Here is a 56,506-nt window from a genome sequence, read left to right on the forward strand (position 1 = left end):
GCCTCGTCGGTGCAGAACACGTCGTCACCGGTGAGCTGGCAGCGGTCCCCGACACCGGCGGTCAGCTCCCGCCAGCCGTCCAGGTCGTCCTCGGCCATCGGGTCCTCGATGGAGACGATCGGGTAGGCGTCGATGAGCTTGGTCAGGTAGGCGGCGTGCTCGGACGGCGTGCGGCGCACGCCCTCGCCCGCGTACACGTACGTACCGTCCCGGAAGAACTCCGACGACGCGGGATCCATCACCAGCCCGATGTCCGTGCCGGGCCGGTATCCGGTGCGGTCGATGGCCGCCATGACGAAGTCGAGCGCCTCCTCCGCGGTGCGCAGCGCGGGAGCGAAACCGCCCTCGTCGCCGACGCCCGTGGCGTGTCCGGCGGACAGCAGGTCGCGGCGGAGCGTGTGGAAGACCTCGGAACCCATGCGGACGGCCTCCGCGAAGCTCTCCGCACCCACCGGAGCGATCATGAACTCCTGGAAGTCCAACGGATTGTCGGCGTGGGCGCCACCGTTGACGATGTTCATCATCGGCAGCGGGAGCAGGCGGGCGTCGACGCCGCCGAGGTAGCGGTAGAGAGGCCGGCGGTGGGCCGCAGCGGCGGCCTTGGCGGTGGCGAGGGAGACGCCGAGCAGCGCGTTGGCGCCGAGGCGGGACTTGTCCGCCGTGCCGTCGAGTGCGACGAGTGCGGCATCGAGGCCCGCCTGGTCGTCGGCGTCGCGCCCGGTGACCGCTGCCGCGATATCGCCGTTGACGTGAGCGACCGCGCGGTCGACGCCCTTGCCGTGCCAGCGCCGGGGGTCCCCGTCACGCAGCTCCACGGCTTCCCGTGCACCGGTCGATGCGCCGGACGGGACAGCGGCGCGGCCCAAGGACCCGTCGGCGAGGAGGACATCCGCCTCGACCGTGGGGTTCCCCCGGCTGTCGATGACCCGGCGGGCGGTGACGGACTGGATGACGGTGGACTCGACTGCCGTGGAAACCATGGGAGGTCCTTCGCGTTGACACACGTCGCGGCCTTGCTGCGACAGCGCTGGCGCGTGCCGCGACAGCTCCGACTCTACAGCAATGCTGTTCAGTTTTGCTGTTCAGCTGAGCTGTTCAGTTCGGCTGTTCAGTTCCGCTGTTGAATTGAGCAGGGCAGACAGGGCACTCGGTCCCGCTGGTGATCACCGGTTAAAGTGCCCTATGCCCACCCCCGACCCCGCCGCCGTCGCCACCGAACTGCGTAACGCGATGGGCAAACTCACTCGGCGCGTGAAGCACGAGGACCACATCCCGCACGGTCAGGTCTCCGTGCTCGGCACCCTTGACCGTGAAGGGGCCATGACCACCAGCGATCTCGCCGCGGATCAGCGGGTACGGCCCCAGTCCATGGCCCGGGCGGTCGGGTTGCTCATGGAACAGGGGCTGATCGTCCGCCGGGCGCATCCCACGGACGGCCGCAAGACCCTGGTCGAGCTCTCCCCCGCCGGACACGCCGCACTCGATGCCGAGCGCGGGCGCAGGGCCGGGTGGCTGGCCCAGGCCATCGAGGGCGAGCTCACCGGCGAGGAGCGGGAGGTGCTGGCGCACAGCGCCGCCCTGATGGAGCGGCTCGCCGGGCGCTGACGGGCGGCGCTTGCCCATATACCGCAGGCATCCAGACCGGCTCGCGGAGCCCACAGGACTCCGCGAGCCGGTATCCGGTGTCCGCCCGGCCGCGCCTACTTCAGCCCGGTGTCGAGCGCGTTGAGCAGCGTCCCCTGCGGAGTGTCCCCCGACATCTCCCAGACCATGACGCCCAGCAGCCCCTTGTCCTTGACGTACGCGGCCTTCTTGCCGATGGACCAGGTGTCGTCGAAGGACCACCACTGGTTGCCGGTATATCCGTATGTCGACACGGACTGCTCGTCGTGGTGGACCGTCATCGTCGGGTATGCGCCGATGAGGTTCGAGTAGCCCCGGGTGCCGGCCTCCTCGGCGAACTGGCCGGGGGCGGCGCCGGTGGCGGGCTGCCATTCGCCTGCCGCCCCGCCATCGGTGACGTTCTGCCAGCCGCGGCCGTAGAACGGGATGCCGAGCGTCAGCTTGCGGGGCTCGACGCCCGCGTCCGTGTACGCCTTGATGGCGGCGTCCGCACTGAAGTGGAAGTCGTACGGGTCCTGGTCGTCGGTGTAGAGGTTGGCCTGGTGGCCGGTGCGGTTCGGCTCCCAGGAGTTGTCGCTGCCGGAGCCGTGGAAGTCGTAGCCCTGGACGTTGGCCACGTCGAGGGAGTCGAAGACCTTGCCCAGGTCCCAGCCCTCGCCGATCTTCTGCGGGTCGGCGGGGGTGAACGCGGTGAGGAGGCGGTGGCCGCCGCCGAGCGCGTCCAGCTGCTTGCGGAACTCGGCGAGCAGCAGGGTGAGGTTGCCCTTGTCGTTCGGCGAGTAGTGGTTGCCGGGGTGTCCGGTGCCGGTGCCGGGCCACTCCCAGTCGATGTCGAAGCCGTCGAAGATGCCTGCCGCGGTGCCGGGGCCGCCCGCTCCGCCGTACTCGGGCAGGTTGCCCTTGATGTACATGTCGATGCAGGACGAGACGAACTTCTTGCGGGCGGCGTCGGTGGCGGCGACGTCGGAGAAGTACTTCGAGTACGTCCAGCCGCCGAGCGAGACCACGATCTTGAGGTTGGGGTGGAGCTGCTTCAGCTTCTTCAACTGGTTGAAGTTGCCGCGCAGTTTGCCCCAGCCGTCGTCCGCGACCCCGTCCACGGACTGGGCGGCGCTGAACGGGCGGGCGTAGTCGGCGTCCGCGTCACCGGCGCCGGTGCCCTGCTCGGGGTCCTGGGGGTCGGCGGTGGTGCCCTTGGTGACGCCGTTCAGGCAGGTGAGGTTGTTGGGGTCGATGTTGGCGAAGGCGTAGTTGACGATGTCGAGCTTCCCGGCGGCGCCGGAGTCGTGGAGGTTCTTGACGAAGTACTGGCGCCCGTAGATCCCCCACTGGACGAAGTAGCCGACCTTGGCGTAGTTGCCCGCGCCGACGATGTCGTCGGTCTTCACGGTGAGGGTGTTGCTCGCGGGCGAGGCGTTGTCGGCCGCGTCACGGGCCTTGACCGTGAAGGTGTACGAGGTCGAGGGAGACAGACCGCCGATGGTGGCGGTGGCCGTGCTGCCGGAGACCGTCGTGGCCAGGGTGGAGCCGCGGTAGATGTCATATGCGGCGACCCGTTGGTTGTCCGTCGCGGCGGTCCAGGCCAGCGTGACGGACGAGGAGTCGGTCGCGGTGGCGTGCAGGGCACCGGGGGCCGTCGGAGGCGAGGTGTCGGTGGCCGGGTCGACGGTGGTGACGGCCAGCGGGGCACTCTCGGCGGAGGTGTTCCCGCGGGTGTCCTTGGCCCGGACGGTGAAGGAGTAGGGGGTGGCGGGGGTCAGACCGGTGACGGTGGCGGAGGTCGTCGCGGTGGCGGAGCCGACCACCTTGCCGCCGGCCAGGATGTCGTACGAGGCCACGGGGAAGTCGCCCGCGGCGGCGGCCGTCCAGGACAGCGAGGCGGTGCGGGCGGTCACATCGGTCCGCTTGAGCCCGCCGGGCGCGCCGGGCGGCGCGTCGGCGGACCCGTCGCACTTGTCGCCGTTGATCCGGCAGCCGGTCGGTGCGGTGATCGGGCCGGTGGCGACGAACCAGAAGCTGTAGGGCTCGGTGGTGGCGTGCGCGGCGACCGTGCCGTTGTAGTGGGCGTTGACCGCGGTGATGTGGCTGCCCCGGGTGGTGACGGTGCCGTTGTACGAGGAACTGATCGCGACCCCGGCAGGCAGGTCGAATTCGAGGCTCCAGCCGGTGACGGCCGTGTCGGTGTCGTTGCGCAGGACATAGGTCCCCTTCCACCACGGCCCGTTGTCGGCCGAGGTGAAGGTCGCCGTGAGCTTGCCCGCCGCGTGCGCGGGGCCGGTCTGGAGGGACAGGAGGGCGAGGAGGAGGGCGAGGACGGCGAGCAGTGCGGTCGCCGTCCTCCGTCTGAGGGGCATGTGCTCGAACATGGTTCTCCCTTGCGGCTGGGACCGGCGAGGCGGCCCTCGGGAGGAGCGGATGCACGTCGTTCCATGGAGCACAGGGGAAAGTAATTGGTCTGGACCAAGCCGTCAATAGGTACAGACCAATTAACCTCTTGCCACCCTCCCCGATCCCGCCGGGAAACCGCTCAGCCGCCGAGCACGACCGTGCGCGCCGCCGAGAAGTCACCCCACTTGCCGTCGGGGAGTTTGGCGCGGATCTTCATCGAGTGGCGGGTGCCGCGCGGCTCGCCGACGGTAAGCCGGTAGCTCGCCCGGCCCGCGGGCGGTTCGCCGCCCCAGACGATCGTGGTGGTGAGCCGGCCGTCCAGATAGAGCTGGTAGGCGGGAATCTTCCCGCCGGTCTCCGGCTGCTTCCAGTCCAGGTCCACGGCGTACTCCTTGCCCTGCGCCTTGCTCGTGATCCGCAGGTCCGTGGGGGCGGTACTCGCGGGTGCGCCGGGCGCGGTCGCGGTGGTGAGGTCGAAGGTGTCGCTGTCGGACGACGAGGTGTCGGCCGCGTCGCGGGCGCGGACCGTGAAGGTGTAGACGGTGCCGGGACGCAGCCCGGTCAGGCGCGCCGTGGTCTGCGTGCCGGGCACGCTGTGGATGCGGGAGCCCTCCTGGTAGATGTCGTACGAGGTGACGCCGACGTCGTCCGTGGAGCCGCCCCAGGACAGGGTCGCGGCCTTGCCGCCGTCGGCCTTGCCGCGCAGTTTCACCGGCCGGGTCGGGGCCTCGTGGTCGGCGGGGGTCGGCGCGGGCGTGGTGACGGCCGCGGCGGCGCTCGGCACGGAGAGGTTCCCGGCGGCGTCCCGGGCCCGGACGGTGAACGTGTACGCGGTCGAGGCGGTCAGCCCGTCGACGTCGATCATCACCTTGGCCGCGGGAACGGACTTCACCTTCTCGCCCTGGCGGTAGACCTCATAGCCGGTGACGGCCGTGTCGTCGGTGGCGGGCTCCCACATGACGTGCGCGGAAGTGGCACTACTCGCCTGAACGGTCACCCCATGGGGTGCGGTCGGTTTCCCGGTGTCCGCCTCGGCCTCCGAACCGCAGGCGGTGAGCGCGGCAAGGAGCAGGGCGGCGGAGCAGGCCAACGCGGCGGTTGCGTGGGGGCGTTGCACGGTGGTGCCTTCCATCCGGAAGCAATGGTCCAGACCTGTATCGCATGGGGTGGGGGTCCCCGACAAGGGGACGGAGCGGAACGTTCCGCAATGTGCCGGTGTGCACCGCGCTCTGCGCTCAGTACTCAGTGGCAGCGCTCAGGGCCACCTGACGTACCGTCGTCCGATGCTGTGCATACGAGGCGTGGTGCTGCCGGAACGCGAGGAGCGTTCGTTCTGGATCGACGGAGAGCTGCTCAGGGCCGGGGCACCGCCGGGCGGTTTCGCGGGCCGGGATGCCGAGGTGGTCGTGGACGGGGGCTGGCTGCTTCCGGGCCTGGTCGACGTGCACACACATCCGGGGTCCACGGATCCCGGCACGTCCTTCGACGAGGACCTGTTGCGCGCGCAGTTGGGCGAGCACCGCGACGCCGGGGTGCTGGCGGTGCGCACGCCGGGGACGGCCGCGCGGATGCCCGCTGGGTGGACAGCGATCCGGAACTGCCGCGGGTCACCTCGGCGGGGCGGTGGCTGGCCACGCCCGGCCGGTTCTTCCCCGGATTCGGCCGGGACGTCGCCGAGGACGGCCTGGTGCGGGCGGCACTGGAGGAGGTGGCCGCCTCGTCGGGGTGGTGCAAGGTCATCGGCGACTGGCGCGCGGACGAACCGGCGCTGCCGCTCACGCTGCTGACCGAGGTGGTGGCGGCCGTGCACGCGGCCGGCGGCAAGGTGGCGGTCCATTGCCAGACGGCCGAGGGCACCCGCAACGCGGTGCTGGCGGGCGCCGACAGCCTGGAGCACGGCATGCATCTGGATCCGGCGCTGCTGGACCGGATGGCCGCGCAGGGCACGGCGTTCATACCGACCCTCGGCGTGTTCGGCGCGAAGGCCGACGCGATGCGGGCGCGGGAGCCGAGTGTGGGCCGCGATCTGTGGCTGACCGGCTGGGACACCATGTTCGGCAACGTCCGGGCCGCCCACGAAGCGGGCGTGACGGTGCTGGCCGGCACCGACTCGTTCCCCTGCGGAACCGTCGCGGGCGAGGCCTCCTGGCTGATGCGGGCCGGGCTGTCCGCCGAGGCGGCCCTGGGCGCGGCGTCCTGGACGGCGCGGGCCTGGCTGGGGCTGCCGGGGCTGGTGGACGGGGCTGCGGCCGACCTCGTCGCGTACGCCACCGATCCGATCGCCGATCCGGCGGCACTCGGTCACCCCGGCCGGATCATTCTGCGGGGACGCGTGGTGCGCTGAGCGATGATTCCGGGGCGCTCGGGCAGTCTGCACACCTATGGACACGAAGACGAACTCCGCGCCCCTCCTCGACCTCGAACCCGCGGCCCGGCAGATCGCCGGGACCCTCGACGCCATCGACGACAGCCGCCTGACCGCGCCCACCCCGTGCCCCGATGTCACGGTGGGCGCCCTGCTCGCCCACGTCGAAGGGCTGGCGGTGGCGTTTCGCGATGCCGCGCGCAAGGAGCTGGGAGCGACGACCGACACGGCACCCTCGGTGGAGTCCGGGGTGCTGGCGGACGGCTGGCGCTCCACGCTGCCCGCGGCACTCGACGAGATGGTGGCGGCCTGGCGCGCCCCCGACGCCTGGCAGGGCATGACCCGGGCGGGCAGCGTGGACCTGCCGGGCGAGGTGGCCGGCATGGTCGCGCTCAACGAGTTGGTGCTGCACGGCTGGGACCTGGCGCGGTCGACCGGGCAGCCGTACGGGGCCGAGGAGGCGCATCTGCGCAACACGCTGGCGCTGCTGGCCGACCTGGGCGACGCCCCGCCGGCCGGCTCCCCGTTCGGCCCGCCGGTCCCGGTCGCGGACGATGCACCTCTGCTGGACCGGGCGGTCGCCCGCAGCGGCCGGCGCCCGGACTGGCAGCCGGCGGGCTGAGCCCTCCCGTTGCGGCCGTCAGCTGGTGAAGAACTCCGTGATCTGCTGGGCCACCTGATCGGCGTGGACCTGGTGCACGCGGTGGCCGCCGCCGAGGGTGATCAGATGACAGTCCGGGATCAGCGTGGCCATGTCCTGCAACCGCCCCTGCGGCATGGTGCTGGCCGGGCCGCCGGCGAGCATGAGCGTCGGGGCGACGATCTCACCGAGGCCCTCCTCCCACGCCGGGTCGGGGTCGGCCAGCTGGTTCCGTACGGCCGCGAGCACGGCCTCGTCGTAGTCGACCGGCCCGTCGGGCGACACGTCGGGGCCCGCCGCTCCCGGGAACGGCGGCGGGGTCTCCACCAGCACCAGCCGCTCCACCCGGTCCGCGTGCGTCTGCGCGAACAGATGGGCGACGACGCCGCCCATGCCGTGGCCGACCAGGCCGACCCGGTCGAGCTCGCACGCGTCGAGGAAGCCGAAGAGGTCGTCGAGCATCAGCTCGAAGTCGTACTCGTCGGGCCAGTCGCTCTCGCCGTGACCGCGCAGGTCGAGGGCGTACACCCGCCATTCCTGACCGAGCAGACTCCCGGCCGCCTCCCAGCTCGCGGCGGAATCGCCGAGGCCGTGCAGCAGCACGACGGGCGAGCCGAACGGGTCGCCCCAGGTCCGGTACGCCAGACGTACGTCGCCGACATCCACAACAGACTGATCATCCATACCCATGACGCTACAGCCGAATGAGGGAAGATCACTCCCGCGGCCTGGCAGGCTTGAGAGGTGAAGCCCACCCCGCGTGCCCTGGTCAGCCCCCTCGCCGCTCTCGTCCTGGCCGTCGCCGTGCTGTCCGGCTGTACGGGGGCGGGGTCCGGCGCCTCCGCCGGCAAGGGGGCCGCCGGTGCCGGGCTCGACGATCCGGCGAAGAAGGACATCGCCATGCAGCTGGTCTCCAGCGCGGAGAACTCGACCCTGGACTGGAGGGCCCAGTACTCGTACATCCAGGACATCGGCGACGGACGCGGCTACACGGCGGGCATCATCGGCTTCTGCTCCGGCACCGGCGACATGCTGAGCGTGGTGGAGCGGTACGCGAAGGCCAGGCCGGGGAATTCGCTGGAGCGGTTCCTGCCCGCCCTGCGGGCGGTCCAGGGGACCGACGCGCACACGGGACTCGGCCGTCCGTTCACCGAGGCGTGGGCCGAGGCCGCCGGTGACGCGGCGTTCCGCTCGGCCCAGGACACCGAGCGGGACCGGTCGTACTTCGACCCCGCGGTCGAACAGGCGAAGAAGGACGGGCTGGGCGCGCTGGGCCAGTTCATCTACTACGACGCCTATGTGATGCACGGGGCCGGTGACACGGAGGGCACCGTCGGTTTCCGTACGATGCGCCGCGAGGCGCTCGCCGAGGACCCGTCCCCCGCCCAGGGCGGCGACGAGGAGACATACCTCGACGACTTCCTCGACGCCCGGGTCGCGGCGATCCGCAAGGAGCCCTCGCACACCGACACCAGTCGGGTCGAGACGGCCCAGCGGGTGTTCGTACGCCAGGGCAGGTTCGATCTGGAGACACCTCTGCGGTGGAAGGTGTACGACGACAGCTATCTGATCAAGGATCCGGCCGGCTCGTAAACCCATGATCGACAGGCGCGCGAGGCGTTGACCGCAGGTTCCGTGTGCGCCGGTGCGCACCACACGTGACCTGCGCTTTCACTTCCGGGGGACCCTCGGCCCCCGGCCGTGTCCGGGGCACCTGCCGGCCCGTTGAGGCGGGCGGACGGCACACGCTTCGTGGGCCGGATCATCGAGGAGCTTGCGACATGATGAAGAAGATTCTGCTGGCCGCGGCCATGCTGACCGCCGGTCTGGGACTGGCCGTATCGCCCGCCGCCCAGGCCGCCCCGAGCGCGGTCGCCGCACACAGCGTCAAGGCAGCGCCGGCCCAGGTCTGCACGGTCAACGACAACGGGGTGAACTTCCGCGGCGGTCCGGGGACGGACTACCCCGTGCTGGGCCAGGTGAACCGGGGCCAGAATCTCGACGCCCGTGGCCAGGAGGGCAGTTGGGTGATGGGTGACCTGTGGGGCGGCCCCACCGGTGTCTGGATCCACGTGGCCTACCTGGACTGCTGAGCCGGATTTCCGCCGCCCCGCACCGACCGCTCCGGCGGCCGGTGCGGGGCCTTCGCGTTTCCGGGGCTCGCCCAACTCGCCGACGTCGAAGGGGTGTACGACCGCCGTTCGACTCTGATAGGAAAGCTTCCTAACAGAACCATCGGAACGACGAACTCCCTTGGAGGACTGGTGCACGCTCCCCACAAGCGCACCGCACGTCGCAACAACCGATCCGTGCGCGTCGCACTCGTCGCGCTCGGCCTGACCCTCACGGCGATCCCCGCAACGGCCTTCGCCGGCACCGACTCCGCCCCCACGGCGGTTCACCAACAGGAGGCGGCCGCGACCGGGCTCGACGATCCGGCAAAGAAGGACATCGCCATGCAACTGGTCTCCAGCGCGGAGAACTCCTCACTGGACTGGAAGGCGCAGTACGGCTACATCGAGGACATCGACGACGGCCGCGGCTACACGGCGGGCATCATCGGCTTCTGCTCCGGCACCGGCGACATGCTCGACCTCGTGGAGCTCTACACCGAGCGGGATCCGGGCAATCCGCTCGCGGAGTACCTGCCGGCCCTGCGCGAGGTGGACGGCACCGATTCGCACGAGGGCCTCGACCCCGGCTTCAGCGAGGCCTGGGAGTCGGCGGCCCAGGATCCGGCGTTCCAGCAGGCCCAGAACGACGAGCGCGACCGGGTGTACTTCGACCCGGCGGTGAGCCGGGGCAAGAGCGACGGACTGGGCACGCTCGGCCAGTTCGCGTACTACGACGCCATCGTGATGCACGGCGACGGCGGCGACAGCACGAGCTTCGGTTCCATTCGCAAGCGCGCCCTCGCCAAGGCGAAGCCGCCGGCCCAGGGCGGCGACGAGGTCACCTACCTCAACGCCTTCCTGGACGCGCGGGTCTGGGCCATGCAGCAGGAGGAGGCCCACTCGGACACCAGCCGGGTGGACACGGCTCAGCGGGTCTTCCTGAACGAAGGCAATCTGAACCTGGACCCGCCGCTCGACTGGAAGGTGTACGGCGACAGCTTCCACATCGGCTGACGCACCCGGGCAGGAAACGCGCTGTGGCGCGTACGGTCGCCCTCGCGGGACGAGACCGTACGCGCCACAGCGTCATGACGTAGCGTCAGTGCACGGCCACCGGCGCCGCGTTGACCGAATCGTGTTCCTGATACTCCGGTTCGTCCCCCGCGTCCGACTTCCGGCCCAGGTGGTTGAAGGCCAGGTTGAGGACGATCGCCACGACGCATCCGGTCGAGATCCCCGAGTCGAGGACGACGAGCAGATCCTTCGGGAAGGCGTGGTAGAACTCCGGCGCCGCGATCGGGATCAGCCCGATGCCGACGGCCGCGGCCACGATCAGCGCGTTCTCGCCCTTCTCCAGCGCGGCGGTGGCCAGTGTCTGGATACCGCTCGCGGCAACCGAGCCGAAGAGCACGATGCCCGCGCCGCCCAGCACCGGCAGCGGCACCAGCGCGATGACGGACGCGGCCACCGGACACAGGCCGAGCAGGATGAGGATGCCGCCGCCCGCGGCGACGACAAAGCGGCTGCGGACCTTCGTCATCGCGACCAGCCCGATGTTCTGCGCGAAGGCGCTGCACATGAAGCCGTTGAACAGCGGGCTGATGGCGCTGCCCAGGGTGTCGGCGCGCAGACCGCCCTCGATGGTCCGCTCGTCGGCGGGCCGGCCGACGATCTTGCCGAGGGCCAGCATGTCCGCGGTGGACTCGGTCATGCAGACCAGCATCACGATGCACATCGAGACGATCGCGGCGATCTCGAACTGCGGCGCCCCGAAGTGGAACGGGGTGGGGAAGCCGACGACGTCGGCATCCTTGATGGCGCCGAAGTCGGTGATGCCGACCGGGATCGCGATGAGCGTGCCGATGACGAGTCCGAGCAGGATCGCGATCTGCTGGAGGAAGCCGCGCAACAGCTTCCGCAGGGCGAGGACGATCACCAGGGTGACCGCCGCCATCGTGATGTTGGTGGTCGAACCGTAGTCGTCAGCGGTGGCGTTGCCGCCCTGGGACCAGTTGAAGGCGACCGGCAGCAGCGAGATCCCGATCAGGGTGATGACCGTGCCGGTGACAACGGGCGGGAAGAAGCGGACCAGTTTGCCGAAATAGGGGGCGAGGACGAACCCGAGGAGGCTCGCGACGATGATCGCGCCGAAGATCACGGCGATGCCGTCATCGCCGCGGTCCTTGCCGATCGCCACCATCGGCGTCACCCCGGCGAACGAGACGCCGTTGACGAACGGCAGCCGGGCGCCTATTCGCCAGAAGCCGAGCGTCTGGAGCAGGGTGGCTATCCCCGCGGTGAACAGGCTCGCCCCCATCAGGAAGGCGGTCTCCTTGGCGGTGAGGCCCACAGCGGGTCCCACGATCATGGGCGGGGCCACCACGCCCGCGTACATCGCGGCCACGTGCTGGAGGCCGCTGGTGAACATCTTCAGTGGGGGGAGCGTCTCGTCGACCGGATGTTTCCGGTCGGACGGGGCCGTTGCCGGCTCACCGTCGGGGTCGGGGGCTGCACTTGCGTCGTTGCGAAACCTGGGCGTAGCTGCCACGGCGGTTCCTCCGGTCGGGTACACGTCTGCGGCGACGTGGGTATCAGGGAGGTGGTGCCGGGACCCGGTCGCCGGGACATGTGCCTGAAGTGTCCGCCGGACGGGGCCCCGTGTGGTGCGTTGGTGCAGGTGGGACGGTCGTGCAGCTGGTGCGGGCAGCTCGGTTCCCCGGTGCGGGAGGCGCGTACGTCTGGGTACGCGCCTCCCGCACCGGTTGCCGTGGACCCCGCTCGGGTCCACGGCGGCCGGTCGAGGGCCGTCCCCCTCGGCCGGCCGGTATCGGGGGTGCCGGGCCGGCGGCCTCTCAGGCCCCTGCGGCGATCTGCGCGAGGCGGCGGGCCTCGTCGCGGGTGGCGCGGGCGATGGCGTCCTCGTCCACGGTGATGAGGTGGTTGGACTCGACGACCGGCTTGCCGTTGACCAGCGAGAGGGTGACGGGGGCGGCGGCGCCGAAGACCAGGGCGGTCACCGGGTCGGCGATGGAGGCGTGGGCGAGCGTGTCCAGCTTCCAGAGCACGAGGTCGGCGAGTTTGCCGGGCTCCAGGGAGCCGATCTGGTCCGCGCGGCCGAGGACCTGGGCGCCGCCGTACGTACCCAGGCGCAGGGCCTGACGGGCATTCAGGGCGCTTTCGCGGTGCGGGCCGAGGCGGTTGATGAGGAGGGCGTTGCGCAGTTCGGTGTGCAGTTCGCCGGACTCGTTGGACGCGGTGCCGTCGACGCCGAGGCCGACCGGGACGCCGGCGGCCAGCATGTCCGGGACCCGGGCGATGCCCGCGGCAAGGCGGGCGTTGGAGGACGGGCAGTGCGCGACGCCGGTGCCGGTGCGGGCGAAGGCGGCGATGTCGGAGTCGTTCATGTGGACGCAGTGCGCCATCCACACGTCGTCACCGAGCCAGCCGGTCGACTCGAAGTAGTCGGTCGGGCCCATGCCGAACAGTTCGTGGCAGAACTTCTCCTCCTCCACGGTCTCCGAGCCGTGGGTGTGCAGCCGCACTCCGCGTCGTCGCGCCAACTCAGCGCCCTGTCGCATCAGTTCGGTCGACACGGAGAACGGCGAGCAGGGCGCGACAGCGATCTGGGTCATCGCGTCGAAGGCGGCGTCGTGGTGCGCGTCGATGGTCGCCTCGGTGGCGGCGAGTGCGCCTTCGAGGCTCTCCACGGCGAAGTCCGGCGGCAGTCCGCCGTCCTTCTCGCTGCGGTCCATGGAGCCGCGGGCGAGGGTGAACCGTACGCCCATGTCGCGGGCGGCGCCGATGATCGCGCCGGACAGGTCGCCGGAGCCCTTCGGGTAGACGTAATGGTGGTCCATGGCGGTGGTGACGCCGCCGCGGGCCATCATGGCGAGCGAACCCTGTGCGGCGGTGCGGGCCATCGGCTCGTCGATGCGCGCCCAGGTCGGATACAGCGCGACCAGCCACTCGAAGAGGTTGTGGTCGGTGGCCAGGCCGCGGGTGATCCACTGGTAGAAGTGGTGGTGCGTGTTGATCAGACCGGGCGTGACGAGGTGCCCGGTGCCGTCGATCCGGCGTACGACGTTGTCCAGGCCCTCCGGAGCCCGGCCGGCGCCGACGGACTCGATGCGGTTGCCCGCGACGACGACATGACCCGAGGCGTACTCGGTGTCGTCGGCGTCGACGGTCGCGATCGAGCAGTTCTCGATGACGATGCGTTCCACTCGGTCGGACGCTGCCGGTGCTGCCATGGTGCTTCCTTCTCTCATCAGCGATGCGGGCACGGCAGGACCCCAGGAGGATTTGAGTGCCACAGCGGTGCGGCTGTGGGTGCCGAGATGGTGTGGACATGTTGGCCCGGCCGGTCCCCGTCCGCCGTGGAGGGGGCGGGAACCGGCGCGGCGCCGCGTCAGAGGTTGGTCATGTCGACCGGGATCTGCGGCTCGACGCCGTCCCGCAGCACGGTGGCCTCGATGAGCCCGTACGGACGGTCGGCCGCGAAGTAGACCTCGTTGTCGTTCTTGAGGCCGAACGGCTCCAGGTCCACCAGGAAGTGATGGTTGTTCGGCAGCGAGAAGCGGATCTCGTCGATCTCGCTGCGGCTGTTGATGACCCGCGAACCCATCTGGTAGAGGGTCTGCTGGAGCGAGAGGGAGTACGTCTCGGCGAAGGCCTGCAGGATGTGCTTCTTGGCCTGCTCGTACGACTTCTCCCAGTTGGGCATCCGGTCGGCGTCGCTGGTCCAGTTGTAGCGCCAGGCGGCGGCGACGTCGGTGCACAGGATGCGGTCGTACGCCTCCTTGAGCGTCGTGTACCTGTCCTTGACGTAGCCCCAGAACTCCGAGTTGGTGGAGTTCATCACCGTGAGGTCCTTGAGACCGGAGATGATCTCCCACTTCTCGCCGTCGAAGGTGATCTGCGTGGTGCGCAGTTCCTGGCCCTTGCGGGCGAAGGAGTGGTTGACCTCGTCCGATCCGATGAACCGGGAGCTGTTGTCCGAGGTGGCGATCCGCTCCCAGGTGTACTCCTGGATCCGGATGCGGGCGACCTTGATCGGCTCCTGCGACGTCACGAAGTGCCGGGCGAGGTGGATGCCGAACTGCTCGGCGGACTCGATGCCGTGTTCCTTGGCGAAAGCGAACACCGTGTTCTTGGTGGTGTCCGTGGGCAGGACGTTCGCGTTGGAGCCGGAGTAGTGAACGTCGTCCATGTCGCCGGAGAGGGCCACGGAGACGTTCAGGTCCTTGATGTGGTGGGTGTCGCCGTCCCGCGTGATCCTGACGACGCGGTTCTCTGCTTTGCCGTACTGGTTCTGGCCGAGAATCGTGGGCATGTGTCTGCTAGCTCCCTCGGTATACGGAGTAGCCGAACGGGTTGAGCAGCAGCGGTACGTGATAGTGCTCGCCCGGGGTGACGGCGAACGTGATCGCCACCTCGGGGAAGAACGCACCGCTGTCCCTTACGCGGGGGGCGTCCTGCTGCGCCTCGGCTTGCTTCTTGGCGGTGAAGTACGGCTCGGTCTCGAAGTCGAGCCGTACGTGGGTGGTCCCTTCCGGCAGGGCCGGCAGGTCCTTGCAGCGCCCGTCCGCATCGGTCGCGGATCCGCCGAGCGCCACCCACTGCGCGTCGCTGCCCGTGCGGGCGGCGAGCGAGACGGGGACGGCCTCGGCGGGGCGGCCGATGCTGGTGTCCAGGATGTGGGTGGACACCGATGCGGTGGCGAAGGTGCTCAAGACCTTCACTCTCCTTCTGTTACGAGCTCTTACGAGTCGTCCGTGACGAGACGGGTGAGGCGGATGCGGTTGATCTTGCCCAGTTCGGTGCGCACGATGGCGCGTTCCTGCTCGGGCGTGTTCCCGGTCCGGGCCCTCACCGCGTCGCGCATCTGCTCACCGGTGGCTCCGGTGGCGCAGATCAGGAAGACATGTCCGAACCGTTCCTGGTAGGCCAGGTTGAGTTCGAGCATCTCGGCCTTGAGCTCCTCGGTGGCGCCGGCCATCCCCCGCTGTTCACGGGAGGAGGTCGGGTCCCCGGGCTTCGGGCGGCCGATCGGCGGGTGACCGGCCATGGCGTCGGCCAGGTCCTGCGCGCCGAGTGCCGCCGTGGCGGTGTCGCTCGCGGAGAACAGGGCGTCGGCGGTGGCGTACGGGCGACGGGAGAGGATCGCTCTCCCCCAGGCCGCACTGGCACAGACCTCGTGCAGCGCGGTGGCCGCCTCGTCGTCCGCCAGGGTGTTGAACCGGGCGAGGCCCGGTGTGGTGCTCGAAGTCACGGGAGCCTCCGTGGCTGTTTTTCGCTGTGCGTCGGTCGGGCTGCGGATAGCTAACGCCCTCCACAACACCACGTCAACACTTTGTTGAAATTCCGTTCATGTAAAAAGCCGTCGCCCGGTGATCCGGACGACGGCCCGCACGTTCATGTGCCGTTTACATCTGCCTGGCGGCTCAACTAGTCACCCTTGGAAGCGTTTTCCCTGTTCAGGTAGTTGTAGACGGTGAAGCGGCTGACCCCCAGGGCCCCCGCCACCGTCTCGACACCGTGCCGCACCGAGAAGGCACCGCGTGCCTCCAGAGTCCGTACGACCTCCTGCTTGGTCCTGCGGTCCAGTTCGGCGAGCGGTCTGCCGTGCCGGCGCTCCATCGCGGCCAGGATGTGGTCCAGCGAGTCGGAGAGCTGTGGCAGCCGGACGGCTACGACGTCGACGCCCTCCCAGGCCAGAACGACGTCGTCGGCCTGCGCCTGCTCGGGTCCGAGCAGTTCGGCGCCCATGGCGTCGACGAGCGGCTTGACGGCGGTGACGAGGGGGTGGTCCGCGGGGCCGGTCACTTCGGGTCCTCCCCGATGACGTTGACCTGGAGCGAGACCCGAGTGGCACCCGATGCCAGCGCCTGGTGCAGGAGGGAGTCCACCGCCGTGAGCACCTCGTCGGCGCCGCCCTCCGCCGTGTTGCCGAAGGGGCCGACGTCGACCGCGTCCAGTTCGGCCGACTGGATGACCTCGCGGGCCACGACCGCGTGGGCCGGTGCCTCGTCGAGATCGAAGGGCTCGGTGGTGAACTCCACTCTCAAGCGCACTGTGTCTCCCTCATGCGTCCCACCGCGTCCGGGGCGACCCGCGGCTCGGGCACGACCCTAACCCGCTCGCGGTCTACAGCGGCAGCACGCAGACCGCGGCCGGGGCGGGGAACGGGGTCCCGGACGGGCTCAGGGCGCCGGTGTCCCGATCGACCCGGAAGGCGGTGACCGTGCCGGACCGCTGGTTGGCGGCGAAGAGCAGGGCTCCGTCCGGGGAGAAGGCGGTGTGCCGGGGGAAGTCGCCGCCCACCGGCACCGTGTCGAGCAGCCTCAGCGTCGCCCCGCCGTCCTCGACGGCGTAACGGGTGAGGCTGTTGTGCCCCCGGTTGGCGAGGTAGGCGAAGCGGCCGTCGCCGGTGACCAGGAACTGGGCGGGGTAGCTGGTGCCCTCGCCCGTTCCGGTGGGCTGCGGGGTGCCGGGGGTCAGGGTGCCGGTGGCGGGGTCGTATCCGCACACGACGACCGTGTTGTCGAGCTCGCACGCGAGGTAGGCGTGGCGGCCGTCCGGATGGAAGGTGAGGTGGCGCGGGCCTGCGCCCGGGGGCAGTGCGGCGTACGAGAGCTGCTCCAGGGTGCCGTGGTCCTCGTCGAGCCGGTACGTGTACACCGTGTCGTTGCCGAGGTCGACAGCGAGGATGTGGCCGCCGTCGGGGGCGGTGACGATCTGGTGGGCGTGCGGGCCGTCCTGGCCCGGTCCGGGCGGCGGCGTGGTGTGGGCGACCAGGTCGGTGCGCTCCCCCACCGATCCGTCGGCGGCGAGGGGGTGCACGGCGACGCTGCCGGAGGTGTAGTTGGCGCTGAGCAGCCACTGCCCGCCCGGGTGGACCGAGAGGTGGCAGGGGCCGGCGCCACCGGTGGGCTGCGTCCCCAGCACCCGGAACGTGCCGTCCTCGGCGAGCGTCACGGCCGTGACGCCGCCGTTGTCCTGCTCGTCGACGGCGTAGAGCGTGCTGCCGGTGGGGTGCAGCGCGAGGTACGAGGGGTTCTCGACGCCGGTGACGACGGTGCGGGAGGCGATGCCGCCCGTTGCCGTGTCGTACGAGGCGACGCCGATGCCGGTGCCTCCCGGAGTGGTCGAGGTGTACGTGCCCAGGAAGAGCGTCCCGGTCCGGCGCGCCCCGTGCTTCGTGGGGCGGTGCGCCGGGCCGGGGCGGTGTTCGCTGCGGGGAACCCCGGGGGCGGCGGCAAGGGCGCCGCCCGCCAGGAGTGCTCCGAGAACGGTGCGGCGACTGGTGGGGGGAGTCATGCGAGGCACCTCGTGGGGTCGATGGCGTCGGATGTGTCAGCCACAGTGGCCTTCCCCGTTGGCCCGCGCAAGAGACGCACCGGCCATTGCACAGGGCGCAACAACAAGGGATGGGGTGGCACCGGGTCAGTCGCCGGACTGGATGTCGCCGCGGGTGGACGACGTGATCGGGTCCCCCTGGGCGAAGTCCCCCGGCGGGATCCCCGGGTGGTGTCCGCCCTCCACGGGTTCGACGGCGGCCGCCGGGCCGAGGGCCAGGCGGGAGACGATCCGGTAGCGGTCACCCCGGTAGAGCGAGTGCACGTACTCCACGGGGCGACCTGTGGTGTCCGAGGTCAGCCGCTCGAAGAGAAGGGCCGGGGAGAGCTCCGGTACGTCCAGGAGCCGGGCCTCGGCCCGGGTCACGACGGTGGGCTCGATGGCCTGGACCGCTTCGTGGACGTGCACGTCGTGGCGCTCGCGCAGATGCTCGTACAGGTCACCGCTCTCCAGCTCCTGGGCGGTCAGACCGGGTACCAGCGCGGCCCTGATGTGCAGGTGCTCGATGGCCATCGGGGCGCCGTCGACCAGCCGCAGCCGGGCCACGTACACGATCTCCGCCGCGGGCGACATGCGCAGTTTGCGGCCGACGCGGGCTCCCGCCTGGAGGGTGGTGAACTCCAGCAGTCGGCTCGACCAGGCTCCCGCCGCCTGCGGGACCCTCAGGGCGAGGTCGGCCGAGACGAGCTCCTGGGTGATCTTCGCGGGTGCGACGAACATGCCGCGGCCGTGTTCGCGCACCAGGAGCCCGACGGCCACCAGCTCGTCGATCGCGGCGCGCAGGGTGGGCCGGGAGACGCCGAGCGTGGCGCACAGCGCGCGCTCCGAAGGGATGGCGTCGCCCGGACTGCGCGACTCGATCAGCTCCAGCACGGCGTCGCGGGCCCGTTCCCGTTTGAGCACCGTTCCCGATGCGTCGGCGTCCATGCGCTGCACCCTCCCGACCTGTCCATCACTTACCAGTTGAGCGACCAGTCGCCCCAACTGGGCCACTGGTCAAGGGAAGTGTAACCGCTCCCGAGGCAACCATCGCCGTCCACATTTCTGCGAGATCACACAAATCCCATATACGCCAAGGGGGTTGACGACCTCATTGGTCTATGCCACCTTCATCCACCATCAAGAGGTGAGCTGTCCAGTGGGCTTCACTGGTCAGGTGGTCAGGTCCTGTTCCCCAGAGGTGAACCGTGAAGTACCGCTTGCTTGCCGGTGGGTCCGCGCTCGTGATGGCCGCCGTTCTCAGTGCCTGCAGCTCGTCCTCCGACTCCGCCGGAACGTCCGGTGACGGGCGGACGGACATCGATGTGTGGCTGATGCGCGACAGCGTCTCCGCCGAGTTCCAGAAGGAGTTCGTGAAGGGCTTCGAGGCCGCGCACCCCACGATCAGGGTCCGGGTGCAGATCCAGGAGTGGGACGGCATCGGCGAGAAGATCACCGCCGCGCTGGCCAGCAACGACGCACCCGACGTGATCGAGAGCGGCAACACCCAGGTCGCCCAGTTCGCACAGAGCGGCGGCCTGCTCGACCTGAGCGACAAGGTCGACGAGCTGAACGGCAAGGACTGGCTCAAGGGCCTCGCCGAGCCGGGAGCGTACGAGGGCAAGCAGTACGGCATCCCGTACTACGCGGCCAACCGTGTCGTCATCTACCGCACCGACCTGTTCGAGAAGGCGGGGGTCGACGCGTCCGCCATCAAGACGCGCGCGCAGTGGACCGAGGCCACCGGGAAGCTCAACAAGGGTGGCACGCAGGGCATCTACCTGCCCGGTCAGATGTGGTACGCGCTGGCGGGCTTCGTCTGGGACGAGGGCGGCGACCTCGCCACCGAGTCCGGCGGTAAGTGGAAGGGCACGCTGGACACTCCCGAGGCGCTGCGCGGGATGGAGTTCTACGAACAGCTCCAGGCGCTCGGCAAGGGGCCGAAGGACTCCGACGAGGACTCCCCGCCACAGGCCGATGTGATGGCCCAGGGGAAGGTGGCCCAGGTGATCTCCACCCCGGGCGGCGCCAACGTCGTCATGGAGAAGAACCCGGAACTGAAGGGCAAGCTCGGCTTCTTCCCGATCCCGGGCAAGAGCGCGGACACCCCGGGTGCCGTCTTCACCGGAGGCTCCGACCTGGTCATCCCCACGGCGGCCGGGCACCAGGAAGCGGCACTGACCTTCATCAAGGAGCTCACCGGTGACGCCTGGCAGAAGAAGCTGGCCGTCGCCATGAGCTACGTACCGAACCGGACGACGCTCGCCTCCGCGGTGGCGGCCGACCCCGGGGCCGCGGCGATGGCGGCCGGTGCGGCCAACGGGCATGCGACGCCCAACACCCCCGGCTGGGCGGCCGTCGAGGCGGAGAACCCGATCAAGGACTACATGGCGGCCGTCCTGACCGGCGGCGACCCGGCCGAGGAGGCCGCCAAGGCCTCCGCCGACATCACCCGGGCCATGAACACCGCTTCCTGATCCCTTCGCCCATCCGCCCGACCATCGAGAGGAGGCGTGCCGTGTCGGTCATCCGGGAACGGACCGCACCCCCCAGCAGCCTGCGCCGCCCGGCGACCGGCACGGCAGGTCCGCCGCGCCGGCGGCGGTCCGGGGAACCGCGCGGCCTCTGGCCGTACGTCCTGATCGCACCCGCCGTCGGCGGCATGCTCTATCTGCTGGTCTACCCGCTGCTGCGGGCCGTACTGATCTCGCTGCAGGACTTCCGGCTGCGCCAGCTGATCATGGGCGACGCGGAGTTCGTCGGACTGCGCAACTACCGGACGCTGCTGTCCGACCCGCGGTTCTGGGAGGTGGTGCGCCGCACCTTCCTGTTCATGGCGGTCAACGTGGTCCTGATCATGGTGATCGCGACCCTGGTCGCGCTGATGACCGAGCGGCTGGGCCGGTTCGGCCGCACGGTGGTGCTCAGTTCGCTGGTGCTGGCGTGGGCGATGCCGGTGGTGGCGGCCACCACGGTCTTCCAGTGGCTGTTCCACTCCGAGTTCGGCATCGTCAACCGGCTGCTGACCGAGGCCGGGTTCTCCTCCTTCGACCGCTATCCGTGGTTCGCGCACGGCACCGCCGCCTTCTCGATCCTCGTCCTGCTGATCGTCTGGCAGTCGGTGCCGTTCGCGGCGATCACCGTCTACTCGGCGCTCACCACGGTCCCCGCGGAGCTGTACGAGTCGGCGCGGCTGGACGGGGCGTCCGGCTCCCGGATCTTCCGCTCCGTCACCTTCCCGATGCTCCGCCCCATCTTCCTGCTGGTCTTCTCGCTCGAAGTGATCTGGACGTTCAAGGCGTTCGTCCAGATCTGGGTGATGACCCGCGGGGGGCCGGGCGACGCCACGACGATCCTGCCCGTGTACGCGGTGCAGAAGGCGCTCGCAGGACAGCGCTACGACCTGGGCTCGGCCGCCTCGATGATCACCGTGGTCCTGATGTCCGGGGTGCTCGTCCTCTACTTCCGCCAGATGCTCCGACAGGAGGACGAGTCCCGATGACCCTGCTGCACCCGAGAGTCCGGCGGATCCCGCTGAACGCCGCCGCCGTACTGACCGTCCTGGTCTGTCTGTTCCCCGTCTACTGGATGGTCTCGACCGCGTTCAAGCCGTCGCGGGACATCCAGACCGCCGATCCGAAGCTCTTCCCGCACACCTGGACGCTCGAACACTTCCGCACAGCCGTACACGCCGACGGGTTCGAGCTGTTCTGGCGCAACAGCATCCTGGTGACGCTCAGCGCGATCCTGCTGGCGCTGCTGGTCGCCATCGGCTCGGCGTATGCCGTGGCCAGGATGCGGTGGAAGGGCCGGCGGCAGTTCATGCTCATGGTCTTCATCGCCCAGATGGCGCCCTGGGAGTCGCTGATCATTCCGATCTACATCATCTCCCGCGACACGGACATGCTGGACCGGCTGCCGACGCTCACGCTCATCTACTTCATGGTCACCCTGCCGTTCTCGATCGTGGTGCTGCGCGGCTTCATCGCGACCGTTCCGCCGGAGCTGGAGGAGGCGGCGCAGGTCGATGGGTGCACCAGGACCGGCGCGTTCCGGCGGGTGGCGCTGCCCCTGCTGGCGCCGGGGCTGATGGCGACCTCGCTGTTCGGATTCATCACCGCGTGGAACGAGTTCGCGTACGCCAACTTCCTGATCATCAAGCACCAGGACAGCCGCACGCTGCCGGTCTGGCTGTCGTCGTTCCAGAACACCTTCGGCACCGACTGGGGCGCCACCATGGCCGCCTCGACCCTCTTCGCCCTGCCCGCGCTGGTCGTCTTCCTGCTGCTCCAGCGCCATGTCACCTCCGGCTTCGCGGCCGGCGCCGTCAAGGGCTGAAGCCCGAGATCCGAACCCGGAGGCCACCCCCGTGCCCGCATCACGCCCCGAACACTCCCTCGTGCCCCTCCCCCGCAAGGTCTCGTCCCGCCCCGGCCGCTTCACCCTCGACCAGGACACCTGCGTCCGGGCCTACCCCGGCGCGGAGGGCGCCGCCGACCTGCTGCGCACCCTGCTCGCCCCCGCCACCGGGCTGCCCCTCGCGCCCTCCGCCACCGGCCGCATCGTGCTGGCCCTCGATCCACAGCTGGGCGGGCTCGGCGAGGAGGGCTACGGACTCACCATCAGCCCGGACGCCCTGCTGTTGCGGGCGGCGCGGCTCCCGGGTCTGCTCTGCGGAGTGCAGACGATCCGTCAACTACTGCCGTCCGAGGCCCTGTCGGGCACGGCGCAGCGGGACGCGCCGTGGATGCTGCCCTGTGTCGAGATCAGCGACGTGCCCGCACACCCGTGGCGCGGGTCGATGCTCGACGTGGCCCGGCACTTCCAGCCGGTGTCCTATCTGCGCCGGTACGTGGACCTGATGGCGCTGCACAAGCTCAACACGCTCCATCTCCACCTCACCGACGACCAGGGCTGGCGGATGCCCGTCGCCGCCTACCCCCGGCTGACCGGGATCGGCGGTCACCGCAGGCAGTCGATGTCCGGCCCGCCGGGGCTCGGCGACGAGAGCTACGACGGGGTTCCGCACTCGGGGGCGTACACCAGGCAGGAGCTGCGGGACCTGGTCCGTTACGCGGCGGCGCGCGGGGTGCGCGTGATGCCCGAGATCGAGATGCCCGGCCATGTGCGCGCGGCGCTCGCCGCCCACCCCGAGCTGGGCAACGATCCCTCGCGGCGGCTGGACGTGTGGACCCGCTGGGGCGTCTGCGACACCGTGTTCGGCGTCCACGAGGAGGTCTTCGACTTCTGCCGGACGGTGCTGGAGGAGGTCATGGACGTCTTCCCGTCGCCGTACATCCACATCGGCGGCGAGGAGTGCCCGACCGCCGAGTGGGAGTCGAGCCCGGCGGCCCTGGCGCGGGTCGCCGCCGAGGGGCTGCCCGACGCCCGGGCGCTGCACGGCTGGTTCATGGGCCGGATCGGGTCCTTCCTGGCCGAGCAGGGCAGGCGGCCGGTCGGCTGGGCCGAGACGGGCACCGAACTCCCTCCCGAATTCACGGTGATGACGTGGCGCGACCCGGCCCACGCACTGGCGGCAGCCCGCCGCGGCCATCAGGTGGTCGCCGCGCACTACCGGGCCACCTACCTCGACTACGCCCAGTCCGCGGACCCCGGCGAACCGGCCGCACAGCCGGGACCGCCCGTCGGCCTGCGGGCCGTCCACGGCAACCGGCCGGTGCCGGAGGGCTGGGACGCGGCGGACGCGGCCCGGGTGCTGGGCACCCAGGCCCAGCTGTGGACCGAGTACGCGAGCACGCCGGAGCAGATCGAGTATCTGACGTACCCGCGGCTGTGCGCCCTCGCGGACCGTGCCTGGTCGGGCGGTCGCAGCGACTGGCCCGGCTTCCTGTCCCGCCTCGGCCGGCACACGGCACGCCTGGACGCCCTCGGCGTCCGCCACCGCCCCCTGAACCCCCGGTCGCTCCAGACCACTTCCCCAGGAGCAGCGCCACCCCGGTAGGTACCAATCCCCCACGACCGTTCCGGAGAGGAACAGGTTAATGAAGTCTCTCGCGAAGAGCCGGATCCGCGCGGCGGCGGCAGCCGCCGCCACCGTGGCCCTGGGCTGTACGGCCCTGGCCGCCGTCCCGTCGTCGGCGAGCGCCGCCGACGGATCGCTCAGCGTGCAGTACCGCACCAGTGCGTCGGGAGCCACGGCCGACCAAAGCGAACCCTGGCTGAAGGTGCGCAACACCGGCAGTGCGGCCGTGCAGCTCAGCGCCGTCAAGGTCCGCTACTACTTCAAGGGCGAGGCGGCGGGCGACGCCTACCGGTTCGCCTGCTCGTGGGCGGTGAAGGGCTGCGCGAACATCACCGGTACGTTCGGCACGCTCGCCTCCCCGACCGCCACCGCCGACCGCTATCTGGAGATCGGCTTCACCGCCGGTGCGGGATCGCTCGCGCCGGGCGCCGACACCGGTGACATGCAGCTGCGCTTCTACCGGTCGAGCTGGCAGACCCTGGTGCAGAGCGACGACTACTCCTTCGGCGCGGGCCGGACGGCGTACGGGGACTGGTCGAAGGTGACCGCGCAGCTCGGCGGCGCCACGGTCTGGGGCCAGGCTCCGGAGGGCAACGACCCGACGGATCCCACGGATCCGACCGATCCGCCGGAGGGCGCGCCGACGCTCTTCGACGACTTCGACTACAGCGGCCACACGGACCCGCAGATCGCCGCGCACGGCTGGAACGTCCGCTCCAACTCCGGTGGACCGGGCGTGCCCGGCGCCACCTGGGCGCCGGAGAACGTCACGTTCGCCTCCCAGGGCGGTAACTCGGTGATGAACCTGGAGACGTCGACCGCGGGCAGCGGCGAGTCGACGAAGCAGACCGAGATCCTGACCCAGTCGATGAAGTTCCGCAACGGCACCTATGCGGCCCGGGTGAAGTTCGACGACGCACCGGTCTCCGGCCCCGACGGCGACCACCTCGTCCAGACGTTCTTCACCATCAACGACCTCAAGGCGCCGATGGCGGACGACTACGCGGAGTACGACTTCGAGTACCTGCCGAACGGCGGCTGGGGCGAGAGCGGCAACATCCTCTACACGACCTCGTGGGAGACCTACCGCCCGGACCCGTGGGAGGCGGTCAACGCGCACAGCGAGGCCCGGCAGAGCTACGCGGGCTGGCACGACCTGGTCGTGACGATCGACGACAGCGCGATCACGTACTACATCGACGGCCAGTTGTTCGGCACGCACGGTGCGGCGTATCTGCCGGAACGGGGGATGTCGATCAACTTCAACCAGTGGCTGATCGACCTGGCCGGGCAGACGAGCACGACGCCGCGCTCGTACGACCAGCAGGTGGACTACGTCCTGCACGTGAAGGACCAGGTCCTCACCCCGGCGCAGGTCAGTGCCCGGGTGAGCGCGTACCGCACGGCGGGGACGACGTTCCAGGACACGGTGCCGGCCGGGTGATCCGGTAGCGGACGCGGAGGGCGGGGCGGAGGGCCGGAAAGGCCTCCGCCCCGCCTTCGGTCTGTCCGGGGCCCGATTTCCGGACACCCCCTTGACATCGTACCCACCCTCCGGGCAATCTTCCGTTAAGCAGAAACTAACTTCCGCAATACGGAAGGAGCGCCGAAACCCTCATGGGCTACCCGGACCAGCGCTTCGATGTGAACCTCTCGATCCTCTTCACGGAACTCCCGCTCCTGGAGCGACCTGCGGCAGCCGCCGCGGCGGGCTTCACGGCGGTCGAGCTGTGGTGGCCATGGACCGAGACCCCCACCCCTCCGCAGGCCGAGCTCGACGCGCTGAAGAAGGCGCTCGACGAGGCAGGCACCCAGTTGGTGGGGCTGAACTTCTACGCCGGACAGCTGCCCGGCCCCGACCGCGGCGCGCTCTCCGTGCCCGGCACGGAGTCGGACCGCTTCCGGGCCAACATCGAGGTGGTGGCCGACTTCGCCGCCTCGGTCGGCTGCAAGGCGCTCAACGCGCTCTACGGCAACCGGGTCGACGGCGTCGACCCCGCCGAGCAGGACGCACTCGCCCTGGAGAACCTGGTCCTCGCCGCCCGCGCGGCGGACCGGATCGGGGCCGTCCTGCTCATCGAGACCCTGAACGAGCCGGAGTCGCCGCGCTACCCGCTCGTCAGCGCACCGGCGGGCATCGAGGTCGTCGACCGGATCAACGCGGCGACGGGCCTCGGCAACGCGAAGTTCCTCCTGGACCTGTACCACCTGTCGATGAACGGCGAGGACCTCAGCCAGGTCATCACGGCCTACGCCGACAGGACCGGTCACGTGCAGATCGCGGACAATCCGGGGCGCGGCGCGCCCGGCACCGGCACGCTCCCGCTGGAGCAGCTCCTCGACGAGCTGGCGAAGGCCGGTTACGACGGCTGGGTCGGCCTGGAGTACAAGCCGGGCGACCGGCCGAGCGCCGAGTCCTTCGAGTGGCTCCCGGCCACCGCGCGGGCCGCCCGCTGAGGGCCGGACTCCCCCTCGTACACACGCTTATCGGAAGGCACCCTCATGAGCAACAACCTCCCCAAGGTTGCGTGGATCGGGCTCGGCATCATGGGCTCGCCCATGTCCGAGAACCTGATCAAGGCCGGTTACGACGTCACCGGTTACACCCTGGAGCAGGACAAGGTCGACCGGCTGGCCGCGGCCGGCGGCACCGGCGCCTCCTCGATCGCCGAGGCGGTCAAGGACGCGGACGTGGTCATCACGATGGTGCCCGCCTCCCCGCAGGTCGAGGCGATCGCGTACGGCCCCGAGGGCATCCTGGAGAACGCCAAGCACGGCGCGCTGCTGGTCGACATGTCCTCGATCACCCCGCAGACCTCGGTGGACCTGGCGAAGAACGCCGCCGAGAAGGGCATCCGCGTCCTGGACGCCCCCGTCTCCGGCGGCGAGGCCGGCGCCATCGAGGCCGTGCTGTCCATCATGGTCGGCGGCGAGCAGGCCGACTTCGACGCCGCGAAGCCGGTGCTCGACGCGCTCGGCAAGACCATCGTGCTCTGCGGCCCGCACGGCTCGGGCCAGACGGTGAAGGCGGCCAACCAGCTGATCGTCGCCGTCAACATCCAGGCCTGCGCCGAGGCCGTCGTCTTCCTGGAGAAGTCCGGGGTCGACCTCGCCGCCGCGCTGGACGTCCTCAACGGCGGACTGGCCGGCTCGACCGTGCTGACCCGCAAGAAGGACAACTTCCTGAACCGGGACTTCGCTCCGGGCTTCCGGATCGACCTGCACCACAAGGACATGGGCATCGTCACCGACGCCGCCCGCAATGTCGGTGCCGCGCTGCCCGTCGGCGGCGTGGTCGCCCAGCTCGTCGCCTCGCTGCGTGCGCAGGGTGACGGCGGCCTGGACCACTCGGCGCTGCTGCGCTCGGTGGAGCGTCTCTCCGGTCAGCCCGTCCAGGACTGATCCGATGCGGCCGGGCCCCTCCACCGGGCCCGGCCGGCACCACCCCCGCCGGGTGCACATCCCCCGGCCCCCAGACTTCCGGACGGCGTCGGCGCTGACACCTGTCCTGTCGCGCCCAGGCGCCGGCGCCGTCCGGAACACCTCTTCACCATGAATTTCAACAAACTGTTGACGTCGGGTTCGGAGCGTACTTACGCTCCTGGAGCCCCTACGCCCCCAGGCCGTCGCAGTTCAGCAGCTCCCGTACGGAAGGTCGCCCCGACACCATGACGCAGCGCGTGCTTACGACCGAGTCCGGCGCCCCGATCGCCGACAACCAGAACTCCGCCACCGCCGGCGCCGGCGGCCCGATCCTCCTCCAGGACGGTCACCTCCTGGAGAAGCTCGCCCGTTTCAACCGGGAGCGCATCCCGGAGCGCGTGGTGCACGCCCGGGGCTCCGGCGCGTACGGCTACTTCGAGGTGACCGACGACGTCACCGGCTTCACCCGTGCGGACTTCCTCTCCGAGGTCGGCCGCCGAACCGAGACGTTCATCCGCTTCTCCACGGTCGCCGACTCGCTCGGCGGCGCGGACGCGGTACGCGACCCGCGCGGCTTCGCGCTCAAGTTCTATACGAACGACGGCAATTACGACCTCGTCGGCAACAACACCCCGGTGTTCTTCATCAAGGACCCGATCAAGTTCCCCGACTTCATCCACTCGCAGAAGCGCGACCCGTTCACGGGCCGTCAGGAGCCGGACAACGTCTGGGACTTCTGGGCGCACGCCCCCGAGGCGACGCACCAGATCACCTGGCTGATGGGTGACCGCGGCATCCCTGCCTCGTACCGCCACATGAACGGCTACGGCTCGCACACCTACCAGTGGACCAACGCCGCGGGCGAGGCCTTCTTCGTCAAGTACCACTTCAAGACCAACCAGGGCGTGCGCTCCCTCTCCGCCGACCAGGCCGCCGAGCTCGTCGGCAAGGACGCCAACTCCCACCAGACGGACCTGCTCCAGGCGATCGAGCGCGGTGTGAACCCGTCCTGGACGCTGCACGTCCAGGTCATGCCGGCCGCAGAGGCCGCGGACTACCGCTTCAACCCGTTCGACCTCACCAAGGTGTGGCCGCACAGCGACTACCCGCTCCAGCGGGTGGGCCGGCTGGTCCTGGACCGCAACCCGGACAACGTCTTCGCGGAGGTGGAGCAGGCCGCGTTCTCCCCGAACAACTTCGTGCCCGGCATCGGTCCGTCCCCGGACAAGATGCTCCAGGGCCGGCTGTTCGCCTACGCGGACGCGCACCGCTACCGGCTGGGCGTCAACCACACCCACCTGCCGGTGAACGCGCCGCGCACCGCCGTCGTCGACAACTACGGCCGCGACGGGCTGCACGCCACGCGCAACGGGGCGCGGCACGACAAGAACTACGAGCCCAACTCGTACGCGGGCCCGGCCCAGACGGACGCGGCGCACTCCGCTCCGCTGGCCGTCCACGGCTGGACCGGCACGCACGAGGCGCCCGCCCACACCAAGGACGACGACTTCTTCCAGGCGGGCGAGCTGTACCGGCTGATGTCGGACGACGAGAAGGGCCGGCTGATCGGGAACATCGCCGGGGGCCTTTCGCAGGTCACGCGCGACGACGTGATCGAGAAGAACCTCGCCCACTTCCACGCCGCGGATGCCGAGTACGGCAAGCGCGTGGAGGAGGCCGTCCGCGCCCTGCGCGAGGACTAGGCCCCGGGTAAAGCCCTGCTCGCGTCGTCGCGCCCGCCCGGATGAGGGGTTGCGCGGGGCGCGGGCAGGACGAGGCCGCGGCGGTGGTGCGATGCCAGTGCGGTGGTGTGGGTGGCGGTCCGGTCTCCTGACCTGAAGGCGACCGGGGCCCGCCGCCCCCTCGCGCCTCGCCGCGGCCCCTGTCATTCCCCTGTTCCAGGGCGTGGAGTACGGATTACGGTCCCGTGCTCCACGCCCTTTCGCGTGCGCGGGCCCCTGGGTGGCCGGTTCCGTCCTCAATCGCCGGACGGGCTTGGGATGCACCGGGCCGGGCCCCTGCGAGTTCAGGACCCCCGCCCTGACGGTTCCGTCCTCAAACGCCGGACGGGCTTGGGATGCACGGGCGGAGGAACTGGGTTTGCCGCCGGGGACGGGGTGGGGTTGCCACCACCGGAGGGGCTGGGTTGCTGCCGGGGACGGGGTGGGGTTGCCACCACCGGAGGGGCTGGGTTGCTGCCGGGGACGGGGTGGGGTTGCCACCACCGGAGGGGCTGGGTTGCCGCCGGGGACGGGCTGGGGTCGCCACCGCCGGACGGTTCGGCTTGCGCTGCCGGACGGCTGGGACTGCCAGCAGGGCGGGCCGGATCCATCCTGCGGACGCCGGGCAGAATCAAGCCCGTCCGGCGATTGATGACATCTTTTCAGCCCGTCCGGCGATTGAGGACACCTTTCAGCCCGTCCGGCAATTGAGGACACAACGATGCGGCCCCAGCCCCCGTCGAACGGGAGCCGGGGCCGCAGGCCCGGACGGGTCAGGCCGTCGCGAACGGGCGGATCGCCGTCGGCGCGTGGCCCGGTTCCGTCGCCACGTCCTCGAACTCGTTCACCGAGGCGATATCCGTACCGCTCATCGCGATGTTCGTCACCCGCTCCAGGATCGCCTCGACAACCACCGGCACCCGGAACTCCGCCGCCAGCTTCTTCGCCTCCTCGAAGGCCGGCAGCAGCTGGTCCGGCTCGGTGACCCGGATCGCCTTGCAGCCCAGGCCCTCGACGACCTTGACGTGGTCCACGCCGTAGACGCCCAGCTCCGGGGAGTTGAGGTTCTCGAACTCCAGATTGACCTGGAAGTCGATGTCGAAGTTGCGCTGCGCCTGGCGGATCAGCCCCAGGTAGGAGTTGTTGACCAGGACGTGCACGTACGGGATGCGGTGCTGCGCACCGACCGCGAGCTCCTCCAGCATGAACTGGAAGTCGTAGTCACCGGAGAGCGCGACGACGGAGCCCTCGGGGTCGGCCGTGGCGACGCCCAGGGCCGCCGGGATGGTCCAGCCGAGCGGGCCCGCCTGGCCGCAGTTGATCCAGTGGCGCGGCCGGTAGACGTGCAGCATCTGCGCGCCGGCGATCTGCGAGAGGCCGATCGTGGTGACGTACCGGGTCTCGGGTCCGAACGCCCGGTTCATCTCCTCGTACACGCGCTGCGGCTTCAGCGGCACGTTGTCGAAGTGCGTGCGCCGCTGCAGGGTCGCCTTGCGTTCCTGCGCGGAGGCCGCCCACTGCGAGCGGTCCTTCAGCTTGCCGGCCGCCTTCAGCTCGCGCGCCACCTCGATGAACAGTTCCAGCGCGGCCTTGGCGTCGGAGGCGATGCCGAGGTCGGGGGCGAAGATCTTGCCCAGCTGGGTGGGCTCGATGTCGACGTGGACGAACGTCCTGCCCTCGGTGTAGACGTTCAGGTGACCGGTGTGGCGGTTGGCCCAGCGGTTGCCGATGCCGAGGACGAAGTCGGACTCCAGGAACGTCGCGTTGCCGTAGCGGTGCGAGGTCTGGAGGCCCACCATGCCGGCGTTCAGCTCGTGGTCGTCGGCGATGATGCCCCAGCCCATCAGGGTCGGGACGACCGGGATGCCGGTCAGCTCGGCGAACTCCACCAGGAGTTCGGGCGCGTCGGCGTTGATGATGCCGCCGCCCGCGACGAGCAGCGGGCGCTCGGAGGCGTTCAGCATCTCCAGGGCGCGCTCGATCTGCTTGCGGGTCGCGGCGGGCTTGTGCACCGGCAGCGGCTCGTACAGGTCGGGGTCGAACTCGATCTCGGTGAGCTGCACATCGATCGGCAGGTCGATGAGGACCGGGCCGGGACGGCCGGTGCGCATCAGGTGGAAGGCCTGCTGGAAGACGCCGGGGACCTGCGCGGCCTCCAGGACGGTGGTCGCGGCCTTGGTGACCGGCTTGGCGATCGAGGCGATGTCGACCGCCTGGAAGTCCTCCTTGTGGAGCACCGCGGTCGGGGCCTGGCCGGTGATGCACAGGATCGGGATGGAGTCCGCGATGGCGGAGTAGAGGCCGGTGATCATGTCGGTGCCTGCCGGACCCGACGTGCCGATGCAGACGCCGATGTTCCCCGGGCGGGCCCGGGTGTAGCCCTCGGCCATGTGGGAGGCGCCCTCGACGTGGCGGGCGAGCGTGTGATGAACCCCGCCGGAGGCCTTGAGGGCCGCGTAGAAGGGGTTGATCGCCGCGCCCGGCACACCGAACGCGTTGCTGACGCCTTCGCGCTTGAGGATCTCAACTGCCGCTCGGGCAGCGGTCATTCGAGGCATTGAGTGCTCCTGCTCGGACCTGGGTGGAGTCGGGCTCTGTCGCGCCACCTGAGAGCGCCAATTCCGTATTACGGAAGTTTGATTCTGCTATACGGAAGACAATCTAAAGTGCGGCCGGACAGCCGTCAAGAGAGGGCGCCCTGGGCGCCCCGGGGCACGGACAGGCCGTGCGAAGTACCCCAAGTCCCTCCCCCGGGCCTCGCTCTTGGTGGAGCATGGGGGTACGGAGCGGCCCGGATTCCGGGGGCCGGCCGCATGCCCGTGGGCCGCGATCCGTGGGCCGGAAGGAGTCCGAGGGTGGAATCAGTGCCGGTACGGTGCCCGGCCTGCCGCCGCGACCACGCGTACATCACGCCCGTCTATCCGTGCCCGTGCGGCGCACCGACCGCCCCGCCCCTGCTGCGCGGCGCCCCCGTCACGCCGATCACCCACCGCACCTGGAACGACGACTGGGTGACCGTGCGCTGCCGTGGCTGCGGACGGCACGACCAGTGGCCGCAGCCCGAGCTGTGCTGCCCGTGCGGGACCGTGCTGCGGATCCCGGTCCGGCCGGTGGCGGCTCCCGGCCGTACGGACGGTGGGCCGTCCCGGTCCGTGCGGCCGTCGCACATACCGCTGCCGCGTACGGCTCCGGCCCCGCGGCCCGCCTTCCGGCCGCTGACGATCCGTACCGCCCGCGACGCGGTGGGCGCCGCCGCGCTGTACCTGAACTGGCTGGGCTACCGCGACGTCGTACAGCCCGCCGAACGTCCGGCGTCCCGGATCGACCTGCGGGCGGCCGGACTGATCGCCCAGGTCGACTCCACCACCCGGCCGACCACGCTGCGCGATGTCGAATGCCTGTGGCTCAACGCGCTCAGCGCCTCGGTGTCGAGCGTGTTCTTCTCGCTCGCCGGGTACGCGCCGGATGCCAGGGAGCGGGCGGACGGGCTCGGCATCCCCCTGTTCGTCATGGACCTCACCGGAACCCCGCAGCCGGTGAACAGCCCGGCGGACGAACTGCTCAGCACCGGCGCCTGAGTCCGGCACACCGCTTCCCGGGCAGGCGCCACGCGCCATACTGAAACATGCGCATCCGTCCCGCCCGCCGCTCCGATCTCCCGCTGCTCCAGGACATCGAGCGCGCCGCAGGTGAACCCTTCCGCACCCTCGGCATGTCCTGTGTGGCCGACGACGACCCCCCGCCCCTGGAGCTGCTGAACGGCTACCGCGAGGCCGGCCGCGCCTGGGTGACCACCGGTCCCGACAACCGGCCCCTCGGCTACCTCATCGCCGACGAGGTCGACGGCTCCGCCCATGTCGAACAGGTCTCCGTCCATCCGGCGGCCGCCCGGCGCGGCCTGGGCAGCGCGCTGATCGACCACGTCGCCGGCTGGGCCGCGGCCGGCGGCCTGAGCGCGCTGACCCTGACGACCTTCTCCCACGTGCCGTGGAACGCGCCGTACTACGCCCGGCTCGGCTTCCGCGTCCTGACGGAGTCCGAACTCTCCGACGGGCTGCGCAAGATTCGCGCCGAGGAGGCGGAACACGGCCTCGACCGGTGGCCGCGGGTCTGCATGCGGCGCGACGTGCCGCACCTCACAGAAACCGTCCGGCCACAGTGAGTGCTATCCGTCACGTTCGAGCCAGGGGCCACAGATGTTCGGTCCGTTGTCAGTGGCGGGGCCTAGAGTGGGGCGCATGGTCTTAACTCCACGACTTTCTCCACCCGCGACACCTGCGACACCCGCAACACCCGCGGTACCCACCACACCCGCGACACCGTCGCAGAGCACCTTTCCCGCACAGCCGGCCCACCCCGCCGCCGTCGAGGCGAACGAGGCGATCCGCGCGCTCGTGGACGCGCGCGCCGGCCAGGACTGGTCCCCCGTGGAGTCCGCCGCGTACGAGGTACTGCTGATCGAGTGGGCGGCCGCGACACAGGGCACCGCCGGCGACATCATCGAAGCCGCCTGACGGTGCCCGTCCGCCGGTCCTACCGGCGGTAGTTCTCCCGCAGTTCGATCTTCCGGACCTTCCCGCTGACCGTCATCGGGAAGGCCTCCATGATCCGGAGCAGGCGCGGAACCTTGTAGTGCGCCAGCTGCTCGTGGCAGAAGGTCCTGATCTCCTCCAGGCCCGGCGGGTCCGCCGGGTCGGCGGGGATGACGCAGGCCAGGATCTCCTCGCCGTACCGCTCGTCCGCCACCCCCACCACCTGCACGTCAGCGATCTTGGGGTGGCGGTAAAGGAACTCCTCGACCTCCCGCGGATACACGTTCTCGCCACCGCGGATGATCACGTCCTTGATCCGGCCGACGATCTGTACATAGCCGTCCTCGCGCATCACCGCGAGGTCCCCGGTGTGCATCCAGCGCCCCGCGTCGATGACCTCCGCGGTCCGCTCCGGCTGATCCCAGTATCCGAGCATCACGCTGTAGCCGCGGGTGCACAGTTCGCCCGACGTCCCGCGCTCCAGCGTCACGCCCGTCGCCGGATCGACGACCTTGACCTCGATGTGCGGCATCACGCGGCCGACCGTGCCGGTGCGGCGCTCCAGGTCGTCGTCGCGGCGGGTCTGGGTGGAGACCGGGGACGTCTCCGTCATGCCGTAACAGATGGACACCTCGTCCATGTGCATCTCGGCGACGACGCGCTTCATCACCTCGACCGGGCAGGGCGATCCGGCCATGATGCCGGTGCGCAGCGAGGAGAGATCGTACGAGGCGAAATCGGGGAGGCTCAGTTCCGCGATGAACATGGTGGGGACCCCGTACAGCGAGGTGCAGCGCTCCTGCTGGACGGCGGCGAGGACGGCCGCGGGTTCGAACGCGGGGGCCGGGATCACGATGCAGGCGCCGTGCGAGGTGACGCCGAGGTTTCCCATGACCATGCCGAAGCAGTGGTAGAACGGCACCGGCAGACAGACCCGGTCCTGTTCGGTGTAGGTGACCAACTCCCCCACGAAGTAGCCGTTGTTGAGGATGCTGTGGTGGGAAAGAGTGGCCCCTTTGGGGAAGCCGGTCGTACCGGAGGTGTACTGGATGTTGATCGGGTCGTCGCAGGACAACCCGGCCTCACGGGACGCGAGTTCTTCGACGGTCACCGCACCGGCGACGGCGATCAGCTCGTCCCAGGAGCGGTCGCCGATGTAGTGCACGGCGCGCAGGGCGGGGCAGTTCGCCCGGACCTCGTCGACCAGGGCCCGGTAGTCGCTGGTGCGGTGCGCGAGCGAGGCGACCAGGAGGGAGACCCCGGCCTGCTCGAGTACGTACTCCAGCTCGTGCGCCCGGTACGCGGGGTTGATGTTGACCATGACGGCGCCGATGCGTGCGGTCGCGTACTGGACGAGTACCCACTCGGGGCAGTTGACCGCCCAGATGCCGACCCGGTCCCCCTGTGCCACACCCGATGCCATCAGTGCGCGGGCCAGCTCCTCGACGGCCGCACCGAACTCCGCGTATGTCCAGCGCCGCCCGGAGGGTACGTCGACGAGCGCCTCGCGGCCGGGGTACGCCTGGACCGCCCGGTCGAGGTTGCGGCCGATGGTGTCGCCGAGCAGGGGGGTGGTGCCGGTGCCGTGCGCGTAGGACGGCTCGGTCATGTGAGGTCCCCCTCGCTGTACTCGATCCCGGTGCCCCGGGCCGTGCGCTCGCGCAGCTCGATGCGGCGGATCTTTCCCGAGACGGTCTTCGGCAGCTCGTCGAACTCCAGCCGGCGGACCCGCTTGTACGGGGCGAGCACGGCCCGGGAGTGGGCGAACAGCACCTTGGCGGTGTCCGGTCCGGGCTCCCAGCCCTCGGCGAGCACGATGTACGCCTTCGGGACGGAGAGCCGCACCGGGTCGGGGGCCGGAACGACCGCGGCCTCGGCGACCGCCTCGTGCTCCAGCAGGGCGCTCTCCAGCTCGAACGGGGAGATCTTGTAGTCGGATGCCTTGAAGACGTCGTCGGCGCGGCCGATGTAGGTGATGTACCCGTCGGCATCGCGGGAGCCGATGTCGCCGGTGCGGTAGTAGCCGCCCGCCATGGCCTCGGCGGTGCGCTCCGGATCGCCGTGGTATCCGGTCATCAGGCCGACCGGATGGGCCGACAGGTCGAGCGAGATCTCGCCCTCGACGGCGCCGGGCTCGCCGCTGACCGGGTCGAGAAGGACCACCTTGAAGCCCGGGCTGGGGCGGCCCATCGAACCGGCCTTCAGGACCTGACCGGGGGTGTTGGCGACCTGGACGGAGGTCTCCGTCTGACCGAAGCCGTCGCGGATGGTGACACCCCAGGCGCGCCGGACCGTCTCGATGACCTCCGGGTTCAGCGGTTCGCCGGCCGCGACGACCTCGCGCGGCGGGGTCTTCAGCTGGGAGAGGTCGGCCTGGATGAGCATGCGCCAGACGGTGGGCGGGGCGCAGAAGCTGGTGACGCCCGAGCGGTCCATCTCGGCCATCAGCCGGCCGGCGTCGAAGCGGGTGTAGTTGAAGATGAAGACAGTCGCCTCGGCGCTCCACGGGGCGAAGAGGTTGGACCAGGCGTGCTTGGCCCAGCCGGGCGAGGAGATGTTGAGGTGGACGTCGCCGGGCTTGAGACCGATCCAGTACATCGTCGACAAGTGGCCCACGGGGTAGGAGACATGGGTCTGCTCGACGAGTTTGGGGCTGGCGGTGGTGCCCGAGGTGAAGTAGAGCATCAGCGGTTCGTCGGCGTCGGTCTCGCGGTCCGCCGTGAAGGTCTCCGGCTGCGCGTCGGCCCCGGCGTAGGAGATCCAGCCCTCGGTGTCGGCGCCGACGGAGATCCGGGTGTAGTCGCCGGGTACGTCGTCGAACTTGGCGGTGTCGGCGTCGCGGACCAGGACGTGCCTGACCCGGCCGCGCGCGACCCGGTCGCGCAGGTCGACGGGGCCCAGCAGCGGCGTCGCGGGGATGACTACGGCGCGCAGCTTCATCGCGGCGAGGGCGGTCTCCCACAGCTCGACCTGGTTGCCGAGCATGACGAGGATGCGGTCGCCCTCGCGTACGCCCTGGGCACGCAGCCAGTTCGCGGCCCGGTTGGAGCGGGCGGACATCCGGGCGAAGGACATCTCGGTGCGTGCGCCGTCCTCCTCCACGATGTGCAGGGCGGTGCGGTCGTTGTTCTCGGCGATGACGTCGAACCAGTCGAGCGCCCAGTTGAAGTGGTCGCTGCGGGGCCAGCTGAAGCCCTCGTAGGCCGCGGTGTAGTCCTCGCGGTGCCGAAGCAGAAAGTCCCGGGCAGCCCGGAACGTCTCCGTCGCACTGGTTGCCGACATGTGCCCTCCTCGTTGCGGACCCGACGCTCCTGACATCATGTAAACAGTGACCCAGGTCTCACCACCCCCGAACGGGGGTGCCGTGGGGGACGATGTGTTCCCCGGAGCCGGGCGGAGAGGCGTCAGCGTGCCGGAATCGGTCGATGCGGTCGAGATGCAAGCGGCGCTGCTGCGGCTGCGCCGGACGAGCGGGCTGCCCGTGGCCTTCGGCGGGCTGCTCTCCGACACCCGCCACGCCCGGATCGCGGAGCTGAACGGGGCGCAGACCACGGCCCTGCGCGGGCTCGTGATCTCGGCCGGCAGCGGTCTGGGCGGCAAGTCGATCGCGTTGTCGCGCCCGTGTGCGGTGACCGACTACCACTCCTCGCGCCACATCAGCCACGAGTACGACACGGCGGTGGCGGCGGAGGGCCTGCGTTCGGTGGTCGCCGTGCCCGTCGTCGTACGCCGCAAGGTGCGGGGAGTGCTGTACGGGGCGCTGCGCGAGCCCCTCACCCTCGGGGACCGTACGTTCGACGCGGCGGTCGCGGCGGCCCGCGACGTGGAGCAGGCGCTGGCCGTCCGGGACGAGGTGCAGCAGCTGCTCGCCGTGACCCGGGACGAGGTCACCGACCCCCGGGCCGTGCCCGGGGCGTGGGAGGACGTCCGGGAGGCGCACCGCGAGCTGCGCGCCCTCGCGCCGAAGGTCCTCGACCCGGCGCTGCGCGACGAGTTGCTCGCGGTGTGCGGGCGGCTCGCCGCGGCGGCGGGTGCCCGGGTGCCCAGGGCGCGAGGGTTCCAGCTGGCGCCGCGCGAGGTCGATGTCCTCGCCTGTGTCGCCTCGGGCGCGACGAACGCGGTGGCGGCGGACCGGCTCGGGCTGCGGCCGGAGACCGTGAAGGGCTATCTGCGCTCCGCGATGCGGAAGCTGGGTGCGCACACCCGGCTGGAAGCGGTCGTCGCGGCCCGGCGGGCGGGGCTGCTGCCCTAGGTTCAGCGGTCGAAGTCGATGAATGAGGCGAAGCGGACGTCACCTCCGTTGCCGTCGGTGGTCGCCTTCGTCATCACGGAGAGCATGGCCACGGCCTCGTCCGTGACCTCGTCCCGCTCGGCTGTGGTGAACGGGCGGAGCTCCTGGACGGTGACGGTCGTCGGCGCACCGCCCCGGCCTTCCTCCAGCCGCCAGATCGCGGCGAGGAAACCGTCGGCCAGCACGCTGCCGTACGACTGGTTCCCCACCCCGTTGCGTCCCTTGAAGGGGGGCGGGATGACACGGGTCCGGTCCGCGTGGCCGAGCAGGACGTTGTCGAACTCGGGCAGGAAGCGCGGCGGTGCGGGGGTGTCCTCGGCGGGGCGCGGGGCGTCGGGCAGGTCGAAGAGCTCGATGCCGTTCTCGTCCCGGAAGGTGGCCAGCTGCGGGCGGAGCCGCTCGAAGACCTCCCGCATCCGGGTCAGCCCGGCCCAGGACTGCATGTCCTTGACCGAAGCGGGTCCGAAGGCGGCGAGGTAGCGCAGCACGGTGGCGTCGGGCGCCGGGGCCGGTTCGGAGGGTCTCCCGAGCCAGTGTTCCGCGGTGGTCAGCGCGACCTGACCGCTCTTCTCCCACACGCCGCGCGGGGTGATCTGAACGAGCGGCAGCAGACAGCGGGCGGCCGTGCTCAGCGCCTGCGGGTCCGCGTCGGGCCACTCGGCGAGGAGCCGTTCGCGGATCTCCTTCGGGGTGCGGGGCGACTCCTCGACGTACGTCCTGCTGAGGTCCCTGAGCCGGTCCAGGTCCACGCCCACGAGCCCCTTCCGGAACATCCTGAGCTCCCGGTCGCGGGCCTCCTGCACGAGGGGGCGCAGGGTCAGGGCGTCGTCGGCGGTGTGGGTGTGGATGGTGGAGCGCAGGGTGACGATGCGGACGACGTCGCGCGACTCCATCAGCCCGGCGAGCTCGGCAGGCTCGAAGCCCTCCAGCCGGGCGAGCAGCTGGAAGTACGGGGGCCTGGTGTTCTGCGCCTGGAGGCCGACGAGGTGGCGGACGGCGTCCTCGGCACTCATCGCGGCACGGCGGAGCAGGAGTTGGCGCTCCAGGGTCGCGCGCCCCAGCGCCCGCGGCGAGAGCACGGCGGGCTGGACGGCGGCGGGCTTCTTCTTCACGGCCATGGACGGCACGCTACGCGGCCATGCGGTCAGATCCTGTCCTGATGGCACGAATCCTTCGCCGACACCACTCCGCCATGCCCGGCTGATTCGCCGACACGTACTCGCCCACGCCCGGCTCCTTCGCCGACACGTGCTCCGCCATGCCGCTGCTCGGCGGGATCCCGGATTGCGTGCCGGGCACCCGCATCATGGACCGGTGATCAGCGTCCTGTTCGCCGTCCTGACCGCGCTCAGCAACGGCGCGGCCTCTGTCCTGCAACGCCGAGCCGCGAGCACGGCCCCCGACAGCCAGTCGATGCGGCTGTCGTTGATCGGCCATCTGCTCCGCCAGAAGGTGTGGCTGGCCGGCATCGGACTGGTGATCGTCGCGGCCGTGTGCCAGGCCGTGGCGCTGGCCACCGGGCCGATCGCGGTGGTACAGCCGATCTTCGTGATCGAGCTGCCGGCGACGCTCCTGATGGCGAGCTTCGTGATGCGGGTGCGGCTGCCCCGGCCCGTGTGGTTCGGGGTGGCCGCCATGACGTCGGGCCTGGCCCTCGGCATGGCGTCGGCCGCTCCGGGCGGCGGCAGTGCCACGGTGCACGGGGCGGCGTGGGTTCCGGCCCTGATCCTGACGGGCCTGTTCGAGGCGGTCCTCATCGCGGGCGCCCTCGCCACCCGTGGCAATCCCCGGGCGGCGCTGCTGGGGCTGGCCGCCGCGTGTGCGTACGCGCTCACCGCCGCCCTGATGAAGGACGCCATGGCCCGGCTCGACAACGGGGGCGGAGCGGCGGCGCTGTTCACGTCCTGGCAGCTCTACGCCATGGCCGCGGCGGGGGTAGGCGCGCTGTTCCTCCTCCAGAACGCGCTGCAGGCGGGCACGCTGGTCGCTGTCCAGCCGTGTCTGACCCTGGGCGACGCCCTGATCAGCATCCTGTACGGGGTGACCCTGTTCGGCGAGGACCTGCGCACCGGCTGGTGGGTGCTCCCGGAGCTGCTGGCGCTCGGCCTGATCGCCGCGGGCTGCATGGAACTGGCGCGCTCGCCGCTGGCTTCCGGGGACGCGACAGCCCCGGCCCGTGAGCGGCGGGTGGACTGAATCGCCGCATGGGGGGCCGGGGCCGGGCGCCTGCCAGGGGCGGGCGGCTACTTGCTGACCGCGAAGCGCATCAGGGCCTGCTCGTCGCCCTGCTTGATCTTCCCCGTCTCGTTGATCACCTCAAGCTTCCAGCTTCCGCCGACGCGGAACGCCTTGGCCACGGCGCAGCCGTTGTCGTTGCTGAGCAGGCTCGGCCAGATGTCCGCGACCTGCTGGGTGGTGCCACCCGTCGCGTCGTACACCTTGAAGCTGATGTTGCGCGCGCTCTGGAAGGAGCTGTGCTTCTTGTACGCGGCGGCGATGAAGACGACCGACGTGATGTTGCCCGGGACCCTGGCGAAGTCGACGGTCACGGTCTCGTCGTCGCCGTCACCGTGCCCGGTCTGGTTGTCGCCGCTGTGCTGCAGCGAGCCGTTGCCCAGCGGGTCCAGGGAGTCCAGTCCGGCCAGCCGCACGGGCTCCGCGCCCTGCATCGCGATGGCGATCAGGTCGAGGTCGGTGCCCTTCTTCTGACGAAGCTTCCCCATCAGCCCGCCACTGGCTCCGACCGTGGGGTCCCAGGACACCCCGATGGACAGGTGGGTCACCCCGTCCAGATCCGCCGGGCCGTCTTCCTTCTTCAACGTGATCATGCGTGATCCTCTTCGTGGCGAGTTTCCTACAGGTTGAGTGTGCCTGGTGTCTTCCGCAGGCAGCCCACCAGGGGCAAAATTTCGACCAAGTGTTTGACGACTCAAACCGAATTGTCCTGCGTCGGCACGATGTGATCGCAGGCTTCCTCGTGATAAAGGTCCGCCGTCTCCACAACGCCCCGAGCACACAGCGCCTCGATGTCGGAGCGGCTGCGGCCCAGGTCGGCGAGGATCTGCCCGGTGTGCCGGCCCGCCGCGGGTACCGGGTCCATCCGCGGGCCGACGCCGCCGAGGTCCACCGGTGGCAGGAGTGCCTGTACGGGGCCGGGGGCGCCGGGCACGGAGATATCGCGCCAGCGGTCGCGCTCGGTGAGCGCGGGGTGGTCGAGGAATTCCATGACGGAGTTCACGCCGGCGTTGGCGATGGCCGCCCGGTCCAGGAGGTCCATGGCCTCCGCGCTGCCGAGGTCCGCGAACCGTGCGGCCACGATGGCGTTGAGCTCCTCGCGGTGCGCGACCCGGTCGGAGCCGGTGACGAACCGGGGGTCGTCGACGAGTCCGGGCCGGCCGAGGACGGTGCCGCACAGGGCCTCCCACTCGCGCTCGTTCTGGATGGAGAGCATCACGTCCTTGCCGTCGGCGGCGGTGAAGGGGCCGTACGGCGCGATCGTGGCGTGCTGCGCACCGATCCGCGGGGGCTGGGTCCCGCCGTAGCGCGTGTAGTACGCGGGCTGGCTCATCCACTCGGCGAGGGCGTCGAAGAGGGAGACCTCGACCGTGGGGGCCCGGCCGGTGGTGGCCCGGGTGAAGAGGGCGGACAGGATGCCGCTGTAGGCGTACATCCCGCCGGCGATGTCCGCGACGGAGATCCCCGAGCGCGCGGGCTCGTCGGGTGAGCCCGTGATCGACAGCAGCCCGGTCTGGCACTGCACCAGGAGGTCGTACGCCTTGCGTCCGGACCACGATCCGCTGGTGCCGTAGCCGCTGACCGTGCAGGTGATGAGGGAGGGATGCCGGGCCTGGAGGGCCGCGGCGCCGAGACCCATCCGGTCCGCCGCTCCGGGCGCGAGATTCTGCACGAACACATCGGCTCCGGCGATGAGTTCATCGAGGATCTCGCGCCCCTCCGGCGCCTTGACGTCCAGGGTCAGGGACTCCTTGGAGCGGTTGAGCCAGACGAAGTAGCTGGCCTGGCCGTGCACGGTGGTGTCGTAGCGGCGGGCGAAGTCACCGCCGCCGGGACGCTCGACCTTGATGACGCGGGCGCCGAGGTCGGCCAGCTGACGGGTGGCGAAGGGCGCGGCGACGGCCTGTTCCAGGCTGACGACGGTGATGCCCGCGAGCGGGAGCGGAAACGGTTCGGTCATGCGCCCATACTCCCGGGGCGGTCACCGCGGGAGGATGCGGCCGGCCCGGCCGGCTCAGACGGTCGGCTCCGGCACCACCAGTGGCGTACCGAGGAGCTGATGCCCGCCGCTGGCGAGCATGCGCACCTCTCCGCGCTCGCTGATCTCCGCGCGGACGATCCCGGTCTCGTCCTCGTAGACCGGGTATCCGCCCGCCCCGGACTGCGCGGTCCGCCGGACGGTCACCGTGTCGTCCTCCACGGCGGACGACTGAAACACCAGCTGATAGCTCTCCGGGTACTCCATGACGGCCTCTCCACGACGGCCTTCGGAAGGACGGTGCGGGCCGGGCTGCGAACGGGCTTCGCCTGCCGCGACACCCGCCCGTCCGGCCTGCACCTTCCATGGTCTCGCACACCGGCCGTCCCCGCCCGTGCACGGCCGCACGGTGCGAGCCCCGGCCCCGGCTGCCTATCCTGAAGGGGTACGGGAAGTTCCAAGGCAATCGGGCCGGTACGGCCCTTTGCTCCCGCGTCGTACGGCAGGCATGGCCCGGGATCCCCGACACCGGGAAGGGAAACGTCATGGAAGGTGCCGACCGGGGCGACGATGTGTACCAGCCCCAGCAGCCGGAGGCCTCCGACCCCGTCGAGCAGCTCGACGCGGCGGACACCCTCGACAACCGGCAGCTCGCCGACGTCCTGGACGAGGGGTACTCGCCTCCCGAACGGCCATGGGCCGTGGAGGACCGGGGCACCACCGGGTCCGAGCAGCTCAGCGGGGAGACGCTGGACGGCCGGCTGGCCAGGGAGCTGCCCGAGACCGCCGATCGGTCCGGCGACGACGAGGGCGACCTGTCCGACGGGGACGGAGAGCCCCGGGACGCGGAGGTCGGGGACGTCCGCGCCGGACGGCTCACCCGCGAACTGGACCTGGACGAGCCGGACAGCATGGCCGGCGAGGACGTCGGGATCGACGGGGCGGCGGCGTCCGCCGAGGAGGCGGCCATGCACGTCATTCCGGACGCGCAGCCGTAGGGCCTCTGCCGGGACCGCCTCCGCCGCCCTTACCCCGGAGGTAATCGACGCCCTCCGCCCCGTGCGACATCGTGTTCCTCACCAGCACAGCGCTCCCGGCCCAGCGGCCGGAGCCGAGGGAGAGGACCGCACGATGACCGCATACGACGAGGCCGTCCAGCGCTACTTCGCCGCGTGGAACGCCGCCACCCCCGAGGAGCTGGAGAAGGCCGTCGCCGCGGCGTTCACCGAGGACGCCACGTACACCGACCCGCTGGCCGACGTACGAGGGCACGAGGCGCTGGCCGCCGCGATCAGCGGCGCACAGCAGCAGTTCCCCGGGTTCTCCTTCCGGCCGGCCGGGGCGGTGGACGGGCATCACGCCCTCGCCCGCTTCGGCTGGGAGCTGGTCGCCGCGGCCGACGGCTCGGCGCCCGTCGCCGGCTCGGACGTGATCACTCTCGCCGATGACGGGCGGATCAGCTCGGTCAGCGGCTTCCTGGACCGCGTGCCGGTGTCCTGACTGCGCACCCGGGAGCGGACGGCGGTGCAGCGCCGGGTCGGTGCTCCAGCACGAAGGCCAGTGCGAGCGGTACGGGAGTCAGCCCGGCCTCGTCGTCACCGGGCCTCCGCCAGGCCGATGCCGAAGTGCCCCTCGCTGCGGTCGACGGTCTCGAACAGCCGGTTGGCGGGCCTCGGCAGCCCGTAGTGCCCGCGCAGGGTGCTCGCGGTGTACTCGGTACGGAACAGGCCGCGTTCCTGGAGGATCGGCACCACCCGGTCGACGAAGACCTCCAGGCCGGAGGGGAGGACGGCGGGCATGATGTTGAAACCGTCGGCGGCCCCGCTGTCGTACCACTGCTCGATGGTGTCGGCGACCTGCTCGGCGGTTCCGGCGAAGGTGCGGTGGCCGCGGCCGCCACCGAGCCGGCCGATCAGCTGACGTACGGTCAGCTTCTCGCGCCTGGCCAGCTCCACGATGAGCGTGTAGCGGCTCTTGGCACCCTCGATCTCGTCCTCGGTGGGGATGTCATCGGGGAGTTGTGCGTCGAGGTCCAGGTCGTCCGGGGCGATCCTCAGCGTCCGGGCGAGCTGGCGCTTGGCGTACTCGGGGACGATGAGGCCCTCCAGCTCGGCGTCCAGCGCCAGCGCCTCGGCCTCGGTGTCGCCGATGACGGGCACGATGCCGGGCAGGATCTTGATGCCTTCGGGGCTGCGGCCGATGACCTCGGCGCGCTGCTTGACGTCCTTGTAGAAGGCGATGCCTTCCTCCAGGGTCTGCTGGGCGGTGAACACCGCCTCCGCGTAGCGGGCCGCGAAGTCCTTGCCGTCCTCGCTCGATCCGGCCTGTACGAGCAACGGATATCCCTGCGGGGGCCGTTGCACGTTGAGCGGGCCGTCGACGCGGAAGAACTCGCCGTTGTGCTCGATCTTCCGTACGCGGTCGGCCAGGGCGTGGACGCCGCGTTCCTTGTCGGCGATCACGGCGTCGTCGGCCCAGCTGTCCCAGAGCTTGGTGGAGACCTCGACGAACTCGCCGGCCCGGCGGTAGCGGTCGTGGTGCAGCGGGGTGTCGTCGAGGCCGAAGTTGCGGGCCGCGTCGGCCCCCGCGGTGGTGACGATGTTCCAGCCGGCCCGGCCGCCGGAGACATGGTCCAGCGAGGCGAACCGGCGGGCCAGGTTGTACGGCTCGTTGTAGCTGGTGGACGCGGTGGCGATGAGGCCGATGCGCTCGGTGGCCCCGGCGAGCGCGGTGAGCAGGACGGTGGGCTCCAGCTTGGCGGCGGGCCGCCGGCCGGGGTCGCCCATCAGGACGGGGCTGTCGGCGAGGAACAGCGAGTCCAGCCGGCCGCGTTCGGCGATCCGGGCGAGGTTCTTGTAGTGCTCGATGTCGGAGTCGGCCCCGGCCGGGCTGCCGGGCAGCCGCCAGGACGCCTCGTGGTGGCCGGTGGACATCAGGAACGCGTTGAGGTGCAACTGCTTGCGGTCAGGCGTGCGGGACATGGGATTCCTTCGCTTCGGCAGGGGTCTGGGGCTGGGGCACGCCGAGGGCGGTGAGCAGCGTGTCGCGGTACTCCTGGAACCGGGGGTCCCGGCGGGAGCGCGGGGTGGGCAGGTCGACGACGAGGTCGACGGAGATCCGTCCGTCCTCCAGGACGAGGACCCGGTCGGCGAGTTCGACGGCCTCGTCGACGTCGTGCGTGACCAGGAGGACCGCGGGGCGGTGGCGTTCGTACAGTTCCCGCAGCAGGTCGTGCATCTTGATCCGGGTCAGTGCGTCCAGGGCGCCGAACGGCTCGTCCGCCAGGAGGAGTTCGGGTTCCCGGACCAGGGCGCGGGCCAGCGCGGCGCGCTGCTGCTCACCGCCGGAGAGCTCGTGCGGCCAGGACCGGTCGCGGCCCTCCAGGCCGACCTCGGCCAGTGCGGTGAGACCGCGTTCGCGGGTCCTGGGGCCGCGCAGCCCGAGGATCACGTTGTCGATGATCCGGAGCCAGGGCAGCAGCCGGGAGTCCTGGAAGGAGAGCGACACCCGGTCGGGGACCGTGAGTTCACCGGAGCCCTCGACGGTGTGGTCGAGCCGGGCGACGGCCCGCAGCAGCGTGGACTTGCCGGAGCCGCTGCGGCCGAGCAGGGCGGTGAACTCGCCCGGCGCCACGGTGAGATCGAGTTCCTTGAGGATGTCGCGGTCACCGAACCGGCGGACCAGCTTCCCGGTGCGGATGGCCGGGCGCTCCGCGACCGCCGTCGTACCGGCCCCGTGGGCGGGGTTCAGCCCGCCAGAGTGCGTCGCCATGACAGGACCTTCCTCTCGACGGCGCGTACCGCCGCGTCCGATGCGAAGCCGAAGATCCCGTAGGCCACCAGGCCCACGACGATCACGTCGGACTGGGCGTACTGCTGGGCCTGGAACATCATGTAGCCGATGCCGCTGGTGGCGTTGATCTGCTCGACGACGATCAGTCCGAGCCAGGACGCGGTGACGCCGAGGCGCAGCCCGACGAAGAAGCCGGGCAGCGAGCCGGGCACCACGACCTTGCGGACGAACTGCGCCCGGCTCAGGTCGAGTCCCTCGGCGAGCTCGACATACTTGCTGTCGATGCCGGTCAGCGAGGCGTACGTGTTGATGTACATGTTCACCGCGACGCCGAGCGCGATGACGGTCACCTTCATCTGTTCGCCGATGCCGAGCCAGAGGATCAGCAGCGGGAGCATGGCCAGGGAGGGGATGGCCCGCTTGATCTGGAGCGGCCCGTCCAGCAGGTACTCGCCGGTGCGGCTGAGTCCGGCGGCGACGGCGAGGAGCACCCCGGCGGTCACCCCGAAGAGCAGACCGAGTCCGGCGCGCTGGAGCGAGATGAGGACGTTGTCCTGGAGCCGGCCGCTGGAGACGAGGTCGGACGCGGTGGAGAGGACCGTGCCGGGTCCGGACAGGATCCGGGGGTCGAGGTAGCCGATGGCGGAGGCGAACCACCACAGGGCGATGACCAGCACCGGGCCGATCAGCCGCCCGAAGGGGATGGCCCGGCCGGGGCCGAGCCGCCTGCGGGTGGCACGGGGCACGGGCGGGGCGGACTTCGTCCCGGCCCCCGGCTCCCCGGCCTTCCTCAGTGGCACGGCAGCCGGGCTCACGCGGCCTGCCGTGCGGGTGTTCGTCAGCAGTTCGGTCATGACGTCTCCCGGTACCGGGCGGCCACGGCCTTGGCCGCGATCCCCTCGAAGCGGCGGTCGAACAGCTCGGCGACGTCCTGCTTCGGCACGAAGCCGCCCTCGGCCATCAGGTCGGCGGTCTCCTGCTCCCACGCGATCGCCTTGTCCCAGTCGACCGGGAACTGCGGTTTGTGCAGCGAGGCGACGATGCGCTTGCCGTCCTCCCGGGAGACGCCCTGGTCCTTGACGTAGTAGGTGTCGATCCACTCGTCGGTGTTCTCCCAGGCCCAGGTCAGGCCGCGGGCCCAGAGCGGGATGAAGCTGCGCACGGCGGCGGCCCTGGCCCGGTCGTTCAGCACCTCGTTGGGCGCCCAGAGGACCGTGAGCAGGTCCACCACGTCGGTCTTCACCCCGTGTGCGCCGTCCTTCCCGTACTGGGTGAGGTACTTGGTGAGGGTCGGTTCGCCGAGCGGTGCCACATCGACCTGCTTGGACTGCAGGGCGGTGAGGAACTGCGTGCTGGGCAGGGCGACCAGTTCGACGTCCTTGTTGGCGATGCCCGCCTGCTTCAGTGCGCGCAGGACGACGACACCCTGCGCCTGGCCCTGGGAGAAGCCGATCTTCCTGCCGCGGAAGTCGGCCACGGACCTGATGTCCGAGCCGGGTGCGGTCGCGAAGACGTACGAGGGATGGTTCCGCACCTGCACGGCGACGATCTTCGCCCCGACGCCGATGGCGTGGGCCTGGATGGGCGGAATTCCGGCGTTGACCGCAAGGTCGATGGAATGGGACCGGAATCCCTGGATGATATCGGGCCCCGCGCTCAGGTTGGGCCACTGGGAAACACCGAAGGAAAGGTCCTTCTGCAATCCGGAGGGCTTGAGCTGGAGTTGTGTCGACCGGACCGCTATGGAGAGTTCTGTACCCGGCGGCGGTGCACCCGAGGGGAGTTTTCCGGAGGGTTCGGCGCTTGCCGCTGTTCTGACCTGGGGTGAGCAGGCGGCGAGCGCACCTATGGCCGTCCCGCCGGCGAGGGCGAGAAACGACCTGCGGCCGACGGTCCTGTATGTGTCGTGGTGTGCCATGGTGAATTCCTGATCCGTTGTCGTAGGAGAGGGCGGCTGGTCAGAGGGAGTGGTAGGCGCCGTCGTGGAAGAGCAGCGGGCTGCGTCCCTCGTCGAGCCGGGCGTCCACCACCCGGGCGATGACGATGCGGTGGTCGCCGGCCGGGACGATCTGCTCGGTCTCCAGCCGCAGCCAGCCGGCCACTCCGTCGAGCACCGGCTCCCCCTCCGGCAGGCGTCGCCAGCGGGTGGGGGCGGCGAACCGGTCGATGCCGCTGGTGGCGAAGGTGGTGGCCAGGTCCCGCTGTTCGGCGCCGAGGAAGTTCACGACGGCCGAACCGGCCCGTTCGATGTGCGGCCAGGACGAGGTGCCGGTGCCGATGCCGAACGACACGAGCGGCGGGTCGAGCGAGAGGGAGCTGAGCGAGGTGGCGGTGAAGCCGATCGGGCCGTGGCCCGCGTCGGCGGTGACGACGACGACTCCTGCGGGATAGCGGCGGAACGCCTTCTTGAACCGGTCCGGGGCGATTCCCTTCGTGGCGGGCGCGGCCGGCGCCAGGTACGAGGGCACGGTAATGGTCAACGTCTCTCCCTGATGGAAAGTCGGAAAGGGGCAGAGAAATGCGATGGGGTACGCATGAGGGCAGATCGGAACGCACGGCGGAGCGGACTCCCGCCGGAATTCATCGGGTGGTTATCGGGCACCCGGGCAGGAGCGACAACACAGGCTCGCAGCGCGAACGCCGGCCGACGCGGCCGCGCGGCAGGTGCGCGTCGTCGAGGACGCGTCTCCTGAATTCCGCTGTCGGCTGGTCATGAATCCATCATCCCGTTTCGATTCGGGTCCGGTCAACAATGCAACTGCCTGAATTAAGTCGGATACGAGGACGGGCGCGGGAGGTGAGAGGGCGTCAGGAGACCGCGGGCAGCGCCGGCCAGGGGCCGAGCGGGTCCACGTACAGCTCACCGAGCGCCACCGCACCACCCGCGGTGGCCAGCACGGAGCCGGTGAAGCTGCTCGGCACCACGGCCCGCTCCGGGTCGTCACAGACCCAGGAGCGCTCCGCCACCTCCGCCCGCAGATCCGCCAGACACTCCGGGATCCGGCCCGCCCCGGGTTCGACGACGACGAGCACCTCCGGGTCGAACATGTCCAGCAGCAGGGCCGCCGCCCGGCCGACCAGCCGTGCCCGTCGGCGGAACAGCGCCACCGCCCGCGCGTCCCCGGCCAGCGCCTGTTCCAGGAGCTCCGGAAACGAGCCGACGACCAGCCCCTGCTCGGCGGCCCGCCGCACCATGGCGCGCTCCGACACCTCCGACTGGAGGCAGCCGGCCCGGCCGCAGGAACAGGGCTCGGCGCCGCCCGTCCCACCGGCGCCGAGCGGAAGGTGCGCCACGCTGCCGGCCCCCGAGCGCGGGCCGCGGTGCATGGCCCCCTCGGTGGCGAAGGCCGCGTCCACGACGGCGCCGACGAACAGCAGGACGGTGCTGCTGCGGGTCGACTCCTCGCCGAACAACTGCTCCGCGCGGGCCAGCGCCCGTGAGTGGCTGTCCACGTGGACCGGCAGCCCGGTCGCGGCGGAGAGGATGTCGCGGGCCGGCACGTCGCGCCAGCCGAGGTGCGGGTGTTCCACGACCACCCCGGTCACCGGGTCGACCCGGTGACCGGTGGCCAGGCCCAGGGCGAGCACGGTCCGTCCGCCGGCGTGCGCGGCCACCAGGCCGGGCAGCCGGGCCGCGAGTCCGTCGAGTATGTGGCGGGGTTCGGTGGTGCGGTGCGGCCGCCGGTCCTCGGCGACGATCCGGCCCCGCAGATCCATCAGGGAGACGGTGGAGTGGGCGACGGCGATGTGCGCCCCGGCCACCAGGAAGCGGCCGGTGTCGATCTCGACGGGGATGTGCGGCCGGCCGAGCCCCTTGGGCCCTGCGGTCTCCGCGCTCTCCCGGACCAGTCCGCGGTCGAGCAGCCGGCCGACGTGCCCGCTCACGGAGGCGGGCGAGAGGCCGGTGAGACGGGCGACGGTGGAGCGGGCGACCGGTCCGTGGTCGAGAATCGCGCCGAAGACGGATCCGGTGCCGGTGTGCCGGCGTCCGGAAGCGGGGGCGGGTATGTCGGAGCGGCGCAGCGGGGTGGGGCGGTCCGCGTGAGGGGTGCGGGCGGGCGCGGAAAGACTCTTCACAGTGACTTCCAGGTCCTCGGTGGCAGCGATTGACGCGGTGCGTGCTCCGCGGACGGAGCTGGGGTCTTTCGTTTGGATCAGGCTGGATCGGGGAGCGGGGTCCGGTGCCGTGCATCGCAAGGCGGAGGAGGGAGCCATGGCGACCGACGACAACGCCGCGAGGTGCGGTGCCGGACCCCGCGAGCCCAGCATGATCCAAACGAAAGGCCCCAGGGGCAGACCGCCTGCGGCGCGGAGCCGGAGGGTGCTGCCTCTTCCGTGGAGAGAGACCCTGCGAGGAACCGGGGCGGGCGTGGCCCCCAGTCGCAGGTGTGGTGCTCTCAGGCGCGGTGACACACGGCGGAGCACACACGCTTCAGGTCGATATGACCTCGCGTCGTCAGGTGTGCGGATCGCTGCATGCCGCGCAACGTAGCCGGACCGGCGCAACCCGGTCAAACCATCGCCGCATCCTGGACACCCGTACCCAGGAGGGATGTTGCCCTGTTGTTGCGGCGGCATGGCGGGGGTACGGCGGGCGCGTGAACAGCCGTTCGGGGACCGGGCGGTACGACGACTGCGGGCGGGGCCGCCAGCGGCACCCGGCCGGACGGCGGAACGATTTCTGGAATTAACCTCTGATGCCTTGTCATCGCCGGTTCTACGCGCATAGCTTGTGCTCCCTCATCACACTCTGAGGGGCAGTATCCGTGCGCATATCCAGATCCCGTTCCGTCCTGCTGGCCGGCGCGGTCGCCGTGACCCTCTCGGCGACCGCGCTGCCCGCCGCCTTCGCCGCCCCGTCGTCGACCGCCGTGATCTCCGAGGTGTACGGCGGCGGCGGGAACTCGGGAGCGACGCTCACCCGCGACTTCATCGAGCTGGCCAACTCCGGCTCCGCCGCCTACGACCTGTCCGGGTTCAGCGTCCAGTACCTGCCCGGGGCCCCGTCCGCGGGCTCGCTGTGGCAGGTCTCGGCGCTGACGGGCTCCGTCGCGCCCGGCGGCCGCTATCTGCTCGCCCAGGCCGCGGGCACCGGCGGCACCGTGGCACTGCCCGCCCCGGACGCCACCGGCACCGTCGCCATGTCCGCCGCCAGCGGCACCGTCGCTCTGGTCTCCGGCACCACGCCGCTGACCTGCAGGACAGCGGCCGACTGCGCCACCGACACCCGCATCGTCGACCTGGTGGGCTACGGCTCCGCGGTCGTCCGGGAAGGCAGCGGACCGGCCACCGGCGCCTCCGCCACCGCCTCCGTGGCGCGCGCGGCCTCCCTCTCCGACACCGACGACAACGCGGCGGACCTCTCCGCCGCGGCCCCCACCCCCGTCAACGCGGCCGGCGAGACGTCCGGCGGCGGCACGGACCCGGGCGACCCGGGCAACCCGACCGAGCCCGGCACCGTGCGTGTGCACGACATCCAGGGCATCACCCGGGTCTCCCCGCTGGACGGCAAGGCAGTGACCGGGGTGCCCGGCATCGTCACCGCGGTCCGCACCACGGGTTCGAAGGGCTTCTGGATCCAGGACACCGCCCCGGACGAGGACCCGCGCACCGGCGAGGGCGTCTTCGTGTACACCGGCTCCACCGCCCCGGCGGTCGCGGTGGGCGACTCCGTCCTGGTCAGCGGCACGGTCGACGAGTACTACCCGTCGGCCACCACACAGTCCATCACCGAGATCACCGCCCCCAGGACCACGGTCCTCTCGTCCGGCCACGCGCTTCCGGCGCCGGTGGTGCTCGACGCGGCCGCGGTGCCGGCCGCCTATGTCCCCTCGGCGGACGGCGGATCGGTCGACGCGCTGCCCCTGGAGCCGTCGACGTACGCCCTCGATCTCTACGAGTCACTCGAAGGCACCCGCGTACAGATCGCCGACACCCGGGTCACGGGTGCCACGACCGCGTACGACGAGATCTGGGTGACGGTCGAGCCGAAGCAGAACCCGACCCGGCGCGGCGGCACGCTGTACTCCTCGTACACCGACCAGAACACCGGCCGGATCAAGGTGATGTCGCTCGACGCCACGCGCCCCTTCCCCGTCGGGAACGTCGGCGACGTGCTGTCCGGCACCACCACCGGTGTGATCGACTACGCCTCGTTCGGCGGCTACAACCTCCAGGCCACCGAGCTCGGCACGCTCACCGACCGCCATCTGCAGCGCGAGGTCACGCGGAAGCAGAAGGGCGGCGAACTCGCCGTCGCCACGTACAACGTGGAGAACCTGGACGCGCTCGACGAGCAGACCAAGTTCGACACGCTGGCCAAGGGCGTCGCGGTGAACCTCTCCTCCCCCGACATCGTCTCGCTGGAGGAGATCCAGGACGACAACGGCGCGGTCAGCGACGGCACGGTCGGCTCCGAGGCGACGCTGAAGCGGTTCACCGACGCGATCGTCGCGGCGGGCGGACCCCGCTACGCCTGGCGCTATGTCGCCCCGCAGGACGGCCAGGACGGCGGCGAGCCCGGCGGCAACATCCGTAACGTCTTCCTCTTCAACCCGCACCGGGTCTCCTTCGTGGACCGTGCGGGCGGCGACGCGACGACCGCGGTGACGGCTGTGCCGACGCGGAAGGGCGTCACCCTGTCGGTGTCGCCCGGCCGGATCAGCCCGGCGAACGAGGCGTGGTCCGACAGCCGCAAGCCGCTGGTCGGTGAGTTCCGCTTCCACGGGAAGCCGGTGTTCGTGATCGGCAACCACTTCACCTCCAAGGGCGGCGACCAGCCGCTGCACGGCCGCTACCAGGAACCGTCGCGCAGTTCGGAGACGAAGCGGGTCCAGCAGGCGGCGGAGGTCAACACCTTCGTCAAGTCGCTGCTGGCGGCAGACAAGTCGGCGCGGGTCGTCACGCTCGGCGACCTGAACGACTTCGCGTTCTCACCGACGATGTCCGCGCTGACCGCAGGCAAGGCGCTCAAGCCGCTCATCACCACGCTGCCCGCGAACGAGCAGTACAGCTATGTGTACGAGGGCAACTCGCAGACGCTGGACCACATCCTGACGAGCCCCGGCATCCGGCGGTTCGACTACGACGTGGTGCACATCAACGCCGAGTTCGCGGACCAGGCGAGCGACCACGACCCGCAGATCGTGCGGGTGAAGGTGGACGGCCGCCGCTGATCCCGGCCGCAGGCCGTTCAGCTGCCCGGCCGCGGCAGGACCGGACCTGCCGCGCCCGCACGCGGGCGCGGCAGCGAGGGCAACGGCCCCAGGGCGGGCGCGGCCTCCAGGGGCCGGTCGGTGAAGAAGCGGGCCACCAGGTCCGCCACATCGTCGGGCCGCTCCAGCACGACCCAGTGGTCGGAGTCGCCGATCGTCAGGAAACGGCTGCCCTCGATCGTCGCCGCGAAGGCGCGCTGCCGCTCGGGTGAGGTCACGGTGTCGTGCTCGCCCGCGAAGACGAGCGCGGGCACCCCGCTCAACCCGCCGGAGAAGTCGGGCCGGTGACCCAGCGCCCGGCGCAACGACTGCGCCGCGTGCGGGGAATGGGTGAGCGCGTGCACGAACGAACGCCGGACATAGCGCCGCGCGAGCTCCCTGCGGTGCACCCGGCGCCGCGGGTCCAGGCACATCAGCGCCTCGGCGGTGATGGTGGCGAGCCCCTCCACGTCGCTGGTGCCCAGCCGGTCGACCGCGCCGCCCCAATGGGCCCGCTGGGCCTCGCTGATGTGTGCCGGCACGCCGCCGAGGACCAGCCGGGCGATCCGCCCGGGGTTCCGCCGGGCGCAGCCGAACGCGATCGCCGTGCCGTAGGAGAACCCGAAGAGGTTGACCCGGTCCGCGCCCAGGTCGTCGATGACGGCCGCGACGGCGTCGTACAGGACGTCGTCGCCGGTGCCGGGCGGCAGCGGGTCGGCGGCGCCCATGCCGGGGAGGTCGGCGGTGACGACCGGGGCGTGCGGGCCGAGGTGCTCGTCCATCTGCGGCCAGCCGTACATTCCCTGGAGCGCCCCGCCGAGGACGACGACCGGATCGGTGCGGGGCGAGGGCTGCGCCAGGACGCGGTAGCTGTAACGCAGCCCGTGCACCGACAGGTTCCGGATGATCTCGTCGGGCATGGTCATCGGTCCTTGGGCCTTTCGTTCGGATCAGGCCCGGGTGAGGACGAGTGCGGCGTTGTGCCCGCCGAAGCCGAGCGAGGTCTTCACGGCCGCGTCGAACACGCCCGGCCTGGCTTCCTTCCTCACCACGTCGACCGGGATCTCCGGGTCGGGGACGTCGAGGTTGACGGTGGGCGGTACGAGCTGGTGCTGGAGGGCCAGGACCGTCAGCGCGGTCTCGATGCCGCCCGCCGCGCCCAGGGTGTGTCCGGTCATGGCCTTCGTCGAGGTGACGAGGGGGTGCTCGCCCAGGACCCGGCGCAGCATCGTCGCCTCGATCAGGTCGTTCGCCACGGTCGAGGTGCCGTGGGCGTTGACGTGCCCGATGTCGGCGGCGGCCACCCCGGCGTCCGCGAGTGCGGTGCGCAGGGCCCGTTCGATGCCGAGCCCGTCGGGGTCGGGGGCGACGGCGGAGTACGCGTCGCTGGAGGCCCCGTAGCCGGCGACGTGGGCCCGGACGGTGGCGCCGCGGGCCGCCGCGTGTTCGGGGCGTTCCAGGACGAGGAGGCCGGCGCCCTCGCCGACGACGAAGCCGTCGCGGTGGGTGTCGAAGGGGCGGCAGGCCCCCTCGGGGTCGTCGCGCCGGGTGGATACGGCCTTCAGCTGGCAGGCGCTGGCGATCAGCAGCCGGGAGCAGACGGACTCGGCGCCTCCCGCGACGACGATGTCGCAGGCGCCGGTGCGCAGCATCTGGTGGGCGGTGCCGATGGCGACCGTGCCGGAGGAGCAGGCGGTGGAGACGGCCTGGCTCGGGCCGCGTGCGCCGAGGTCGGTGGCGACGCTGCTGGCGGCGCCGTTGACGACGGTGAGCGGGGCGAGTTTCGGCGAGACCCGGCGGGCGCCGCGCTCGGTGAGGGCGGTGTGCTGCTCGTCGTAGAAGGGCAGTCCGCCGTGGGCGGAGCCGATGACGACGGCGACGCGGCCGCTGTCCCAGACCGAGGGGTCGAGCCCGGCGTCCGCGACGGCCTCGCGGGCGGCGATGACGGCGAGCTGCGAGAAGCGGTCCATGAGCCGCTGGGCGGCGATCCCGAGCACGGCCTTCGTGTCGAGGCCGGTGATGGTGTACATGAAGTCGCACGGCAGGTCGTGGAGTTCGGGCCGGTGCAGGACCGAGGGCGCTTCGATGGCCTCGGACACCCCGCGCCAGGTGGCCGCGGTACCCACGCCGGCCGCGGTGACCAGACCGATGCCGGTGACGGCGGCGGCGAACGGCTCGGGGCGGTACGGGGCCGTCATGCCGCGGCCTTCCGGTGCACGTGCACGGCATCGACCAGCCGGCCGACGGTGTCGCGCGAGGTCAGCTGGACGTCGTCCAGGTCGACGCCCAGCCGGTCCTCGATGAGGAGCCGCAGTTCCTCCAGGGCCAGGGAATCCAGCCTGAGCTGCCGCAGCGACGCCTCGGGGCGGATCGCTGCCGGATCGGTCCCGAAGTTCGCCACCAGCAAGGTGCTGATCTCGTCTGCCGTGCTCATGGGGCACTCCTCCGCTGTCGTACGCGGTGACGCCTTGCCGCGTGAAGGTGTGAGTGCCATCGGGGGACGCCGGCTGGTCCGGAGGAACCTTTTATACGCCCTGCCGGGGGCGGGTCCGGTCCGCGTTCCCCCGTGCGGTGGGGGGTTGTCCAGGTGTGCGAATCCGCTGGTGCGTACGCCGGGGTGCGACGATGGGGCGGAAGATACGCGAGAGGGAGATCCGGGCATGGCAGTGGAGAACGGCAACGAGACACCCGCACAGGTCAGCCCGAGCACCTGGGTGGCGAAGCAGGCCGAGTTGTACGAGTCGTCGGGCGGCACGAAGGGCACCACGCAGCTCGGCGTCCCCTGCCTGCTGCTGGACTACGTCGGCCGGCGCAGCGGCGCGCTGCGGCGCACGGTGCTGATGTACGGGCGCGACGGCGACGACTACCTGATCGTGGGGTCGAACGGCGGCTCGGACAGCCATCCGCTCTGGTACCTGAACCTGCTCGCGAACCCGGCCGTCGAGCTCCGGGTGGGCCCCGAGCGCTTCCCGGCCGTCGCGGAGACACTGTCCGCCGGGGAGAAGGAGCGGGTGTGGCCGCATCTGGTGGAGGTCTTCCCCCGGTACGCGCAGTACCGGGACGGAACCGACCGCGACATCCCGGTGGTCCGGCTGCGGCGGACCGCTCCGGCCGCGGGCTGATCAACGGGCCTCCTCATGGCGGGGCTTCGCCCGTAAACTCCGCGATCATGACGATCGAAACGACTCAGGCAGCCGGAACGGCCGAGGCCGAGGCCCTGTTCTCCACCATGTCCACGATGCGCGCGATGCGCCGTCTCAAGCCGGAGCCCGTGCCGGACGAGACGCTTGAGCAGCTCATACAGGCCGCTGTCTGGGGTCCCAGCGGCGGGAACATGCAGTGTTACGAGTACGTGGTGGTGACGGACCGCGAGGTGATGGCACGTCTGGCTCCGCTGTGGAAGCGGTGTGTGGACGCGTATCTGGCGACGACCGGGAAGTACACGCCGAAGGGCATGGACAACGCGGCGTACGGCCGGATGGTCGCCGCGATCGAGTACCAGCGTGACCACTTCGCCGATACGCCCGCGCTGATCGTGCCCTGCTACCGGTTCCCGGAGCCCCGGATGGAGGAGGAGGGCCTGGCCGCCTACGCGCAGGCGCTCGGTCCGGCGGGGGTCGAGCACATGATGACCACCCAGACCCGTTTCCAGGCGCTCGCCGAGGGGTCCTGCGTGTACCCGGGGGTCCAGAACATCCTGCTCGCCGCCCGCGCGCTGGGGCTCGCGGCGAACGTCACCATCTGGCACCTGATGCTGGAGCAGGAGTGGAAGGAGGCGCTGGGCATCCCCGAGGACATGGAGACCTTCGCCGCCATTCCCGTCGGATGGCCGCAGGGCAATTTCGGTCCGATCAGGCGCCGCCCGGTGGCCGACGTCATCCACCGCGACCG

General features: G+C 70.8%; 53 protein-coding genes (2 of these 53 cut by a window edge). 24 read left to right on the top strand and 29 right to left on the bottom strand.

Going from position 1 to position 56,506, the window contains the following annotated elements; translation table 11 throughout:
* On the bottom strand, positions 1 to 980 hold the 5' portion of the coding sequence (eno, locus tag OG912_RS03440; RefSeq protein WP_327708106.1) for a phosphopyruvate hydratase. Its footprint begins 322 nt before the window's first position; only the first 980 of its 1,302 coding nucleotides appear in the window; the start codon lies at positions 978 to 980; the stop codon falls past the left edge of the window.
* A gap of 202 nt (positions 981 to 1,182) precedes the next feature.
* On the opposite strand from eno, the gene OG912_RS03445 reads away from it, so the two are divergent.
* Positions 1,183 to 1,605, top strand: coding sequence for a MarR family winged helix-turn-helix transcriptional regulator (locus OG912_RS03445; RefSeq protein WP_327708107.1), 423 nt, complete (start codon positions 1,183 to 1,185; stop codon positions 1,603 to 1,605).
* A 95-nt stretch (positions 1,606 to 1,700) separates the two neighbouring features.
* On the opposite strand, the gene OG912_RS03450 is transcribed toward OG912_RS03445, so the two are convergent.
* Together OG912_RS03450 and OG912_RS03455 are read right to left on the bottom strand one after the other, a co-directional pair.
* Positions 1,701 to 3,989: a glycosyl hydrolase family 18 protein gene (locus tag OG912_RS03450; protein WP_327708108.1), complete on the bottom strand. Its 2,289-nt coding sequence runs from the start codon at positions 3,987 to 3,989 to the stop codon at positions 1,701 to 1,703.
* A gap of 161 nt (positions 3,990 to 4,150) precedes the next feature.
* The gene (locus OG912_RS03455; protein ID WP_327708109.1) at positions 4,151 to 5,143 is read right to left on the bottom strand and encodes a fibronectin type III domain-containing protein; all 993 of its coding nucleotides are present in this window, start codon (positions 5,141 to 5,143) and stop codon (positions 4,151 to 4,153) included.
* 447 nt (positions 5,144 to 5,590) lie between these two features.
* Here OG912_RS03455 and OG912_RS03460 point away from each other — a divergent pair, with 447 nt between their 5' ends.
* Positions 5,591 to 6,355, top strand: coding sequence for an amidohydrolase family protein (locus OG912_RS03460; RefSeq protein ID WP_327708110.1), 765 nt, complete (start codon positions 5,591 to 5,593; stop codon positions 6,353 to 6,355).
* 37 nt (positions 6,356 to 6,392) lie between these two features.
* Complete coding sequence (locus OG912_RS03465) at positions 6,393 to 6,998, top strand: TIGR03086 family metal-binding protein (RefSeq protein ID WP_327708111.1); 606 nt, start codon at positions 6,393 to 6,395, stop codon at positions 6,996 to 6,998.
* 18 nt (positions 6,999 to 7,016) lie between these two features.
* Here OG912_RS03465 and OG912_RS03470 read toward each other — a convergent pair whose 3' ends face one another.
* Positions 7,017 to 7,700 carry an alpha/beta fold hydrolase gene (locus OG912_RS03470; protein WP_327708112.1) on the bottom strand — a complete coding sequence of 228 codons (684 nt, stop codon included), beginning with the start codon at positions 7,698 to 7,700 and terminating at the stop codon, positions 7,017 to 7,019.
* A 60-nt stretch (positions 7,701 to 7,760) separates the two neighbouring features.
* Here OG912_RS03470 and OG912_RS03475 point away from each other — a divergent pair, with 60 nt between their 5' ends.
* The 3 genes from OG912_RS03475 to OG912_RS03485 all read left to right on the top strand — a co-directional run bounded on the left by OG912_RS03475 (position 7,761) and on the right by OG912_RS03485 (position 10,144).
* A complete protein-coding gene (locus OG912_RS03475) occupies positions 7,761 to 8,609 on the top strand; it encodes a chitosanase (protein ID WP_327708113.1) in 849 nt (282 codons plus the stop codon).
* 188 nt (positions 8,610 to 8,797) lie between these two features.
* On the top strand, positions 8,798 to 9,109 hold the full coding sequence (locus OG912_RS03480; protein WP_327708114.1) for an SH3 domain-containing protein: 312 nt from the start codon (positions 8,798 to 8,800) through the stop codon (positions 9,107 to 9,109).
* A gap of 171 nt (positions 9,110 to 9,280) precedes the next feature.
* Positions 9,281 to 10,144, top strand: a complete 864-nt coding sequence (locus OG912_RS03485) for a chitosanase (protein ID WP_327708115.1) — start codon at positions 9,281 to 9,283, stop codon at positions 10,142 to 10,144.
* A gap of 85 nt (positions 10,145 to 10,229) precedes the next feature.
* Here the strand turns inward: OG912_RS03485 and OG912_RS03490 are convergent, their stop codons facing one another.
* The 9 genes from OG912_RS03490 to OG912_RS03530 all read right to left on the bottom strand — a co-directional run bounded on the left by OG912_RS03490 (position 10,230) and on the right by OG912_RS03530 (position 18,415).
* Positions 10,230 to 11,678, bottom strand: a complete 1,449-nt coding sequence (locus tag OG912_RS03490) for a nucleobase:cation symporter-2 family protein (RefSeq protein ID WP_327708116.1) — start codon at positions 11,676 to 11,678, stop codon at positions 10,230 to 10,232.
* A 304-nt stretch (positions 11,679 to 11,982) separates the two neighbouring features.
* The gene (locus tag OG912_RS03495) at positions 11,983 to 13,380 is read right to left on the bottom strand and encodes an 8-oxoguanine deaminase (RefSeq protein ID WP_327708117.1); all 1,398 of its coding nucleotides are present in this window, start codon (positions 13,378 to 13,380) and stop codon (positions 11,983 to 11,985) included.
* Positions 13,381 to 13,538: 158 nt separating this feature from the next.
* Positions 13,539 to 14,462, bottom strand: coding sequence for a factor-independent urate hydroxylase (gene pucL, locus OG912_RS03500; RefSeq protein ID WP_326739715.1), 924 nt, complete (start codon positions 14,460 to 14,462; stop codon positions 13,539 to 13,541).
* Positions 14,463 to 14,469: 7 nt separating this feature from the next.
* The gene (gene uraH, locus OG912_RS03505; protein ID WP_327708118.1) at positions 14,470 to 14,862 is read right to left on the bottom strand and encodes a hydroxyisourate hydrolase; all 393 of its coding nucleotides are present in this window, start codon (positions 14,860 to 14,862) and stop codon (positions 14,470 to 14,472) included.
* Positions 14,863 to 14,891: 29 nt separating this feature from the next.
* A complete protein-coding gene (uraD, locus tag OG912_RS03510) occupies positions 14,892 to 15,401 on the bottom strand; it encodes a 2-oxo-4-hydroxy-4-carboxy-5-ureidoimidazoline decarboxylase (protein WP_327708119.1) in 510 nt (169 codons plus the stop codon).
* A gap of 176 nt (positions 15,402 to 15,577) precedes the next feature.
* Entirely contained in the window at positions 15,578 to 15,955 is a 378-nt protein-coding gene (locus tag OG912_RS03515; protein WP_327708120.1) for a helix-turn-helix domain-containing protein, read from the bottom strand.
* Positions 15,952 to 16,191, bottom strand: a complete 240-nt coding sequence (locus OG912_RS03520) for a hypothetical protein (RefSeq protein WP_327708121.1) — start codon at positions 16,189 to 16,191, stop codon at positions 15,952 to 15,954. Before OG912_RS03520 ends, OG912_RS03515 begins: the two co-directional genes overlap by 4 nt.
* An 85-nt stretch (positions 16,192 to 16,276) precedes the next feature.
* Entirely contained in the window at positions 16,277 to 17,449 is a 1,173-nt protein-coding gene (locus OG912_RS03525; protein WP_327708122.1) for a lactonase family protein, read from the bottom strand.
* Positions 17,450 to 17,575: 126 nt separating this feature from the next.
* On the bottom strand, positions 17,576 to 18,415 hold the full coding sequence (locus OG912_RS03530) for a GntR family transcriptional regulator (protein ID WP_326739710.1): 840 nt from the start codon (positions 18,413 to 18,415) through the stop codon (positions 17,576 to 17,578).
* A gap of 260 nt (positions 18,416 to 18,675) precedes the next feature.
* Here OG912_RS03530 and OG912_RS03535 point away from each other — a divergent pair, with 260 nt between their 5' ends.
* The 8 genes from OG912_RS03535 (at position 18,676) to OG912_RS03570 (ending at position 28,576) form a co-directional block, all read left to right on the top strand.
* A complete protein-coding gene (locus OG912_RS03535; protein WP_327708123.1) occupies positions 18,676 to 19,944 on the top strand; it encodes an extracellular solute-binding protein in 1,269 nt (422 codons plus the stop codon).
* A 41-nt stretch (positions 19,945 to 19,985) separates the two neighbouring features.
* The gene (locus OG912_RS03540) at positions 19,986 to 20,969 is read left to right on the top strand and encodes a carbohydrate ABC transporter permease (RefSeq protein ID WP_327708124.1); all 984 of its coding nucleotides are present in this window, start codon (positions 19,986 to 19,988) and stop codon (positions 20,967 to 20,969) included.
* Entirely contained in the window at positions 20,966 to 21,805 is an 840-nt protein-coding gene (locus OG912_RS03545; RefSeq protein WP_327708125.1) for a carbohydrate ABC transporter permease, read from the top strand. The genes OG912_RS03540 and OG912_RS03545 overlap by 4 nt, the downstream gene beginning before the upstream one ends.
* A gap of 31 nt (positions 21,806 to 21,836) precedes the next feature.
* Complete coding sequence (locus OG912_RS03550; protein WP_327708126.1) at positions 21,837 to 23,429, top strand: beta-N-acetylhexosaminidase; 1,593 nt, start codon at positions 21,837 to 21,839, stop codon at positions 23,427 to 23,429.
* Between the two features lie 40 nt (positions 23,430 to 23,469).
* The gene (locus tag OG912_RS03555; protein ID WP_327708127.1) at positions 23,470 to 24,894 is read left to right on the top strand and encodes a cellulose binding domain-containing protein; all 1,425 of its coding nucleotides are present in this window, start codon (positions 23,470 to 23,472) and stop codon (positions 24,892 to 24,894) included.
* A gap of 173 nt (positions 24,895 to 25,067) precedes the next feature.
* Positions 25,068 to 25,907, top strand: coding sequence for a TIM barrel protein (locus OG912_RS03560; RefSeq protein WP_327708128.1), 840 nt, complete (start codon positions 25,068 to 25,070; stop codon positions 25,905 to 25,907).
* 45 nt (positions 25,908 to 25,952) lie between these two features.
* Complete coding sequence (locus tag OG912_RS03565; RefSeq protein ID WP_327708129.1) at positions 25,953 to 26,852, top strand: 2-hydroxy-3-oxopropionate reductase; 900 nt, start codon at positions 25,953 to 25,955, stop codon at positions 26,850 to 26,852.
* 266 nt (positions 26,853 to 27,118) lie between these two features.
* A complete protein-coding gene (locus OG912_RS03570; protein WP_327708130.1) occupies positions 27,119 to 28,576 on the top strand; it encodes a catalase in 1,458 nt (485 codons plus the stop codon).
* A 791-nt stretch (positions 28,577 to 29,367) separates the two neighbouring features.
* On the opposite strand, the gene gcl is transcribed toward OG912_RS03570, so the two are convergent.
* Positions 29,368 to 31,143: a glyoxylate carboligase gene (gene gcl / locus OG912_RS03575; protein WP_327708131.1), complete on the bottom strand. Its 1,776-nt coding sequence runs from the start codon at positions 31,141 to 31,143 to the stop codon at positions 29,368 to 29,370.
* 306 nt (positions 31,144 to 31,449) lie between these two features.
* Between gcl and OG912_RS03580 the strand changes: the two genes are divergently transcribed.
* The 3 genes from OG912_RS03580 to OG912_RS03590 all read left to right on the top strand — a co-directional run bounded on the left by OG912_RS03580 (position 31,450) and on the right by OG912_RS03590 (position 33,108).
* A complete protein-coding gene (locus OG912_RS03580) occupies positions 31,450 to 32,172 on the top strand; it encodes a hypothetical protein (protein ID WP_327708132.1) in 723 nt (240 codons plus the stop codon).
* Positions 32,173 to 32,219: 47 nt separating this feature from the next.
* Positions 32,220 to 32,756, top strand: a complete 537-nt coding sequence (locus OG912_RS03585; RefSeq protein WP_327708133.1) for a GNAT family N-acetyltransferase — start codon at positions 32,220 to 32,222, stop codon at positions 32,754 to 32,756.
* A 76-nt stretch (positions 32,757 to 32,832) separates the two neighbouring features.
* The gene (locus OG912_RS03590) at positions 32,833 to 33,108 is read left to right on the top strand and encodes a hypothetical protein (protein ID WP_443060941.1); all 276 of its coding nucleotides are present in this window, start codon (positions 32,833 to 32,835) and stop codon (positions 33,106 to 33,108) included.
* Positions 33,109 to 33,127: 19 nt separating this feature from the next.
* Here the strand turns inward: OG912_RS03590 and OG912_RS03595 are convergent, their stop codons facing one another.
* Together OG912_RS03595 and OG912_RS03600 are read right to left on the bottom strand one after the other, a co-directional pair.
* Positions 33,128 to 34,735 carry an AMP-binding protein gene (locus OG912_RS03595; RefSeq protein ID WP_327708134.1) on the bottom strand — a complete coding sequence of 536 codons (1,608 nt, stop codon included), beginning with the start codon at positions 34,733 to 34,735 and terminating at the stop codon, positions 33,128 to 33,130.
* On the bottom strand, positions 34,732 to 36,408 hold the full coding sequence (locus tag OG912_RS03600) for an AMP-binding protein (RefSeq protein ID WP_327708135.1): 1,677 nt from the start codon (positions 36,406 to 36,408) through the stop codon (positions 34,732 to 34,734). The genes OG912_RS03595 and OG912_RS03600 overlap by 4 nt, the downstream gene beginning before the upstream one ends.
* Before the next feature lie 127 nt (positions 36,409 to 36,535).
* On the opposite strand from OG912_RS03600, the gene OG912_RS03605 reads away from it, so the two are divergent.
* Positions 36,536 to 37,378, top strand: coding sequence for a response regulator transcription factor (locus tag OG912_RS03605; RefSeq protein WP_327708136.1), 843 nt, complete (start codon positions 36,536 to 36,538; stop codon positions 37,376 to 37,378).
* A 2-nt stretch (positions 37,379 to 37,380) separates the two neighbouring features.
* Here OG912_RS03605 and OG912_RS03610 read toward each other — a convergent pair whose 3' ends face one another.
* On the bottom strand, positions 37,381 to 38,535 hold the full coding sequence (locus tag OG912_RS03610; RefSeq protein WP_327708137.1) for a winged helix DNA-binding domain-containing protein: 1,155 nt from the start codon (positions 38,533 to 38,535) through the stop codon (positions 37,381 to 37,383).
* A gap of 196 nt (positions 38,536 to 38,731) precedes the next feature.
* Here OG912_RS03610 and OG912_RS03615 point away from each other — a divergent pair, with 196 nt between their 5' ends.
* Positions 38,732 to 39,613: a DMT family transporter gene (locus OG912_RS03615; protein WP_327708138.1), complete on the top strand. Its 882-nt coding sequence runs from the start codon at positions 38,732 to 38,734 to the stop codon at positions 39,611 to 39,613.
* A 47-nt stretch (positions 39,614 to 39,660) separates the two neighbouring features.
* Here the strand turns inward: OG912_RS03615 and OG912_RS03620 are convergent, their stop codons facing one another.
* From OG912_RS03620 to OG912_RS03630, 3 genes are all read right to left on the bottom strand, one after another.
* Complete coding sequence (locus OG912_RS03620) at positions 39,661 to 40,245, bottom strand: TerD family protein (protein ID WP_327708139.1); 585 nt, start codon at positions 40,243 to 40,245, stop codon at positions 39,661 to 39,663.
* Between the two features lie 101 nt (positions 40,246 to 40,346).
* Positions 40,347 to 41,612, bottom strand: a complete 1,266-nt coding sequence (locus OG912_RS03625; protein ID WP_327708140.1) for a CaiB/BaiF CoA transferase family protein — start codon at positions 41,610 to 41,612, stop codon at positions 40,347 to 40,349.
* A gap of 54 nt (positions 41,613 to 41,666) precedes the next feature.
* Positions 41,667 to 41,897, bottom strand: coding sequence for a DUF6296 family protein (locus OG912_RS03630; protein ID WP_326739690.1), 231 nt, complete (start codon positions 41,895 to 41,897; stop codon positions 41,667 to 41,669).
* 278 nt (positions 41,898 to 42,175) lie between these two features.
* On the opposite strand from OG912_RS03630, the gene OG912_RS03635 reads away from it, so the two are divergent.
* Together OG912_RS03635 and OG912_RS03640 are read left to right on the top strand one after the other, a co-directional pair.
* Positions 42,176 to 42,628: a DUF5709 domain-containing protein gene (locus OG912_RS03635; RefSeq protein ID WP_327708141.1), complete on the top strand. Its 453-nt coding sequence runs from the start codon at positions 42,176 to 42,178 to the stop codon at positions 42,626 to 42,628.
* Between the two features lie 133 nt (positions 42,629 to 42,761).
* Positions 42,762 to 43,130 (top strand): nuclear transport factor 2 family protein, encoded by a 369-nt coding sequence (locus OG912_RS03640; protein WP_326739688.1) that lies wholly within the window; start codon positions 42,762 to 42,764, stop codon positions 43,128 to 43,130.
* A 95-nt stretch (positions 43,131 to 43,225) separates the two neighbouring features.
* On the opposite strand, the gene OG912_RS03645 is transcribed toward OG912_RS03640, so the two are convergent.
* From OG912_RS03645 to OG912_RS03670, 6 genes are all read right to left on the bottom strand, one after another.
* Positions 43,226 to 44,611, bottom strand: coding sequence for an LLM class flavin-dependent oxidoreductase (locus OG912_RS03645; RefSeq protein WP_327708142.1), 1,386 nt, complete (start codon positions 44,609 to 44,611; stop codon positions 43,226 to 43,228).
* Entirely contained in the window at positions 44,595 to 45,401 is an 807-nt protein-coding gene (locus OG912_RS03650) for an ABC transporter ATP-binding protein (protein ID WP_327708143.1), read from the bottom strand. Before OG912_RS03650 ends, OG912_RS03645 begins: the two co-directional genes overlap by 17 nt.
* On the bottom strand, positions 45,377 to 46,276 hold the full coding sequence (locus OG912_RS03655; protein WP_327708144.1) for an ABC transporter permease: 900 nt from the start codon (positions 46,274 to 46,276) through the stop codon (positions 45,377 to 45,379). The genes OG912_RS03650 and OG912_RS03655 overlap by 25 nt, the downstream gene beginning before the upstream one ends.
* Positions 46,273 to 47,340 (bottom strand): ABC transporter substrate-binding protein, encoded by a 1,068-nt coding sequence (locus tag OG912_RS03660; protein ID WP_327708145.1) that lies wholly within the window; start codon positions 47,338 to 47,340, stop codon positions 46,273 to 46,275. The genes OG912_RS03655 and OG912_RS03660 overlap by 4 nt, the downstream gene beginning before the upstream one ends.
* A gap of 40 nt (positions 47,341 to 47,380) precedes the next feature.
* Complete coding sequence (locus tag OG912_RS03665) at positions 47,381 to 47,902, bottom strand: flavin reductase family protein (protein WP_326739683.1); 522 nt, start codon at positions 47,900 to 47,902, stop codon at positions 47,381 to 47,383.
* A gap of 328 nt (positions 47,903 to 48,230) precedes the next feature.
* Positions 48,231 to 49,499, bottom strand: a complete 1,269-nt coding sequence (locus tag OG912_RS03670; protein WP_327708146.1) for an ROK family transcriptional regulator — start codon at positions 49,497 to 49,499, stop codon at positions 48,231 to 48,233.
* 689 nt (positions 49,500 to 50,188) lie between these two features.
* Between OG912_RS03670 and OG912_RS03675 the strand changes: the two genes are divergently transcribed.
* Positions 50,189 to 52,597: an endonuclease/exonuclease/phosphatase family protein gene (locus tag OG912_RS03675; protein WP_327708147.1), complete on the top strand. Its 2,409-nt coding sequence runs from the start codon at positions 50,189 to 50,191 to the stop codon at positions 52,595 to 52,597.
* Between the two features lie 17 nt (positions 52,598 to 52,614).
* Here OG912_RS03675 and OG912_RS03680 read toward each other — a convergent pair whose 3' ends face one another.
* From OG912_RS03680 to OG912_RS03690, 3 genes are read right to left on the bottom strand one after another with little or no spacing between them, the layout of a single operon-like run.
* Positions 52,615 to 53,535 carry an alpha/beta fold hydrolase gene (locus OG912_RS03680; protein WP_327708148.1) on the bottom strand — a complete coding sequence of 307 codons (921 nt, stop codon included), beginning with the start codon at positions 53,533 to 53,535 and terminating at the stop codon, positions 52,615 to 52,617.
* A gap of 30 nt (positions 53,536 to 53,565) precedes the next feature.
* Positions 53,566 to 54,813, bottom strand: coding sequence for a beta-ketoacyl-[acyl-carrier-protein] synthase family protein (locus OG912_RS03685; RefSeq protein ID WP_327708149.1), 1,248 nt, complete (start codon positions 54,811 to 54,813; stop codon positions 53,566 to 53,568).
* Positions 54,810 to 55,049: an acyl carrier protein gene (locus OG912_RS03690; RefSeq protein ID WP_326739679.1), complete on the bottom strand. Its 240-nt coding sequence runs from the start codon at positions 55,047 to 55,049 to the stop codon at positions 54,810 to 54,812. The genes OG912_RS03685 and OG912_RS03690 overlap by 4 nt, the downstream gene beginning before the upstream one ends.
* A gap of 226 nt (positions 55,050 to 55,275) precedes the next feature.
* Here OG912_RS03690 and OG912_RS03695 point away from each other — a divergent pair, with 226 nt between their 5' ends.
* On the top strand, positions 55,276 to 55,737 hold the full coding sequence (locus OG912_RS03695) for a nitroreductase family deazaflavin-dependent oxidoreductase (protein ID WP_327708150.1): 462 nt from the start codon (positions 55,276 to 55,278) through the stop codon (positions 55,735 to 55,737).
* Positions 55,738 to 55,784: 47 nt separating this feature from the next.
* Positions 55,785 to 56,506: the 5' portion of a nitroreductase family protein gene (locus OG912_RS03700; protein ID WP_327708151.1), read on the top strand. The gene runs 7 nt beyond the window's last position; the window shows 722 of its 729 coding nt (coding positions 1–722); the start codon lies at positions 55,785 to 55,787; its stop codon lies beyond the right edge, outside the window.

The sequence above is a fragment of the Streptomyces sp. NBC_00464 genome, from assembly GCF_036013915.1.
In the GTDB taxonomy this organism is placed as follows: domain Bacteria; phylum Actinomycetota; class Actinomycetes; order Streptomycetales; family Streptomycetaceae; genus Streptomyces.

Coding starts and splice junctions, on each gene's coding strand:
- OG912_RS03445 (WP_327708107.1), top strand. CDS start 1,183: ATGCCCACCCCCGACCCCGCCGCCGTCGCCACCGAACTGCGTAACGCG.
- OG912_RS03450 (WP_327708108.1), bottom strand. CDS start 3,989: ATGTTCGAGCACATGCCCCTCAGACGGAGGACGGCGACCGCACTGCTC.
- OG912_RS03455 (WP_327708109.1), bottom strand. CDS start 5,143: ATGGAAGGCACCACCGTGCAACGCCCCCACGCAACCGCCGCGTTGGCC.
- OG912_RS03465 (WP_327708111.1), top strand. CDS start 6,393: ATGGACACGAAGACGAACTCCGCGCCCCTCCTCGACCTCGAACCCGCG.
- OG912_RS03470 (WP_327708112.1), bottom strand. CDS start 7,700: ATGGATGATCAGTCTGTTGTGGATGTCGGCGACGTACGTCTGGCGTAC.
- OG912_RS03480 (WP_327708114.1), top strand. CDS start 8,798: ATGATGAAGAAGATTCTGCTGGCCGCGGCCATGCTGACCGCCGGTCTG.
- OG912_RS03495 (WP_327708117.1), bottom strand. CDS start 13,380: ATGGCAGCACCGGCAGCGTCCGACCGAGTGGAACGCATCGTCATCGAG.
- pucL (WP_326739715.1), bottom strand. CDS start 14,462: ATGCCCACGATTCTCGGCCAGAACCAGTACGGCAAAGCAGAGAACCGC.
- OG912_RS03525 (WP_327708122.1), bottom strand. CDS start 17,449: ATGACTCCCCCCACCAGTCGCCGCACCGTTCTCGGAGCACTCCTGGCG.
- OG912_RS03530 (WP_326739710.1), bottom strand. CDS start 18,415: ATGGACGCCGACGCATCGGGAACGGTGCTCAAACGGGAACGGGCCCGC.
- OG912_RS03545 (WP_327708125.1), top strand. CDS start 20,966: ATGACCCTGCTGCACCCGAGAGTCCGGCGGATCCCGCTGAACGCCGCC.
- OG912_RS03555 (WP_327708127.1), top strand. CDS start 23,470: ATGAAGTCTCTCGCGAAGAGCCGGATCCGCGCGGCGGCGGCAGCCGCC.
- OG912_RS03560 (WP_327708128.1), top strand. CDS start 25,068: ATGGGCTACCCGGACCAGCGCTTCGATGTGAACCTCTCGATCCTCTTC.
- OG912_RS03565 (WP_327708129.1), top strand. CDS start 25,953: ATGAGCAACAACCTCCCCAAGGTTGCGTGGATCGGGCTCGGCATCATG.
- OG912_RS03570 (WP_327708130.1), top strand. CDS start 27,119: ATGACGCAGCGCGTGCTTACGACCGAGTCCGGCGCCCCGATCGCCGAC.
- gcl (WP_327708131.1), bottom strand. CDS start 31,143: ATGACCGCTGCCCGAGCGGCAGTTGAGATCCTCAAGCGCGAAGGCGTC.
- OG912_RS03585 (WP_327708133.1), top strand. CDS start 32,220: ATGCGCATCCGTCCCGCCCGCCGCTCCGATCTCCCGCTGCTCCAGGAC.
- OG912_RS03590 (WP_443060941.1), top strand. CDS start 32,833: ATGGTCTTAACTCCACGACTTTCTCCACCCGCGACACCTGCGACACCC.
- OG912_RS03595 (WP_327708134.1), bottom strand. CDS start 34,735: ATGACCGAGCCGTCCTACGCGCACGGCACCGGCACCACCCCCCTGCTC.
- OG912_RS03600 (WP_327708135.1), bottom strand. CDS start 36,408: ATGTCGGCAACCAGTGCGACGGAGACGTTCCGGGCTGCCCGGGACTTT.
- OG912_RS03610 (WP_327708137.1), bottom strand. CDS start 38,535: ATGGCCGTGAAGAAGAAGCCCGCCGCCGTCCAGCCCGCCGTGCTCTCG.
- OG912_RS03620 (WP_327708139.1), bottom strand. CDS start 40,245: ATGATCACGTTGAAGAAGGAAGACGGCCCGGCGGATCTGGACGGGGTG.
- OG912_RS03625 (WP_327708140.1), bottom strand. CDS start 41,612: ATGACCGAACCGTTTCCGCTCCCGCTCGCGGGCATCACCGTCGTCAGC.
- OG912_RS03630 (WP_326739690.1), bottom strand. CDS start 41,897: ATGGAGTACCCGGAGAGCTATCAGCTGGTGTTTCAGTCGTCCGCCGTG.
- OG912_RS03635 (WP_327708141.1), top strand. CDS start 42,176: ATGGAAGGTGCCGACCGGGGCGACGATGTGTACCAGCCCCAGCAGCCG.
- OG912_RS03640 (WP_326739688.1), top strand. CDS start 42,762: ATGACCGCATACGACGAGGCCGTCCAGCGCTACTTCGCCGCGTGGAAC.
- OG912_RS03645 (WP_327708142.1), bottom strand. CDS start 44,611: ATGTCCCGCACGCCTGACCGCAAGCAGTTGCACCTCAACGCGTTCCTG.
- OG912_RS03650 (WP_327708143.1), bottom strand. CDS start 45,401: ATGGCGACGCACTCTGGCGGGCTGAACCCCGCCCACGGGGCCGGTACG.
- OG912_RS03655 (WP_327708144.1), bottom strand. CDS start 46,276: ATGACCGAACTGCTGACGAACACCCGCACGGCAGGCCGCGTGAGCCCG.
- OG912_RS03660 (WP_327708145.1), bottom strand. CDS start 47,340: ATGGCACACCACGACACATACAGGACCGTCGGCCGCAGGTCGTTTCTC.
- OG912_RS03680 (WP_327708148.1), bottom strand. CDS start 53,535: ATGCCCGACGAGATCATCCGGAACCTGTCGGTGCACGGGCTGCGTTAC.
- OG912_RS03685 (WP_327708149.1), bottom strand. CDS start 54,813: ATGACGGCCCCGTACCGCCCCGAGCCGTTCGCCGCCGCCGTCACCGGC.
- OG912_RS03690 (WP_326739679.1), bottom strand. CDS start 55,049: ATGAGCACGGCAGACGAGATCAGCACCTTGCTGGTGGCGAACTTCGGG.
- OG912_RS03695 (WP_327708150.1), top strand. CDS start 55,276: ATGGCAGTGGAGAACGGCAACGAGACACCCGCACAGGTCAGCCCGAGC.